At 55.1% G+C, this 57671-nt stretch carries 38 protein-coding genes, 1 tRNA gene and 1 pseudogene (2 of these 40 running past the window's edge); 21 read left to right on the top strand and 19 right to left on the bottom strand.

Annotated elements, in window-relative coordinates:
- Both D2E25_RS03455 and D2E25_RS03450 read right to left on the bottom strand, forming a co-directional pair.
- Nucleotides 1–1274: the 5' portion of a DHA2 family efflux MFS transporter permease subunit gene (locus tag D2E25_RS03455; protein ID WP_125979625.1), read on the bottom strand. The gene continues 145 nt to the left of window position 1, outside the view; 1274 of the gene's 1419 nt are visible here — the first part of the coding sequence; its start codon is at nt 1272–1274; its stop codon lies off the left edge, out of view.
- Nucleotides 1275–1493: 219 nt separating this feature from the next.
- Nucleotides 1494–1976: a GNAT family N-acetyltransferase gene (locus tag D2E25_RS03450; protein ID WP_125979622.1), complete on the bottom strand. Its 483-nt coding sequence runs from the start codon at nt 1974–1976 to the stop codon at nt 1494–1496.
- A gap of 468 nt (nt 1977–2444) precedes the next feature.
- On the opposite strand from D2E25_RS03450, the gene D2E25_RS03445 reads away from it, so the two are divergent.
- Nucleotides 2445–3467, top strand: a complete 1023-nt coding sequence (locus D2E25_RS03445) for an AEC family transporter (protein WP_125979620.1) — start codon at nt 2445–2447, stop codon at nt 3465–3467.
- 123 nt (nt 3468–3590) lie between these two features.
- Nucleotides 3591–6416: an ABC transporter ATP-binding protein/permease gene (locus tag D2E25_RS03440; protein ID WP_125979617.1), complete on the top strand. Its 2826-nt coding sequence runs from the start codon at nt 3591–3593 to the stop codon at nt 6414–6416.
- A gap of 145 nt (nt 6417–6561) precedes the next feature.
- Here D2E25_RS03440 and D2E25_RS03435 read toward each other — a convergent pair whose 3' ends face one another.
- Nucleotides 6562–7950, bottom strand: coding sequence for an FAD-dependent oxidoreductase (locus D2E25_RS03435; RefSeq protein ID WP_125979615.1), 1389 nt, complete (start codon nt 7948–7950; stop codon nt 6562–6564).
- A gap of 282 nt (nt 7951–8232) precedes the next feature.
- On the opposite strand from D2E25_RS03435, the gene D2E25_RS03430 reads away from it, so the two are divergent.
- Nucleotides 8233–9489: a trans-sulfuration enzyme family protein gene (locus tag D2E25_RS03430; RefSeq protein ID WP_125979612.1), complete on the top strand. Its 1257-nt coding sequence runs from the start codon at nt 8233–8235 to the stop codon at nt 9487–9489.
- Between the two features lie 96 nt (nt 9490–9585).
- Here D2E25_RS03430 and D2E25_RS03425 read toward each other — a convergent pair whose 3' ends face one another.
- From D2E25_RS03425 to D2E25_RS03395, 7 genes are all read right to left on the bottom strand, one after another.
- Entirely contained in the window at nt 9586–11154 is a 1569-nt protein-coding gene (locus D2E25_RS03425) for a carboxylesterase family protein (RefSeq protein WP_125979610.1), read from the bottom strand.
- Nucleotides 11154–12389, bottom strand: a complete 1236-nt coding sequence (locus D2E25_RS03420; RefSeq protein WP_125979607.1) for an amidohydrolase family protein — start codon at nt 12387–12389, stop codon at nt 11154–11156. The genes D2E25_RS03425 and D2E25_RS03420 overlap by 1 nt, the downstream gene beginning before the upstream one ends.
- Nucleotides 12390–12488: 99 nt before the next feature.
- Nucleotides 12489–13274, bottom strand: coding sequence for an ABC transporter permease (locus D2E25_RS03415; RefSeq protein ID WP_125979605.1), 786 nt, complete (start codon nt 13272–13274; stop codon nt 12489–12491).
- Nucleotides 13271–14125 carry an ABC transporter permease gene (locus tag D2E25_RS03410; RefSeq protein ID WP_125979603.1) on the bottom strand — a complete coding sequence of 285 codons (855 nt, stop codon included), beginning with the start codon at nt 14123–14125 and terminating at the stop codon, nt 13271–13273. The genes D2E25_RS03415 and D2E25_RS03410 overlap by 4 nt, the downstream gene beginning before the upstream one ends.
- A complete protein-coding gene (locus D2E25_RS03405) occupies nt 14122–15210 on the bottom strand; it encodes an ABC transporter ATP-binding protein (RefSeq protein ID WP_125979601.1) in 1089 nt (362 codons plus the stop codon). The genes D2E25_RS03410 and D2E25_RS03405 overlap by 4 nt, the downstream gene beginning before the upstream one ends.
- 166 nt (nt 15211–15376) lie before the next feature.
- Nucleotides 15377–16450 (bottom strand): extracellular solute-binding protein, encoded by a 1074-nt coding sequence (locus D2E25_RS03400; protein ID WP_125979599.1) that lies wholly within the window; start codon nt 16448–16450, stop codon nt 15377–15379.
- 78 nt (nt 16451–16528) lie between these two features.
- Complete coding sequence (locus D2E25_RS03395) at nt 16529–17578, bottom strand: uroporphyrinogen decarboxylase family protein (protein ID WP_164514687.1); 1050 nt, start codon at nt 17576–17578, stop codon at nt 16529–16531.
- 367 nt (nt 17579–17945) lie between these two features.
- Here D2E25_RS03395 and D2E25_RS03390 point away from each other — a divergent pair, with 367 nt between their 5' ends.
- The 4 genes and pseudogenes from D2E25_RS03390 to D2E25_RS10880 form a co-directional block, all read left to right on the top strand.
- Nucleotides 17946–19235, top strand: a complete 1290-nt coding sequence (locus D2E25_RS03390; RefSeq protein ID WP_125979594.1) for an O-acetylhomoserine aminocarboxypropyltransferase/cysteine synthase family protein — start codon at nt 17946–17948, stop codon at nt 19233–19235.
- Nucleotides 19236–19440: 205 nt separating this feature from the next.
- A complete protein-coding gene (locus D2E25_RS03385) occupies nt 19441–20400 on the top strand; it encodes an SPFH domain-containing protein (RefSeq protein ID WP_125979592.1) in 960 nt (319 codons plus the stop codon).
- Nucleotides 20401–20490: 90 nt separating this feature from the next.
- Entirely contained in the window at nt 20491–21474 is a 984-nt protein-coding gene (locus D2E25_RS03380) for a D-2-hydroxyacid dehydrogenase (protein WP_125979590.1), read from the top strand.
- A 61-nt stretch (nt 21475–21535) separates the two neighbouring features.
- Nucleotides 21536–21649 (top strand): annotated as a pseudogene (locus D2E25_RS10880) (pentapeptide repeat-containing protein); the annotation flags it as partial.
- Nucleotides 21650–21659: 10 nt separating this feature from the next.
- On the opposite strand, the gene D2E25_RS03370 reads toward D2E25_RS10880, so the two are convergent.
- A complete protein-coding gene (locus tag D2E25_RS03370) occupies nt 21660–22517 on the bottom strand; it encodes a patatin-like phospholipase family protein (RefSeq protein WP_125979588.1) in 858 nt (285 codons plus the stop codon).
- 69 nt (nt 22518–22586) lie between these two features.
- Nucleotides 22587–23363, bottom strand: a complete 777-nt coding sequence (gene murI, locus D2E25_RS03365; protein WP_125979586.1) for a glutamate racemase — start codon at nt 23361–23363, stop codon at nt 22587–22589.
- Between the two features lie 231 nt (nt 23364–23594).
- Here murI and dapF point away from each other — a divergent pair, with 231 nt between their 5' ends.
- The gene (dapF, locus tag D2E25_RS03360) at nt 23595–24488 is read left to right on the top strand and encodes a diaminopimelate epimerase (protein WP_125979584.1); all 894 of its coding nucleotides are present in this window, start codon (nt 23595–23597) and stop codon (nt 24486–24488) included.
- A 108-nt stretch (nt 24489–24596) separates the two neighbouring features.
- Here the strand turns inward: dapF and D2E25_RS03355 are convergent, their stop codons facing one another.
- The gene (locus D2E25_RS03355; RefSeq protein WP_125979581.1) at nt 24597–25271 is read right to left on the bottom strand and encodes a vitamin K epoxide reductase family protein; all 675 of its coding nucleotides are present in this window, start codon (nt 25269–25271) and stop codon (nt 24597–24599) included.
- A 165-nt stretch (nt 25272–25436) separates the two neighbouring features.
- Between D2E25_RS03355 and D2E25_RS03350 the strand changes: the two genes are divergently transcribed.
- Nucleotides 25437–26327 (top strand): PHP domain-containing protein, encoded by an 891-nt coding sequence (locus D2E25_RS03350; protein WP_420897319.1) that lies wholly within the window; start codon nt 25437–25439, stop codon nt 26325–26327.
- Between the two features lie 112 nt (nt 26328–26439).
- Here D2E25_RS03350 and D2E25_RS03345 read toward each other — a convergent pair whose 3' ends face one another.
- Together D2E25_RS03345 and D2E25_RS03340 are read right to left on the bottom strand one after the other, a co-directional pair.
- Entirely contained in the window at nt 26440–26664 is a 225-nt protein-coding gene (locus tag D2E25_RS03345) for a DUF3107 domain-containing protein (protein ID WP_125979575.1), read from the bottom strand.
- Between the two features lie 120 nt (nt 26665–26784).
- Nucleotides 26785–28560, bottom strand: a complete 1776-nt coding sequence (locus D2E25_RS03340) for a phosphotransferase (protein ID WP_125979915.1) — start codon at nt 28558–28560, stop codon at nt 26785–26787.
- A 142-nt stretch (nt 28561–28702) separates the two neighbouring features.
- Between D2E25_RS03340 and D2E25_RS03335 the strand changes: the two genes are divergently transcribed.
- Complete coding sequence (locus D2E25_RS03335; RefSeq protein WP_125979573.1) at nt 28703–30211, top strand: ATP-dependent helicase; 1509 nt, start codon at nt 28703–28705, stop codon at nt 30209–30211.
- Nucleotides 30212–30314: 103 nt separating this feature from the next.
- Here D2E25_RS03335 and D2E25_RS03330 read toward each other — a convergent pair whose 3' ends face one another.
- On the bottom strand, nt 30315–31871 hold the full coding sequence (locus tag D2E25_RS03330; RefSeq protein WP_125979572.1) for a zinc-dependent metalloprotease: 1557 nt from the start codon (nt 31869–31871) through the stop codon (nt 30315–30317).
- A gap of 109 nt (nt 31872–31980) precedes the next feature.
- On the opposite strand from D2E25_RS03330, the gene D2E25_RS03325 reads away from it, so the two are divergent.
- Together D2E25_RS03325 and D2E25_RS03320 are read left to right on the top strand one after the other, a co-directional pair.
- Complete coding sequence (locus D2E25_RS03325) at nt 31981–32862, top strand: YlbL family protein (RefSeq protein WP_420897311.1); 882 nt, start codon at nt 31981–31983, stop codon at nt 32860–32862.
- Between the two features lie 81 nt (nt 32863–32943).
- On the top strand, nt 32944–33360 hold the full coding sequence (locus D2E25_RS03320) for a DUF3052 domain-containing protein (RefSeq protein ID WP_125979568.1): 417 nt from the start codon (nt 32944–32946) through the stop codon (nt 33358–33360).
- Between the two features lie 228 nt (nt 33361–33588).
- Here D2E25_RS03320 and D2E25_RS03315 read toward each other — a convergent pair.
- Nucleotides 33589–33662, bottom strand: a tRNA-Val gene (locus D2E25_RS03315).
- Nucleotides 33663–33835: 173 nt separating this feature from the next.
- On the opposite strand from D2E25_RS03315, the gene D2E25_RS03310 reads away from it, so the two are divergent.
- The 8 genes from D2E25_RS03310 (at nt 33836) to D2E25_RS03275 (ending at nt 49871) form a co-directional block, all read left to right on the top strand.
- The gene (locus D2E25_RS03310) at nt 33836–35410 is read left to right on the top strand and encodes a DivIVA domain-containing protein (RefSeq protein WP_125979567.1); all 1575 of its coding nucleotides are present in this window, start codon (nt 33836–33838) and stop codon (nt 35408–35410) included.
- Nucleotides 35411–35473: 63 nt separating this feature from the next.
- The gene (gene dxr, locus D2E25_RS03305; RefSeq protein ID WP_125979565.1) at nt 35474–36664 is read left to right on the top strand and encodes a 1-deoxy-D-xylulose-5-phosphate reductoisomerase; all 1191 of its coding nucleotides are present in this window, start codon (nt 35474–35476) and stop codon (nt 36662–36664) included.
- 54 nt (nt 36665–36718) lie between these two features.
- Nucleotides 36719–37933, top strand: coding sequence for a flavodoxin-dependent (E)-4-hydroxy-3-methylbut-2-enyl-diphosphate synthase (gene ispG, locus D2E25_RS03300; protein ID WP_206430718.1), 1215 nt, complete (start codon nt 36719–36721; stop codon nt 37931–37933).
- An 86-nt stretch (nt 37934–38019) separates the two neighbouring features.
- The gene (locus D2E25_RS03295; protein ID WP_125979911.1) at nt 38020–39681 is read left to right on the top strand and encodes an alpha/beta hydrolase family protein; all 1662 of its coding nucleotides are present in this window, start codon (nt 38020–38022) and stop codon (nt 39679–39681) included.
- 88 nt (nt 39682–39769) lie between these two features.
- Nucleotides 39770–40498, top strand: coding sequence for a DNA repair protein RecO (recO, locus tag D2E25_RS03290; protein WP_125979564.1), 729 nt, complete (start codon nt 39770–39772; stop codon nt 40496–40498).
- Nucleotides 40499–40503: 5 nt separating this feature from the next.
- Nucleotides 40504–41295: an isoprenyl transferase gene (locus D2E25_RS03285; protein WP_125979562.1), complete on the top strand. Its 792-nt coding sequence runs from the start codon at nt 40504–40506 to the stop codon at nt 41293–41295.
- Nucleotides 41296–41668: 373 nt separating this feature from the next.
- On the top strand, nt 41669–45862 hold the full coding sequence (locus tag D2E25_RS03280) for an Ig-like domain-containing protein (RefSeq protein WP_125979909.1): 4194 nt from the start codon (nt 41669–41671) through the stop codon (nt 45860–45862).
- A gap of 208 nt (nt 45863–46070) precedes the next feature.
- The gene (locus D2E25_RS03275; protein ID WP_241216992.1) at nt 46071–49871 is read left to right on the top strand and encodes a bacterial Ig-like domain-containing protein; all 3801 of its coding nucleotides are present in this window, start codon (nt 46071–46073) and stop codon (nt 49869–49871) included.
- Between the two features lie 533 nt (nt 49872–50404).
- Here the strand turns inward: D2E25_RS03275 and D2E25_RS03270 are convergent.
- On the bottom strand, nt 50405–51397 hold the full coding sequence (locus tag D2E25_RS03270) for a LacI family DNA-binding transcriptional regulator (RefSeq protein WP_164514685.1): 993 nt from the start codon (nt 51395–51397) through the stop codon (nt 50405–50407).
- Nucleotides 51398–51959: 562 nt separating this feature from the next.
- On the opposite strand from D2E25_RS03270, the gene D2E25_RS03265 reads away from it, so the two are divergent.
- Complete coding sequence (locus D2E25_RS03265; RefSeq protein ID WP_164514684.1) at nt 51960–56129, top strand: bacterial Ig-like domain-containing protein; 4170 nt, start codon at nt 51960–51962, stop codon at nt 56127–56129.
- 255 nt (nt 56130–56384) lie between these two features.
- On the opposite strand, the gene D2E25_RS03260 is transcribed toward D2E25_RS03265, so the two are convergent.
- Nucleotides 56385–57671, bottom strand: partial view of a glycoside hydrolase family 32 protein gene (locus D2E25_RS03260; protein ID WP_125979557.1) — the 3' portion only. It continues 288 nt past the right edge of the window; only the last 1287 of its 1575 coding nucleotides appear in the window; its start codon lies beyond the right edge, outside the window; it ends in the stop codon at nt 56385–56387.

The following is a 57671-nucleotide window of genomic DNA, read 5'->3' as shown; positions in this document are numbered from 1 at the left end:
GAGGTCATCACTGTAAAATACAACGCGATGCTGATCGCCGCCATTGTTTGTCGCAATGTGTTATTCATTGCCGTACCATGCGCAATCAGCGGTCCGGTCAACTGGTTCAACGCGGTGGTAGTCAGTGGCATTAAGCAAAATGCCACGCCTGTCATCATCACGGTAAAGAACACTGCTGGATACCATGCGGGGGTTGAAGCGCTCATTCGAGACAGTGCAAACGAGGCAAGCGCAATCACTGCAATCGCAGGCGGAGCAAGACGACGAATGCCAATACGGTCAAACAAGCGTCCAGCCACCGGGTTGAATACACCTTCAGCCACGCCACCGCCCATCAGCAGCAGACCGGACTGTAAAGCAGTGAGTCCAAGCGAATTTTGAATATACATCGGCAGAATATTCATCGACGTGATGAACGTGACAAACACAAGCACAACAATCGCCATTGGCAAAGCGAACATTGGTTTAGCAAACACGCGGAAATTGAGCATCGGCTGTGGCAAGCGCAATTGCCGCATAATAAACACCACCAACGCCACTGCGCCGACAATCAGTGCGCCAACAGTACCCGCATCAGACCAGCCGTTCTGCCCAGCCACGCTGAAACCGTACAACAGTCCACCAAAACCCAACGTTGACAAGGCCACCGAAGGTATATCGATACGCGGATTTGTTGGCGTGGTGACATTGCGCACGGTTGGAATTGCCACGGCTAATACCGCTACAGCAATAACGATCAGTGGCACGAATAGGAATCGCCATGGCAGCATGTCAATAATCAAACCAGACAGTGTTGGCCCCAGTGCAGGAGCGAACGCGATCACTAGGCCGAACCAGCCCATTGCGGTACCACGCCGATTCGGCGGGAACACAATGAAGAGCACGGTTTGCAACAAAGGCATGAGCATGCCAGCGCCCATAGCCTGCAGAATGCGCCCTGCCAACAGCACGCCAAAACCGGGCGCCGCTGTACAAACGAGCGTGCCGAACAGAAACATGCCAATCGCATAGAGGAACAATTGCCGTGTAGTGAATTTCTGAATCAGAAACGCGGTAATCGGGATCATAATGCCATTAGTGAGCATGAACCCAGTGCTCAACCATTGCGCAGTGTTGCTGGTAATACCAAAATCGCGCATTAAATGTGGCAGTGCAGACGTCATCAGCGTCTGGTTCAAAATAGCAGTAAAACTGCCGACCATCATGACAATAATCGGCACAAGATCACGCTTTGACAGCGATTCAGACGCGGCGGATTTGGGTGTGGATGGCATACATACCTCGCATAATACCTAGCACATGGAAGGAATCCAGCCGATTTCGGTCATCACTCCAGCACGCAGCAATAATGCTGATGCAGCATCACGGCAGAAGATAACACACTAGCCGAGTGACGTAGCCCCCGCGAGGATTCGCGCAACACAATCGCGTAACAGTCTAATATTCCCGCGGACAAGCGCAAAACGCTGAGCTTGAACAAATTCTGTAGGGCTTCAGAACGTAATGCGCATCTGGTACCACACCACATCGCCATGCGTTGAAGCAGATACGCCTTCATTACGGTAACCGAAGCGCTCATAAAAGCCGATCAGTCGTTCTTTGCACGTCAAAACTAGACCGCGATGGCCGGCCGCGCGAGTATCGTCGATAACCGCGCGCATGAGCTGACTCGCATACCCTTGATGTTGATAAGCAGGGGACGTCACTACGCCAAAAATCATCTGCCATGCGCCTTGCTCGCGGTGCATCGCAGTATTCGCATACATGGCATCGGTTAAATCAGGCTCATCGGTCACCATGCCGTTAATAAACGACACCAGCGTTTCGCCATCGAATAGCAGCCAAAAATGATTAGCAAACGCATGCAGTCGCGTGGCGATCTGCTCGCGCGAGGCCGCCTCGGCAGCAGGGAAACACTCGGTTTCAAGCGAGGCAATAGCGTCAAGATCGTCAAGCGTTGCATGTCTGATCAGCATGATGCTTAACTGTAGTAGACCAATGCTCGCTGATAGTCATACTGTCCACTGTGATTATCTCTACTGTGATTATCTACTGTGATTGCGCGGCATTCGCCAATGCGCGTACACCTCCGCGCATTGGCATCGCTTAGCGGCTTAGCAGCATCTCAGCCGCCACCTCGTAGCGTGAGCATCATGATCACACAGACTATTGCTCTTGGAACCTTTGCCGCTCCGCTCGCCGCTCCCGCCGCAGCCCTTTCCGCCGCCTGCCCAGTCGACACCGGCTTCCTTGACCGCTTCTAGTACGGTGTTGCAGCGATTATCGTGGCGCTCATCGTCTGGTATGTGGTGGTAAAAATCCGCGCTCGCGCTACTGCTGCAACGCAAGCGTAACGAGTCGCCAACAAGTCTTCTTGTGCCACGGTCCGACTACGATATTCCGCCGGAAGAGACGCAGAGCATATCTTTTAGGAGGGCAATCGCGTGGCGCAGTTCGACATTGTTCTAGGGCAGCTGGTCGGCTTCTTCATCATGCTGCTAGTCGGCTACGTGTGCGTGCGGCTCAAATTCTATGGCACCACCGCGCTCAACGGCATGTGCTCGCTACTGCTCAACGTGCTCATCCCTGTACTAGTGTTCGCAAACGCTGTCGACGGCACTACGCGCAGCGAACTGGCCGCCAACTGGGGCGTCATGCTACTGACCGCGCTCATGTACACGCTGCTTATCGTGCTCTTCGCGCTTGTTGCATGGGTGCTGCGGCTCCGTGGCTCGCGTGGCCATATTTTTCAAGCGTCGATGATTTTCGGCAACGCTGGATTCATTGGCATTCCACTCATCATGGCCCTGTTTCCTAGGCACGGCGCGATTTTCGTAGCGTTAATGTCGATTGTTGACCAAGCATTGCTCTGGACGTACGGCGTATGGCTATGCGAGCCGGTACGCGGCAACGCGCACACGAGTGCAGAACGCAACGCAGAATCAGCAGCAACGTTGACGGCGCCTGTACGCTCGACAATCGCCGCAGGGTTAATGAACCTGCTACGGCGGTTCATGAACCCCGCGTTTATTGGCGTAATGATCGCGCTCGCTTTCATTCTTGCTGGCGTGCGCGTACCCAAGATGATTTTGACGCCGTTGCACACGATTGGCGCAATGGCGACTCCCATGTCGCTGATTTATCTTGGCGGCTTATTCGCACTCACCAAATGGTGGAATGTGCTGCGCCGCTACGAACTATACGTAGGCATGACGTTGAAAATGATCGCGTTTCCGCTTGTCTTTCATGCGGGGCTCACAGCGCTCGCGGCTGCTGTACCGGTGCTGCCAATCACTGGCGAGATGATTGAGACGATTACGCTGATTTCTGGATTGCCAACGATGACTACGATTGCGATGTTTGCGGGGCGCAAAGATAATATGCCTGATTATGCGGTGGGCATGGTGCTGGTGACCACGCTGTTCTCGCTGCTGTCGCTCACGATTGTTTCCGCTGTCGTGTTTTAGACAGCAGACAGTTTTTCGACAGATAGCGCGGTGGCGTCCGCCGGCAGCGAAGCTATTGTTTGCTACGGATAGCGCAACGGATACAGTGGAAGAATCACACTGTTGCGCAAAGGAAGAGGCATCGTGCTGCAGATCCAGTCGATTTCAAAGCAATATAAAACCGGTGACTTCATCCAGAAGGCGCTCGATAATGTCAGTCTGAACCTTCGCGACAACGAATTCGTTGCCATCTTAGGACCTTCTGGATCGGGTAAAACGACGCTGCTGAACATTATCGGCGGTCTGGACCGCTACGATAGCGGCGACCTAGTTATCAACGGTACATCTACCAAACAGTACAAAGATCGCGACTGGGATTCTTACCGCAATCACACCATCGGATTCGTCTTTCAAAGCTACAATCTCATCCCGCATCAGACGATCCTGTCGAATGTGGAGCTTGCGCTGACTATCTCTGGCATTCCACGGTCGCGCCGCCGCCAACGCGCGCGCAAGGCATTGAAGCAAGTCGGTCTCGGCGCACATATCAACAAGAAGCCAAACCAGCTGTCCGGCGGGCAGATGCAGCGTGTTGCCATCGCTCGCGCGCTGGTGAACGATCCGGATATTGTGCTCGCTGACGAGCCGACCGGCGCGCTCGACTCTGGCACCTCCGTGCAGATTATGAACCTGCTGAAAGAGGTTGCGAAGGACAGGCTCGTGGTTATGGTGACGCATAATCCAGAGCTGGCTCATGAGTATGCGACGCGTATCGTCGAACTGCGCGATGGTGTGATTCGCAGTGATGCCAACCCCTATGAGCCGTCTGCAGCGGAAGTAAAGCCGGCTGTGCATCGCACGATGGGCCGTGCGTCCATGTCGTTTGCCACATCGCTTGCGCTCAGTTTCAACAATCTCAAAACCAAAAAGGGACGTACGCTGCTCACGTCGTTTGCGGGATCTATTGGCATTATTGGTATTGCGCTGATCTTGTCGGTTTCTACTGGCGTGAACGCGTATATTGACAATATTCAACGCGACACGATGACCGCATACCCGATCACCATTGATTCGCAAACGTTCGATATGACCAGCATTATGGGCGCGCAAGCTGGCGGGCGTGATAACGAATCATCAAGCGGCAAGACTGACGGTATTTACCCTGATGATCGCAGTATTAAACAAACTGCAAGCTTAACCAGCAGTATTACGAAGAACAATCTCACCGATTTCAAGAAATATCTTGATAATCCGAAGAGTGAAATTCGCCAATATATTGGCGGAGCTGGCATCCAGTACTCCTACGACGTGAAATTCTCCGTGTTCGATCATGATCCAGATGGCACGCTGGTGAACGCGGATGGTGTGACGATCGGTGCTGCCAGCTCCTCGTCAATGGCTTCAAAAATGAGTTCGATGGGGCCGTCGGCGAGCATGTCTGACGTGACCAGCATGCAAATGTCAATGCTCACCGGCAAAACCGATACGAATGCAGCACCCGACTCGTTTCATGAGATTATGCCCGGAGCCAACGATTCGCGGCTAATTAGCAAAGTAGTGACCGACAATTACCGGGTAGTGCGCGGCGCATGGCCAACGGCCAAGGATGAAGTAGTGCTCGTGCTCGATGACGATAACAAAGTGCCGTTGACTACGCTCTACGAGCTGGGTTTGCTCAAGGCGAGCGATTACACCACGATGATGAACGACATCGACGCGGGCAACAAGATTACGACTCCTACTGCGAAAATTAACTACGATACTGCGCTCAACCAGACGCTGTATATGATTCCGGCTTCCGACCAGTACGTGAAAGGCGAGGACGGTAATTACACGTATATTGGCGACAATGCTGACGAGATTTCCAGCCGGCTTGATTCGGCTACAAAGCTCAAGATTGTTGGCGTGGTCAAACCGATTCAAGACGCTTCAGCAACGCCGCTTGCTGCTGGTGTTGGCTATACGCGCGCGTTAACTGATGATCTTATTGAACACGCGGATGCTAGCGCGATTGTTACCGATCAGAAGGTCAACAAGACGCGCAATGTGCTCAACGGTTTGACGTTCTCGCCGTCCGATGATGCCACTAAGGCTGCGGATGCGAAAACCTATGTGGCGTCACTGGGCGTGAGTGACAAGGCCAATATGGCTAAAGCGCTCGCGCAAACAATGCAGGCAGCCACAGCGCAAGGGCAGGCGGGGGCGACCGCTGGGACTGCGGGAGCGACTGGAGCTGCTGGCGCGCAGAATATGGCAGCAATGGATGAGCAGCAGCTTGCTGCCAGCCTCGACCAGTACATTGCTACGGCTTCGCAGGATGCGCTCGTGGCGATCTACGATCAGTACGTCTCCACTGGCACATATGACGACAATCTTGCCGCATTCGGCGTGGTCAGCCGTGATGCTCCTTCGACGATTAATATTTACACCGATAGCTTCGAGAACAAGGATCATATTTCCCAAGCCATCACCGATTACAACAAGACTGTCGATAAAGCTGATCGCATTGTCTACACCGATTACGTGGGGTTGATGATGAGCTCAGTGACGACGATTATTAACGTGATCTCCTACGTGTTGATCGCGTTCGTATCGGTTTCATTGGTGGTCTCGTCGATCATGATCGGCATTATTACCTATATTTCCGTGCTGGAACGCACGAAGGAAATCGGTATTTTGCGCGCAATGGGCGCGTCGAAACGCAATGTATCGCAGGTGTTTAACGCAGAAACTGGCATTGTAGGCCTAACCGCAGGCCTGATTGGTATTGGTGTGACGCTGCTGCTCATTATCCCCGGCAATATGCTGTTGCATCATCTTATTGGCACGAATGATGTCAACGCATACCTGCCAGTACAGGGCGCAGTAATCTTGGTGATTTTAAGCGTGATACTCACGCTTATTGGAGGGCTTATTCCTTCAAAGAAGGCTGCCAAGCAAGATCCAGCTACTGCTTTGCGAACAGAATAATCTTCGGTGTGTGCATTTCCGGTCTATTGAGATACCCCCTTAGGTATCTCAATAGACCGGAAATGCACACTAATAAGGTAGTGAACCGGATATGCACACAATCGAAACCGGGAGGAGACCCGGACTAAGACTGTTAGCTTTCCTGTCAGCTTTCAGCGACCGCCTGAATGGCTACCGCGCCGACGAAGTTGATCGGCTGGCTGAAGTTCGGTTGGAAGAACAGGTCAGCGCCAGCCAACTGATCGATCGTGAACCCTGCCTGAATTGCTACAGACACGACGTTCGCCGCTTGCGAGATGTCATGCTTCGACAGGAACTGTGCGCCCAGAATGCGCCGCGTGACCGGATTCCACACGATCGTTGCGGTTACTGGCGTCGTCGTGAGCATGAAATCAGGGCGGTAATCCTGCACGATCGTCGTCGACTTCGCAGCCAAACCGCGCTTTTCCGCGCCGCCAGCAGTCAAGCCGGTCGCTGACATTGCTAGATCGTACAGCTGCACTGCGCTCGTCGCCTGCGTGCCCGGATAGCGTTTCGTTGCGCAGACAATATTCTCGCCAATCAGCAGACCTTGACGCACCGCGTTGGTTGCCAGCGGAATATAGTCGTCGGCTCCGGTCGGGTTATAGCGCACGGTTGCAGAATCGCCGGCTGCAAACACGTCATCCAGCACCGTGTTGTCCGGCAGAGAGACGCGCATGTAATCGTCGATGACGATCGCGCCGTTCTTCAGCATACGCACCTGATCGCGGAACAATGCCGTATTCGGGCGGAATCCCGCGCCCAAAATCGCCACGTCAGCCGTGTACTCACCCTTTTCAGTAACCACGGTCACGCCAGAGCCCTCCACGCCATCTGAACCGGTGGCTGGGCGGAACGCAATCACTTTCTGACCGAGCGCCAACGTCACACCATGCGCTTCAAACGCTTGCTCGACAGTATCGGTAATATTCGCATCGAAATTATTTGCCAGAACGCGCGGCAACGCATCCACCAATGTTGCCTTCACGCCGATTTCGCTAAACTGTTCGGCAATTTCTGCGCCAATATAGCCGGCGCCAATAACCACTGCCGACTTGGCGCTCTTCGCACGCTCTTTGATAGCTAGCGCATGATCCCAGTTCTTGCACAGCATCACTGTGCCAGCTTCCATCGCAGCTTCAAGACCTTCGATCGGCGGAATAACTGGCGCAGAACCGGTGGTAATCACCAGCTTGTCAAACGTGTATTCGCTCACCTCGCCCGTAGCTAAATCCTTGGCGTGCAGTGTCTTGCCAGTCACATCCACGTCAAGCACATCGTGACGCATGTGCATCGTAGCTCCCGCTTGCGCTAAAGCTTCGGGGGAGGAGTAGAACATGCGCTTCGGGTCAGAAACATGATCGCCTACCCACAGTGCAATACCGCAGGAGAGGAACGATAGCGAACCGTTACGTTCGAAGACGTGCACTGTCCAATCAGGATGATTCTTCAGAATCGAGGTAGCGGCGAACGTGCCAGCATGCGTGCAGCCGACGATGGCCACAGTAGTCATATGGAGCTCCTTTGCTTCGATTGCATGACGTGCGACTTGGCTCGCAGCCATGAGTGACATCAACCATTGTGCCATTGAAGACGATCAAGAGCTCCGGTGGCGCGCCTGAAACAGGTGTGATGCAGGTCACACTGTAGCAGTCCATAAGAAACGGATATAGCCACGCCGCACCTCGCATAACACGCGTCAGGTAATCTAGCGCATAGCCGCACAGGCATAAGGTATACAGCCAAAACTGTGGGCGCATACAACACCAAACAACAACATCTCAAGGGGGTGCACATGACGAGGTTCAACACTCAGCTGGTCCACGGACTGCCGGTCAACGATAACAACACCGGAGCCGTGAATCCACCTATTTACAACTCATCTACCTATGCTTTCGAATCGGTCAACGCTATGCCCCGCTGGGATTATGCGCGCAGTGGCAACCCGACACGTGACTTTCTGGAGAAGCAAATCGCGCAGCTTGAGCATGGTACGCGCGGTTTCGCATTCGCTTCCGGCCTAGCTGCAATTCACGCGGTGCTCAGCATTTTTAAGCCGGGCGATCGCATTGTTGTAGGCAAGAATATTTACGGTGGCACATACTCGCTGTTCAACGAGTATTTTGCTGAGCGTGGCATTACGTTTGAAGCAGTAGATACTGCTGACTACAAGGCACTGGATGATGCGGTGTCTGGACGATGTCGCACCACGTTTGACGGTCGTCAGCTTGAAGACACCACGCCAGCCAAGGCCGTGTACTTCGAAGTGCTGACTAATCCGCTCCTGCAAATCAACAATGTGAATCGTATTTCCGCGATTGCTCACCGTTATGGTGCGCTTTCGATTGTGGACAACACGTTCGTCACCCCGTATTTGCAGCGTCCGCTTGACCTGGGTGCTGACGTGGTGATTCACTCCGCTACCAAGTATTTGGCTGGCCATTCTGAAGTGAACGCGGGACTCGTCGTGGTATTGGACGAAGAGGTCGGTCGCAAAGTCTACTTTGCACAAAACCGTTTCGGTGGTGTGCTCGCTCCCGTCGAATGCAATGATGTGCGCCGTGGTATTCAAACGCTCGCATTGCGCATGGACCGTCAGCAGTCTAACGCGCAGTCGATTGCTGAATATCTGCTCGTGCATCCGCTGATCAAAACCGTCAACTACCCGGGTGTGCGCGGAGACACGGCTCGCCTGCTTGCCGACAATGGTTTGAAGGGTTTTGGCGGCGTACTCTCCTTCGAAGTAGTGCCCGGCGTGGACCCGGCGATCGTGCTCGATAATCTGAAGATTTTCCACCTGGCAGTTTCGCTGGGTGCTGTAGAAAGCCTTGCAGAACTGCCGTGCCGCATGACGCATTTCGAGCTGCCGCGTGAAGAGCGCCTCAAGGTTGGCATTACTGACGAGCTGATTCGCTTGTCCGTGGGTATTGAAGACGTTACCGACCTCATTGAGGACCTTGGCCAGGCGCTTGATAAAGCGTATGACGCACTGCTGGCGAGCGGTGCTGAAGAAGATATTTTCGGTAATCTTTCCGCTGGATTGTTCGCGTAACTAGAGCACCGTACCGTGGATAGTTCGGATATATGTTGAGGCGGCTGACGATGAGATTCGTCAGCCGCCTCAACATATATGTGCTGGTAGTAACTGTCAGTGCTCGCTGCTTACTGAAAAGCGTTCCGGCAGTTGCTCATGCCACCACTGCCAGCGCTGGTACAACGGATCGGTGATAATACTGGCCGCTACCGTATCGCCTTGCGCGCGAACCCACAGCACATGATCATCGCGAAGCTCAGCCTGCGCATGCCAATCAGCAGTAGAATTCGACGGGTTGCCCGTGCGAATAAACGCGGTAACCGCATTGTGCACGTAATCAGCCGTATCACGGTTAAACGGCGTTTTATTCGGCTTTAATCCTGCCGGATTGCCGTCGCGCCCACGCCACGCATGACCTTGCACCGCGCCATGAGGAGTAAGACCAATGCCATGCTCGTCATAATCGCCGATAACAAACCGCCATGTGCCAGCATGATGCTTCTGCGCCAATGCCACGCGCAAACTATCCAAGTTAAATCGCAGATCACCATTAATCATCGACGCAATACCACGACTATCAGCCTCGGGGAAGAACTCACGATACGCAGCCGTCAGTGCTTGCGCATCAATACCCCACGGTGCCATCCACGGGCGGTACAGTTTCGCAACATCCGCATCCGTAAACGTGTCAGGCAGCTTCGAGGCGTGCGCACGGCATTCACCAGTAGTAGTACCAACCAGCACAGGAATATTCTGCCGAGCTGCGCTCGCGAGTACAGCTGGCACATCGTGAACAATAATCGAATCGTCAATCGTGTGCTCGTAGGCGAGCCCCAAAATATCAGCTTCGCCATATTGCGGGGAATGATTGACGTAACAATCCTCGATAATCTGCCGTTGGCCCGCAAGAATTGCCTGATCGCTCAACGCTGCAAGACGATGAAGCCGATCAGCTGGCGCAAGATCCGGGTCAATACCCAATGCGTCAAACGTGACACGGCTAATCTGCTCAGCGGTGCGCGCTCCATGCCGTGCAGAGCAGGAGCCACTCGCCAAAAACACTTTGTGGAATAGTCCCTGAGCTTTCGGCGAAGCGAGCAATTCCGCGCATGAGAAGCCGCCTGCAGAATGCCCGCCAATCGTGACATTATGTGGATCGCCGCCAAACGAAGCAATGTTATCGCGCACCCATTCAAGAGCCGCAATCTGATCGAGCGTACCGCGATTCGGATTTGACCCATTGCCCATATCGCAATAGCCATACACGCCAAGACGGTAATTGCACGTAACTTCAACAATGCCCTCATCAGCAAAAGCGTGAGTGAGCACATCCGGTTCATAGTTAGAACCACCGAACAGGCCACCACCATGGAACCATACGAACACGGGGCGCTGGCCGTCAAGTGAAGTCGTGCGAACGTTCAGATTCAAACAGGCAGCACCCTGCGGGCGCGGCGAGACTGCAGAAGCACCAATAAAACCGCCTGCAGAAACCTGCCAAGCAGCAGGGCCAGGCTCCACGCACGGTAATACTTCCGCCCAGTGTTCAACCGGCTGTGGAGGCGCAAAACGATTATCAGCGTTCAGCGGTGCCGCATACGGTACGCCAAGGAACTGCAATAAGCCATTGCTGGCGATACCTTCAATATCGCCAGCAACAGTGTGCGCGATACTCTTCGCCATCACGCATCGCCTTCAAGCATTGCCCGGCGCACACCGCGCGGCATCGGGCGGCCGTCAACCACCGCAGTAGGCGTAATCACCTTGTACGGGCTGCGCAGAGCATTCAAATCTTCAAGCGGGTTGCCATCAACAATCAGTACATCACCGCGCAAACCAGTCTTCAGCTGGCCAGCGTTCACGTCGCTAATACGAGCAGCGTTCACCGTAGCAGTGGCGATAACCTTCTCCAACGGCCAGTCAGTAGCGTCGCGAATCATTTCCAGCTCTTCGACCATCTCGCCGTTCGTATCAGTACCAGCGCCGAGCAACACACCGTTTTGCGCACTAATGCGAATGCTTTCGCTAATGCGATCAATAATGTCGTGCAGAATCTGGTTACCGAGTTCTTCCTGACCGATCAGAATACGCTGGTAGGCGATAGGAGCCAGGCCAGAGATCGTCGGCACGTGAGCCAAGCCCAATTCACGCATGCGCACAGCCTGACGCTTCGTCAAGAACGCACCATGCTCAATAGTGTCAATGCGCGCGTTAATGCAGTTATCAATGGCCTCCGTGGAGTACACGTGCGCGGCGACCTTCTTCTTCAATGCGTGCGCCGTGACTACGCCAGCCGCAAGCTCCTCTTCAGTGAGCTCCGGAGTGCCCGGATCCTCCTCCGGGTACTTACCCAAACCGCCGGAAGCCATCATCTTAATTACATCAGCGCCAGACGTAATGTTATGGCGTACCGCGCGCACCACAGCATCCACACCGTCAGCTTCAATCGAACCCCACTTGGTGGCGTGACCGCCGGTCATCGCAATCGGCTCGCCACTCGTCAGCAGCTTCGGGCCAACAATCACCTTATCGGCAAGCGCGCGCTTCGCGTGAAGGGACACACTACCGAACAAACCGAAATCACGAATCGTGGTCACGCCACTGCACAGCTCGTCATACAAATTCTTCGCAGCATGGAACGCCAAATAAATAGGAGACTGTTCCATCAGCTTGTCGCTCTGCTCCTTGAATGGAATCGAACGACTGTAGACGCGCAGGCTTTTACGATCCACGTGATCATGCAGGTTAATCAAACCAGGCAGTACGGTTTTGCCAGCAGCATCGATCACCGTATCGGCTTTCTGCTCCTGAGTGCCGACGTACGTGATCACACCGTTTTCAATAAGCACCGATCCTTTGGCAAGGACGGTGCCGGCGTCGAATGTCAAAACAGTGCCGTTATTGATTGCGATAGACATGATGCTCCTTCATCGAGTAGATAGACGGGTGAATGGGATTGTGTGTGGATATGAAGTTATGTGCGTTGTGAGTCACGTTGCATGCGATACGCGAGCGCATCACACAAACTTGACTTTGAGCACCTTGTTAATAAACAGCATGAGCAGTCCGGAGAAAATAATCAGCAATACGGATACTGCTGCGATCACCGGGTCAGCGCGAACCTCCAAATAGTTGAGGATCTGCACCGGCAGCGTCGTCGTATTCTGACCAGACAAGAACAGGACGATCACGCTCTCGTCAAACGACACCAAGAATCCAAGAATCAACGCGGAAAGAATGCCAGGGGAGATTTGCGGCAAGAGAATACGCCAGAAAATCACCGTATCGCTCGCGCCCAAGGTTTTCGCCACGATTTCTGAATTCTCGTTGTACGCTTTCAAACTCGCGCCAATGCTTTGCATGCCATACGGCAGCGTAATAATCGTGTGCGCGATCAAAATACCCACATACGTGTCAGACAGCGCAAGATTCGAATAAAACATCAAGAACGCCAAGCCGAGCACAATATGCGGTACCAGCAGGGGAGAGGTGGCAAATCCTTGAATCAGCGCGCCAATACCCTTTGTTGATTTGCGCGTACCCTGCACGATAATCAATGCAAGCGCAGTGGCAACGAACGCGGTACCAACGCCGATAATCAAACTGTTGATAAAGCCAGTGACAAAATCTTCATTGTTGACCGCTGACACATAGTTGCTCAGCGTTACACCTTGCAGTGGGAAGCGCAAGAACTTCGACGTATCGAAGGAAATAATCACCACGATCAGAATTGGCGCCCACAAAAACAGCATGGCGAGTACTACGAACAGTACAAGCAGGCGACCATACGGTTTGGTCTTCATGAACGGATCCTTTCCGCATGAGCTTTCACAACGTTAACGATGATCATGATGGCCGCATACAACACGATCAGCACGATCGCCAACGCGGAAGCCATCGGCCAATTCAGCGCCACAACAGCGCTATCGTAAATTTCCGTAGCAAGCGTTTGCACCTTGCCCGAGCCCAGCACCTGCGGAGTAACATACGCGCTCGCACTGAGCACGAACACCAGCATGCATGAGGAGAACAAGCCATTCGCAGTGAGTGGCAGAATAATACGCTTGAACGTCATCATTTTGGAAGCGCCAAGCGTTTGCGCCGCATAGCTCAAGTTCTGATTCAGTGCACCGAACGCGCTCGACATAATCAGCGTTGCGTAAGGAATATAAATTTGCGCAAGACCAAGACTGATACCGAACGTAGTACCCATTAGCTGCGGAGGCTGCGCAACCCCTAGTGTGCGCAGCGTGCTGCTGATCAGACCTGTAGGGCCCAAGATAACTACCCATCCGAACGTTCGCGCGATCGACGAGGTGAGCATTGGCGTGACCACAAAAATCAGCAGCAAATTACCGATTCGCTCCGGGAATAGCACAATCGCCAACGCAAGCGGATACGCGATCAGCGCGGTCATCACTGCCACCATCAATGAAATAATCAGCGTGGTGCCCAGTATTTTCACGTAATACGGGTTTGTAGCCAGTTCTTTGAAGCTTGCTAGGGTCAGCGCTGCCGAATCAGAAAAGCCAATTGACGAAGGCTCGGAGAATGCAGTACGCAGCACGTACACCAGTGGAACCAAATACAGGTATGCGAGCGAAGCGACAGCAATAACCAGCAGAATAGTAGACAGGCGCAGATGACGTTTCATGCTGGAATTACCCACACCTTCTCTTCGTTTGGCGTGATGGTAACGGTAGCGCCAATCTCCAGATGATCGCAGAACGCATCATGACGGTTCACAAGCAGTGTCAGATCGCCAGCCTGCACGGTATACATGGTGGTTTCGCCATGGAATTCGCGGGCAACAATCGTGCCTTGCGGCGCTGAGCTAGCAGTGTCGCTGCTGATCGAGAGTTGGTGCGGGTGAATGACTGCAACATGTTCGCCGGTAGTTGTGCGAGCAGACTCGGATAGTACGCCGCGAATACGGCCCAACTGGTCACACACCACATCGGCCGTGCCATCGGACGCAATAGGACCGTCAACAGTTACCGGCACCAGGTTCGAGCCGCCAATGAATCGTGCCACAAACGACGTAGACGGATGACTGTAAATATGATCAGGCACATCAATCTGCTCAATCACACCCTTATTGAGCAAAGCCACGCGATCAGAAATCGCGAACGCTTCCTGCTGATCATGCGTAACAAAAATCGAGGTAATGCCAGAATCCTGCTGAATACGGCGCATTTGCGTGCGCAGCTCCTGACGCAAACTGGCATCAAGACTTGACAGCGGCTCATCAAATAGCAAAATCTTCGGGCGAGCTACGAGCGCGCGAGCAATAGCCACACGCTGCTTCTGACCGCCAGACAGTGACGCTACAGCACGCTGCTCAAAACCATCCAAGCCCACCGTGTGCAAAATATCGTTCACCTTGCGCACGCGTTCAGCTTTTGGAACTTTCTGCATTTCCAAACCGAACGAGACATTCTGGCCGACATTCATATGCGGGAACAGTGCATAATCTTGGAAGACTACGCCGATATTACGGCGGTTAATCGGCAAATCAGTAATGTTCTTACCGTCCACGTTCACGCTTCCAGACGTGGGCTTCAAAATGCCGGTAATGATCTGCAGCGTGGTGGTTTTGCCGCAGCCGGAAGGGCCGAGCAGCGTGAGCAATTCGCCTTTGCGTACGGAAAGATTGAAGTCCTTGATGGCAGACGTCTGCGCGCCTGGATAACGGAACTCCACGTGATCGAGGCTGAGGTAGGCATCATCGTTTGCCATGTGTCGACCTTTCGAATAATTGTCGGAAAAACTGGGAGGGTATGCGGTGGGTTGTGCGGCGGTTATGTGGTGGTATGCGCTGGTATCAGTTAGGTGGTGAAACCATGACGTGGCGCATGAGAAGAATTATCCTCTCATGCGCCACGTCAAAACACGGAAATGATCGTCAGCTGGTGATTTCCTGCTTGATCACCTGCAGCCAGTCGGTAGTGACGGTAGCAATGTAATTCCAGTCAGGAACCACACCGCCTTCCAACACACCGCCATCAATAGCAGCCGTCTTGCTCAGCTCATCGTCGCTCAGCGTCACCTTGGAGCTCACCGGGCCGTAGTAGCCCTTCTTGGCAAGCGCACTCTGCGCTTCAGAACCGATCGCATAGTTGAGGAACTTCAACGCTTCCTTCTTGTTCGGAGCACCCTCAACCAAGTTAATGGTCGGGGTGAGGGCCACGCCACCATTCTTCGGCACGACCACGCCAACATTCGTGTTCTCATCAGCGAACGACTTAGCACGCGCATACCAGCCCAAGCCAACCTGAGCAGCGCCGGAAGCTACAGACGTGTACACGTCAGGAGTGGGGGAGAAGGACTGTACCTGGCCACCCTTGAGCTGCTTGAGCTGGTCAATTTCCTTATCAATGGACTTCGTGTAATCATCGCCATTGTCATGCGCCAAGCCGGCGATCAGGCTCAAGCCGAACGCATTATTAATCGACATGACTACCTGGCCCTTATACTCAGGGTTCCACAGGTCTTCCCACTTGGAAGGCGCGTTCTTCACGGTGTCCTTGTTGTAGATCAGTGCAAGGGAGTCAATGTACACGGATGGGCCGTAACCATCTTCCGACTTTGCAGTGTCAACAAGATCGTTAATATTCGGCGCATCGTCGGCAGAAACCTTCGAGAACACGCCCTGCTTGTTGGCATCGCCCTGCGCGGACTTATCAACAATAGCAATGTCGTACGTCTGACGGTTCTTTGCCGCTACCACCTGACCAATGCTTTCAGCAGAGGTCTTCTTCTCGGTGTACTTGATCGTAACGTTCGGGTTCGCCTTCTCGTACGGCTTAATAACCAGCTCTTCGAACTGCTGAGCAAACAGGCCCGGGAAGCCGATAACGCTCACCGTGGTCTTCGCACTCGAAGAAGACGAGACAGTGCTGCCTGCGGAGCCGCACGCAGAAGCCGTCAAGACCAGTGCCGAGGCGGCAAGAAAAGCAATTGCTGATTTGATTTTCATTATGTTCCTTATGGGGTTGATACAAACCTTGTACTAGTTGCAGTGATTACATGCAGTAAACAGTGAAGCGTTGAACACTTAGAACTTGTTCGACTTCAACAGCTTGACCAGATCGTCATTATCAGACAACGGCAGCGAGCAGCTCGGAGACAGCAGGAATGGCCTATCTCCAAACTCTTCAAACGTAGCACGAATCTGATCAATAACCTGCTGCGGGTCAGTGCCCTTAGTAAACAAGCTGCGGTTCACACCGCCCAATGCAGTATGGCCAAAGTCAGCGCTCAACGGCGGGTTACCCGGCAGGTACTGATCCCACTGCAGAATATCAATCGGCCAGTCAGCAAACCATTCCGGATGGCTTGCCGCGCCGCACGTGTGCAGAATCGTCACACCATGCTCAGCACCCTTGAGTGCTTCAAGATCGTACGGCTTGGAGAACTCGTCAAACTGCGCCTTCGAATAATATTCTTCGCTTGCGGTACCCGTCGTCGCATAGAACACGCCGTCGATACCAGCGCCGCCCTGCTGTGTAGGTTCAAGCAGCCACTGCGTGTAGGCGCTCAACGTTTGTGCAATCGCCGACAGTGCTTGCTTTGCAAGTTCCGGATTTTCCGTAATGAGCTGCTGCGAAGTGATTACCGGATTCGCGCCATACGCGTTGCTGCCGTGCGGGAAGCGAGGCAAGCCGGTCAGCCACAGCAGGATGCTCAGCGGAGAAAACAGCGTCTGAATTACCGGGCGGTCAGCAAACTCTTTGCGAACGGTCGCAGCATCCGAAACAAGTTCTTTAAGAACCGGGGAGTCCTTCGGGTCAAGCGGCTGAATCTTGGCAAGATCATCCGTGGTCTTAATCACCGGTTCCACATAACGCGGCAACTTATCCAGATAATCGTCCGGATCAAATTGCGCGCCCCACACTTCTGCCAAATAGGTGGCGCGCGGGTGCAGCTTCACCCAATCCCAATCCCACTTACGCTGGAAGTCAATAGTTGCCTTAATAAACTGTCCAGGATCAAATTCGTTGCCTACCAAGTGCTGCCAAGCACTGCGCGGAATATCTTCAGGCGCAGTTGCTTCGCCGTTCAGCACGCGTTCGAACTTTGCATATTCGCTGGATGCAGTCGCCAACGTAATCGTCCTTCCTTACAGCTTTGCCTGCGAACTGCACACGAGTGCAATCCGCAGTTCCTCACATTCTGGTGCATAGTTAAACATGTCATAGCCGACGACGTGCGTGCTCGGCTATTAACGTTATTTTGAATCGCTTATCAGCGCCACTGAATTGCTGCGCCTGTAACCGATTGCAATATTGTGAAAATAGCGTATTTTCGAGAGGTCGCGGACAGTTCGCTCGGAGCTTATAGGTTTTAGTTATGGCTTATTGCCTTGAAAACCGATGTCATTACGCAAATGTCGCTGTGTGATTTTTGTTATCTTGAACGCAATTTGTATGTAGTTTGTACGTCTACTAGCGATGTACGGAAAAGGGATTTCAATGGTCGATTTCAGTACGCAGGCGATTCACGCAGGATATGAGGCGCGATGTAACGGGGACGCGGTGAGTGTGCCGATTTACGCTTCTGCGGCATTTGAACTTGAAGATGCACTGCGCGGCCAAGCGTTGGCAGCTGGAATTCAAGAGGGATTCGAATATTCACGCGTTGCTAATCCGACCGTTGACGCGTTAGAACGTCGTCTTGCCGCACTGGAAGGTGGCATTGGTGCGGTAGCACTGTCCAGTGGTATGGCAGCGGTTTCATACGCGCTCATGTGTGCAGGCGAGGGCGGCGGTCGTATTATTGCGTCCAAAAACCTGTATGGTGCTTCGGTGGATGCGCTTGGTGATTTTCTTCCACAGTTCGGTATTCACGCTGATTTTGTGCACAATATCAACGATCTTGATGAAGTTGAAGCGCTGATTGGCCCGGATACGCGTGCGATTTTTGCCGAGACTGTTGCGAATCCGTCTACTGAAATCACTGATCTTGAACCGCTTGCCAAGCTCGCACACCAGCATGGTATTGCGCTAATCGTTGATAACACGGTTCCGACCCCATACTTGCTGCGCCCGATCGAGTTCGGTGCTGATATTGTGGTGCACTCCACAACGAAAGGTATTACCGGCCACGGTAATGCAATCGGTGGCGTGATTGTTGACGCCGGACGCTTCGATTGGACTAATGGCCGCTTCCCACAGTTCACGCGCACCGAACAGGTTATTGCTGATATTGAGGGCAATCGCCGGAGTTTTGCGGGCGCATTCGGCAACGCGGCGTTTATTAAGCGCATTCGTATTAAATATTTGCGCACGTTTGGCGCAGTGCAAAGCCCGTTTAACGCATACCTGTCGCTGATCGGACTGGAAACACTGCCGCAACGTGTCAGCCAGCAGGTAGCTTCTGCTACGGCAATTGCTGAACATCTTGCACACACGCCGCATGTTATCAAAGTCAACTATTCCGGTCTTGGTAATACGCCACAGTATGCGTTGAAAGCCAAGTATTTCCCGCATGGCGTCGGCCAGATTCTTTCCTTCCTGGTGGATGGCGATGTCAATAACGTGCGTCGCATTATCGACGGTGTACAGCTGTTCTCCTACGTGCCCAATATTGGTGACGCGCGCTCGCTGATTGTGGACCCGGTCAACATTACGCATCGAGAGGTTCCTGAAGACTATCGACTGTCGGCTGGAGTGACCGGTAATCTCATCCGCTTGTCTATCGGCTTGGAAAGCGTGGATGATCTTATCGCTGATCTTGATCAGGCGATTGCTGGCGCATACTAACGCAGTGCCATATTCAGCGCCTACTCATTGGAAATATGCTGGTTCGCCGGTCGGTAATGGTGTGTTGCCGGCCGGCGTGGCGTATATGCGTTTCCGTGTAAGCGTGTGTCCACCTGCCGGTATGCTTGCCTCATGGTTGGGATACGATGAGACATAGCTCTTTCAACGTGGAAGTGGCTTATGTCATTAGGATTAGGGGGAAATCATGGGGGCTTTCGCCTTCGGGTCTACGCTCATTACGTTTATCGTGATCCTGGTTATTCTCATAGCATTGCTGAGCGCAGCGATTTTTATTGTGCCGCAGCAGCAGGCATACATCATCGAACGTTTCGGTAAATTCCACAAAGTACAGTTCGCTGGCATTCACGCCAAAATCCCATTCGTTGATCGTATTGCCACCAAAACCAATATGCGTGTCAGCCAACTCAACGTGCAGTTGGAAACCAAAACATTGGATAACGTGTTCGTCACTGTTGTGGCGAGTACTCAGTTCCGTGTGAACCCTGAGAACGTAGCGACTGCATACTATGAGCTGCGTGACCCGGCGGGCCAGCTGCGCAGTTACATGGAGGATGCGCTGCGTTCTGCAATTCCTGCACTGTCGCTTGATGATGCGTTCGCGCGCAAAGATGATGTTGCTTTTGACGTGCAAAAGACTGTTGGCAATGAGATGGCACGCTTCGGCTTCACGGTTGTTAAGACGCTGATTACGGCTATCGACCCAAGTCCGCAGGTTAAGAATGCGATGGACTCGATTAACGCGGCTCAGCGTGAGAAGGAAGCTACGCGTCAACGTGCCGAAGCACAGCGTATTCAGATTGAAACCCAAGCTGCTGCAGAAGCAGAAAAGACTCGTTTGCAAGGTGAAGGCCAAGCAAATTATCGCCGTGAAATTGCTAACGGTATCGTCGACCAGATTAAGAGCCTGCAAGCCGTGGGCATGAACATTAACGACGTGAACAACGTGGTGCTGTTCAACCAGTATCTTGATGTGATGCGCTCCCTGTCTGAGTCGACGAATGCGAAGACTGTGGTATTGCCTGCTTCTACGCCTGGCGGTTACGAAGACCTGTACAATCAGGTCACCAAAGCCATGCTCACTGCGAGCGAAACGGCTGGCTCTACGCCGGCCTCTGCTGCACCAGGCGCGCGCACAGCTCAGTAAAAAGCTATAAGTCGATGTAAGTAGCTGGAGCTGCGATCGCAGCTGGACCATGCTCGCCGTTGCTATTGTCAGCGGCCTACAATAGGCCGCATGAGCGAACGTCATGGTCTAATCGTCAATTGCCTGCCGTTAACCGATAAGGAACGGCAGGCTTTTTGTGATGCTGTTGCAGGAACTGGCATCGAACAACAATTCACAGGCGTCAGCGCACAACGCGGCACGATGGTGTGGCATGCGCAAGTGCCTGACGAATTGCGCGCACAAGCCACAGCGATAATCGGCAATATTGCGCCTGAAACATGCGCCGACTACCCCCAGTTGGAATGGTTACAAACATGGAGCGCAGGCGTTGATCGATACGTAGCTCCAGGCGTATTAGCTGACAATGTGCGTGTTACTAACGCAACCGGAGCATACGGGCAAAGCGTCTCCGAACATTTATTTGCAATGATGTGGGCGCTCATGAAAAACGTGCCCATGTATGCGCGTCAACAAAGCGAGCAGCGCTGGCATGACCTAGGCAGCGCGTTAAGCCCAGTCGGCGCTCGCGTGCTAGTTATTGGTACTGGCGATATTGGCTCGCATTTTGCAACACTATGTAAAGCCGTTGGCGCGCATACGATTGGTGTGCGGCGTAACGCTTCCAAGCCAGCAGCAGGCATTGATGAAATGCATGAGTTTGACGAGCTCGACGCACTGCTGCCCGACGCAGATGTGGTGGCATTGATCGTGCCCGCTGCAGATGACACGTATCACCTGATTGATGGACGCCGGTTGACGATGATGAAGTCTACGGCGATCTTATTGAATGCTGGGCGCGGTACGGCTATTGATCCGCGTGCGCTCGCTCACGCACTATCTGAAGATCAGCTGCATGGTGCTGGCCTTGATGTTACAGAACCTGAACCATTACCAGCTGACAGCCCACTGTGGAGCGAGGCTCACTGCCTTATCACGCCGCATGTGGCTGGCGGCAATCATTTGGCGATTACCGAGCAGCGCATTATCGATATCGCATTGCGCAATGTGCGCCATTATGCAGCCGGTGAGCCACTCGAAAACGTGCGCCACTAGTGTGCGACTTTGCGGTTCGCAATATGCAGATACGCGGTTGAGTTGTGTGCTGAGCTAGTTACTGCGGCTCAGTGCTCAACTCAACGGTGCTCAACTCAACGGTGCTCAACTCAACGGTGCTCAACTCAACGGTGCTCAACTCAACGGTGCTCAACTCAACGGTGCTCAACTCAACGGTGCTCAACTCAACTGGCAAGGAATGGGCGAATCGCCTCAGCAGCCGCATACCCCTTGCGGTACATCAGCTCAAGTCCTTCAAACGATTTACTCAACGTTGACAAGCCGCACAAGTCGTCAGGCGCAAGAATAAGCACGCGACCATCCTGCTCATACTTTTTCGCCAACGCTACCTCATCGTTGTAGGTCTGGTAGCGGTTCAGCAGACGTTCTGCCGCGGCCGGGTAGGAGCGTTTCAGAATACGCGCTGGCGCAATATCGCGCTTTTGCTCGCGCAACACATCCTTCAATCGAGTCAAAATAAGCACGACGCGATCGTAACCATCATCCAACGCCTTCTGCACTGGCACCGGATCAGCAATACCGCCATCAAAATACGGCACGCCATCAATCACATATGGTTCGCAGGCTACGGGTACTGCACTTGAAGCTTTCATAATATTGAAATCGTCATAATGCACGTCCGACTTATCAAAATACTTCGTCGAACCATCTTCAGCATTGCATGCCACCACAGTGAACCCTGTAGGGTTAGCTTCAAACGCGGCGAAATCTACCGGATACTCGCCATCATGATTACTTAACGTGCCATAGACGTAATCCAGATTGGCAAAATTATGATTGCGCACATATGAGTCAAAGCTCGCGTACTCTTTGCGAAACGCGTACTCAGTGTAGAACTTATGGTTACGACCATGCTGGCCAGCAATGAACGACACCATATTCGCACTACCAGCGGAAACGCCATAGCAATGGTCAAAGGCAATACCGTCTTCAAGGCAACGGTCCATTACGCCAGCGCCAAAAATCGCGCGGAATCCGCCGCCGACATCAATTAACGCTGTCTTATGCTGTGTGCTACTCATCTTGACCCCCTTAACGATGATTCACTGATAGCGTGAGCTTACGCGCGCAGTCACGACAATGGAAGGTTGTTACCGTTCCAATAGTTCACGCGACAGTGTTGCAATACGCTCACTCGGGTCAGAGTTCGCAAGTTCCACCGAACCGGCTGCATCTTCAGGCGCAAGCTTGCCCAACGATTCCAACACCACACCCAAATGACGCACCGTGCCCTCGTTGCCGTCAATAATCGCCGCCGTATCAGGCAGCAGTTCGCGGAAATACTCACGGTAGAACACAAAATGCGTGCAACCCAACACTACCGAGTCAATCGATGAGAGATCATACTGGTCAAAATACTGGTGCAGCGTATGCATTACCAGATCATGATTATCAAGCTGCCCGCTTTCCACGATTTCTACCAGATCAGGGCAAGGCTCGGGGAAAATCGTATGATCTTCCTTGAACCGATCCATGAGTGCCGCAAACTTGTGTTCACGCAAAGTCAGCGGGGTAGCAGCAACGATCACGCGCTGGCGCACGCCATGACCGCGGTCGCACGCGACTTTCAACGCTGGTTCCATGCCGATAATCGGGAAATCATACAAGTCGCGCAACTCGTTGACAGCAGCAGAAGTGGCGGTATTGCAAGCGATCACCACCGCTTTCACACCTTGTTCCACGAAGCGTTTCACAATGCGCAGACTGAGCTCACGCACCTGCTCGGGGGTTTTGACACCATACGGAGCATGAGCGGAATCACCAAAATACAGCACGCGCTCATGAGGCATGTCATGCACCAGTTGACGCACTACTGAAATGCCACCTAATCCGGAGTCAAATACGCCGATCGGCGCCGTCGAAGTCATAGCCGTCTGCCGCCTTTCCTCATCAGTCCATCAGTGTTCGCGGTCAATATTCGTACGCGTTTGTCTCTACGCCTCTACGCACGCCGGCGGTTTCAGCCTGTGAGCTGAACTGTGCCGACTGCGTGAGCCTAGTAACGTTCACCAGCGTAGTGCATGGAATGTGGTAGTCGTGTGGCGCTCGCCGCGAGACGCGCGATTTCAACAGTGCTGCATAACGGTAGGCTGGTGATTATGAGCATTCCAAACATCGTATACAAAGCACACGCGACCGGCAATGATTTCGTCGTTTACGCTGATCCCACAGGTGAATTTGCGCCGAGCGAGGACGAAATTCGCTCGCTGTGCGATCGTCATTTTGGTATTGGCGGCGATGGTTTGCTGCGTCTGACTCATCCGGAATATGTAGCGGATCTCTCCGCTGAACAGCTTCAGACGTGCCAGGCTGGGGGAGCGGAATGGTTTATGGATTATCGCAATGCAGACGGTTCGCTTGCTGAAATGTGCGGTAACGGTACGCGCGCGACTGCTTTGTTCGCTCAGCGCGAGGGGTATGCGCCTGCTGGCGAACCATTGCGATTAGGAACGCGCGCCGGCGTGAAAATACTGACACCGTTGGGCGATGTGGCACCGTATGGTCGCGACGTGTACCAAGTGGATATGGGCGCGTGGACGATGGGCGCACAGGATGCATACCAAGTGACCATTCCTGGCACTGAGGGCAGTGCAAACGGCACGTTTGTAGACATGGGCAATCCGCATGTGGTGGCTCTAGTAGAGGGCGCTGGCTCCACACTTCCTCAAGTAGAAGCGTTGAATTTAGTAGTGAAGCCACGCGTTGAGCCGGTGATTGAGACCGATCAGAACGTTGAATTTGTGCGCATTGACGATATTGATCGCGCTCAAGGATGCGGTTGGGCCACTATGCGCGTCAACGAGCGCGGTTGTGGCGAAACACTCTCCTGCGGCACCGGCTTGTGCGCTACAGGCGTGACGTTGCGCGCGAAAACCGGTATTGACCATTGGGATATTACGGTGCGCGGCGGCACACTGCGCGTAGACGTGACAGATGACGATGTGAAGCTGACTGGTGCTGCGACGATCGTCGCACAAATCACACTGCTGTAATCGAATAACTGAATGCGCATTCGTCACTATTGACCACGACGGCCCGAGGAGAAATCTCCCCGGGCCGTCGTCTATGTAAGTAGGTCAGTAGCTAAGTATCGTTGATGTTTACGCGAAAATCGCGGGTCCATCAACAACCAAAATCAGCGTAATAATCGCCAGTACCCACACCACATCAACCATAAGATCAAAGTTGAGACGGTAGTACTTGCTCAAACCGCGCGCATTACGCGGCATATGCTGCACACTCACTGTGGCATGGCTGAAGGCCATGAACTGGATCGTGGAGGAGAACATCAGCACCAAGCAGTAGGGGCACAGCGCGTTGATGACGAACATTGACTGCGTGAACAGCCAGTACGCGTACAGGATCGCGGCGAGCGAGCCGAGCCACGTGCACAAGGCGAACCAACGGGGCACTACAACGCGAGCAAGTCCAATGACTGCAATAGTGACGAACACGGATTCAGCCGCGATACCGAAGAACGCGTTCGGGAAGCTCAAGCCGGCAAACTTGATGAATTCTGCCTGCCATGATTGTGCCACTGTTGAACACGATACGAGCGCGTTCACATCACAACCGAGCTTGGCATCAGGGTGACGTGCGAGTTGCAGCGTTTCAGCGGCCAGCATGAAGGAAACAAACAATGCAACCACTGAAGCAATCAGCGCAATGAGATACGTCCATGTTGCACTATGCCGAAAACCGCGTAGTGCAGTCGAATCAGTATTGGCTGCGATTGTGCTCGTCGTAGTAGCTGCTTCGGTGTCGTTATGGCTCATAGTGCCTCGCTTCCCCTGTCGCGTCTCTGGTGTGTGCATCCCAGTGTAAGGCGCGTACTGCCCGACAACCGATATGTGCACGTGTTGCCGCGCGCAGTGAGGCTGCTGCACAATGCTTATAGCGCTCTGCGCGTCCGGCGTGTGTCTGGCATGTCAGCGCATACGATGGTGTGTATGACTCGTATTGACATCGTGAACGTGCCTCCGCAGGAGGGCTGGGACATTCATTGCCATACGGTGTTTTCTGACGGGACTAAAACGCCTGAAGAACTTGTTGAGCTCAGCCATGATATTGGATTGCATGGCGTGTCTATTTCGGACCATGACACGACCAGCGGCTGGCCAGATGCGCAACGTGCAGCGCAGGCGGCGGGCATGCCCCTGTTACGCGGTACAGAGATCACCGCATGTGATGGGGACGTATCAGTGCACATGTTGGCGTTCCAATATGATCCGCGGGACCGGCATACGTCGGATTTATTTGCGCATACGCGTGAAGCGCGATTGAAGCGTACGAAAGCAATGGTGGCGCGTTTAAGCGAGGATTATCCGATTAGCTGGCAGTCAGTGCTCGATCAAGTCAAAGAAGGTGGACGTACCACAGTTGGGCGCCCGCATATTGCTGACGCTCTGGTGGCTGCCGGCGTGTACACGAACCGCTCGGAAGCGTTTGCTGGCGTGGTCAGCGCATCATCGAAATATTACATTCCAACACCATCGCCAACCACGCATGAAGTGCTTGCAGCAGTAGCGGCAGCGGGTGGTGTGGTGATTATCGCGCATCCTGGCGCATTAAACCGCAATCGTGTGCTGCTATCAGACGCACAATTAGAGTGCTTGATTAACGAGGGGCTTGACGGGCTTGAAGTGTGGCATCGTGATAATCCGCCCGAGCAGCGTGAGCGTTTGCTGGCGATCGCACAACGCCATCATCTGCTGGTCACCGGCGGCTCGGATTGGCATGGCGCCGGCAAACCGAACGTATTGGGTGAGAATCTCACCGATGACGCAACCGTGGCGGAAATTGTGCGTCGCGGAGCGATTCCGCTCGCGTAAGCGCTCGCACATTACCAATGTAGGGGTGTAGCTCACTGGAACTACACCCCTACATTGGTAATTGCAAACTCAGTAATTGCACCGGTTTGCTGTTGCTGCTAACAACTGCTGATCACAGTGCGCCGAAACCAACAGCATGCTTGGTTTCAGAACCGATCACCGCATAGCCGAGTGCGTTTGCCGGCACCACAATATGGCGGCCCTTCTCGTCAAGCAGCTTAATCGGCGTACCTGCTGACAGCGCCGATTCAATAGCGGCAGTCACTGTTTCAGCACTGTCATCGGTGCTGAACGTGACCGGGCGGGCAACATTCTGGATGCCAAGTTCGATATCCATAATTCCTCTTTCGCTGTACTGTGACTGTCGTTACTTAACGGCCGTGCGCTCTTACATGAACTGTCTGCGGCGATAAGCCTGTGACCATGCTGCCTACTCTAAGAGCAGTGGGGCAACTAGTTACGCTTTGGGCGTGTTGTCATTCGTATCGTCATCAAGGTCATCATTGGTGCCAGCGGTTTGCACAATATCGTGACTATCAGTGTCATCGGTTTCCACGCTGACAGTCACGGCAGCATCACCCGTATCGTCATCATCTTCAGCGCTATCTGCCGTAGTAATTGGCGTTTGTGCGACCGTCACTGTTTCAGACGTGTGCTTCGCACTTGCCGAAGGAATCAGACTCGACTGCGCATCACGCATAGCCCGCTCTTCACGCTCAAGAAGCGGAATCGCAATCGTTGGCGCTTCCTGCGACTGAGACTGCTGCGGTTTTGCGGAAGCAAACGGCGATCGTGCAGCCGGATACGATGCCGGCGCTGCTGCCGCCATATTCCACACCGACGGTGTTGTAGTTGACGATGCGGCAGTTGATGGCGTTGCAACCGATGGCGTTGCCGTCGATGATGCGGCCGCTACCGGAGCATGATCGTCAGTCTTATCATCCGCGTCAGTTGACGACGATGCAGAGGTTGCTACACGGTGTACAACGATCGTCTCCGATGAGGAGGCTTCCTGATTCGTCCACGTAGAGGCAGCGTTATACGCAGTATGAGCGCGCGTGACCGGTGCAGCACTCGGCTGCGTAGCGCTCACCGTGCCTGCAGCTTGAATATCAGCTGAACCGGTGCGATCGGTCTCATCAGTTTCATCATTCGGATCGGCGGCGCGGTCAGCAGCGCGGTCGGCTCGCGATTGCGCCGCAGCCTGACGGCGTTCCTCGGCATCCAGCAATGTGCCCACCGTAATCGTCGAAGGATTGCGGCTACTGGCAGCACTAGCAGTCGTGGTTGTCGTGCGCTGCTGCTGAGTAAAGCGCCCCAACTGGTGAGCGAGTCGCTCCACCTGCGCTTTGAACTGCATGATTTTCTGACTATCCGCACGGTTCAATGCGGAAATAAAATCACCCACCTGCTCCATTTGCAGCCACAGGTTAGCGCGCAGCATGATGAGATCATCAAGACGTGAACCCATCATGCGACCGTATGCAGCAAGAACTGCATTGCGATGATCATTGTCCAACTTGGCGAAAATCCACGCCAAATCACGCGCAGGATCATTGACCTGCATATCCTGCCAGTTCGTGATCGCAGTAATCGTAGACCCTTCAAACAGGAAGTCACCATCCGAAAAGCCGCCATGTACCGGGCAAGTCAAAAACGACCACAAGCCTTCAGTTTCAATAATGCTGGACCAGCTTGCCGTAATTTCAGCAGGCACATGACCCGCCTGCTGCAAACGCTTAATCCACGCAGTCAACTGCGCGCGAATCTGCCCCGTAGTAAACACAGGGTACGATTCAGCCTGCAAAAAGTTCGGGCGCAACCGGTGAATCGCACCAATTGCCGTGCCTACACTCGCGCAATCGTCTAATGTCAGCAACGTTAACGGGCGTGCAGTGCCTGCACGATGGGTGGCTGCCATCACCGCAGTGCCACCGGTGACACTGTTCTCGCCCTTGCCATCCGCGAATGCAAGCACATTATCCAACGCAAAACCCAAAGCGGCTGGGTCTTTCGCACGCTTAAGCGTCTGCGCTGCACGCACACGGCCCTGTAAGCGCTTACGGCCCTCGTCGCTATCGCAAGCGTACACGTCATACTGTCGGCCTGCAGCGTCCTGCACAACGGCCTGATCGATGCCTACTGCGGCGTCTGTATCATTGCCTTGGTCACTAGCGCGTACGCCGGCCACGACGATGCCAGGCATAATCGCCGAGGTAAGCGCCGCCAACATAAGATTGCTTCGATGAGTCACACTCCCACACTAATACATTCGCTCGTCTACCGTGTCGAGACGTGGCCGCGAAGAGCGCGGAAACACGGCCATTTGAGCAACTCTGTGGCGCAATACGCTGTTTGTGCGACACAATGGAGGCATGGCAGACACGACTTTAACGCCTGAAGCGATTCTTGAGGGGCTTGACGAATCGCAGCGGGCCGCCGCCAGCGCGGCGAACGGGCCTGTGCGTATTATCGCCGGCGCTGGAGCTGGCAAAACACGTACCGTTACTCGCCGTATCGCCTACGCGTGCGCGCGCGGCGACTGGGATGCTCGCCGTACGCTCGCCGTCACATTTTCGGTAAAAGCCGCTGCTGAAATGCGTTCACGATTGAAAACCCTAGGCATTGGCGACGATGTGACCGCCGCAACCTTCCATTCGGCCGCATTGCGCCAATTGCGCCGCGTATGGCCTGACATTTGCGAAGCACCATTCCCACACGTTACTGACGATCAGCGCGATATTGTCGAACGTGCATTGCGTCGCGTTACCAACATGGCTGACGTAGAACCCGCGCGCATTCGCGATGTGCGCGCGGAAATCAACTGGGCAAAAATATCGCTCATCGCCGGTGATGATTACGCACGTGTGTGCGCCAGCCAGCACCGCGAGCCGCCCGCAGATCTCGACCCAGCGCGCTTTGCTGACGTGTACGCCGCCTACGAGCAAGAAAAAACCGCGCGCGGGCAGATCGACTTCGACGATATTTTGCTGCTTACCTGCCATGTGCTCGACGATTTCGAAGAAGCTGCCGCTTCGATCCGCTCATCTATCGGCTGGCTGACGGTCGACGAATACCAAGACGTTTCGCCGCTACAACACCGGCTTATGCGACTGTGGCTTGGTGATAATCGCAACGTGTGCGTAGTTGGCGACCCCGCGCAGACCATCTACTCGTTTGCTGGAGCAAGCAGCTACTATCTGCTGCATTTTGCGGATGAATTCCGCCCGCTGAGCGCTGATATCACGCTTGGTACTGACTATCGCTCTACGCCACAAGTAGTGCGCTATGCGAATCGCGTATTAGCTGGGGCACCCAATCGCAGCGACTATTTAATCCTTGCTTCAGGGCGCGAAAACGGGTTGCGAGTCGGTCATGCTGTATACGACACGGATGCTGATGAGGCACAAGGCGTTGCTGCACGCATTGCGCGCATGGTTGCTCAAGGCGCTCATCCAGCAGACTTTGCCATACTCACGCGCATTAACGCACAACAACCAACCATTTGCGCTGCGCTGAAAGCTGCAGGTTTGCGCTACCGCGTGCGCAGCGATGCTGGATGGCAAGCGAGTGCGCTCGCCGACGATGCGCAAAGCAAACTTGCGCTATTGGAAGCGATGGGATTAAGCGCTAATGCTGGCAGCGTGACGGTTTCGACGATCCATGCCTCGAAGGGCTTGGAATTTCCGTATGTGTTTATGATCGGCTGTTCAGAAGGACTGATGCCATACGGTTCACCGCAACCGGGGGATGCGCTTGAAGAGGAGCGTCGACTCATGTATGTGGGGGTGACGCGCGCAGAAAACGGATTGTGCATGTCATACGCGCGTTCTAAAGACGGCAGTAGTCGAGGCAATCGCACTGTGAGCCGATTCCTCGCATAGTTGAGTTGTTGTGCAAAACCGAGAACGCCTTCGCTTCAGTGAGTGTGCTGAAGCGAAGGCGTTCGTATTGTTCGCGCAACTGTTGATGCTCTAGTTATGCCAACTATGCAGCATCCGGATGAGGCGTATCGGGGGAGTCGGGCGCAGACTCATTGCCGTTATCTGCGTCGCCGTTGTTCCCATCGCCGCCGTCTTCATCAAGTAGCTTGCTGAGCTCAGCATCCCAGTCGATCGTCGAACCGGTAGCATCCTGCGCACTGTTGGACGCGCCTGCGCCAGATGCGTCAGTTCCAGAAGCAGGATGATCAATCGAAGCTGCTGATGTACCATCCTGCGCGGTCTCCTCGGCCGGCAGTGCAGGCAGCAGATCAGGATGAGACCACTTTGCGTCACGCGCTTCAATACCATCCGCGCTGGTAATCCGCTCCCACAAAGCTGCCGCTTCACGCATACGCTTCGGACGCAGCTGCATACCCAGCAGGGACTCGAACGTACGCTCAGCAGGGCCTCCAACCGCACGCTTACGACGCATCATCTCACGAAGCTGCTCAATATGCGGAATGTGTGCCATGCCGGCACGCCACGTTACGCAATCAACCCAGCCTTCAACCAGCGCCAACATCGTCTCCAACGATGCCAATGCAGCCTTCTGCTCCGGCGTATCCGGAATACCAACCTTCGTAAGATTCACCGCATCAGAAATCGACTCAGGATCCATCGCAGCAGCATCACGCAACTGCTCCTCCATCGCGTCAAGATCAATAGTGATACCGCGCGCATACTTGCCAATCAACGCTTCAAAACGAGGCATCAGCCACGGCACTGCAGCAAACAGACGCGCATGCGCCACTTCACGCAATGCCAAAAATGCCGTCACTTCAGCCACCGGAATATCCAACGATTGCGCATATTCGGCAATATTCTGCGCAATCAGCGCGCCGGCCGGATTCTTCAACAAGGCAATACCCTGATCAAAACCGCCATTCACTTCACGCGACAAATCACCAGCAGCATAACCAAGCTGCATAGAGAACGATGTATTGCCCAGCAAGCGAATCATCTGCGCAGGGTTCTTCATACCATCAGGAATTGGAATCGGCACAGGGCCAGCAAACATGCCAGTCACTTCGCCGCCAAACGAGTCACCCAAACGGTCAGCAATCACCGACGCCAACGCATCATTCATCGACTGTGCAACCGGAGCTGCAAACTGCGCCCACGCATCCAGCGTCTTGTCAACCCAACCCGCGCGCGTCAACGTTTCCGGCTCACCCGGAGCGGGATCGAATTGGCATGCAGTATCCAGCCACAAATTCGCTTCACTCATAGCGCGACGCGTCAAATCAGCAGCCTGCGCGTTCACCACAGTCTGCGAGCCATCAGCATTCGCTTTCTGCAACGCCAGCGACTTCGCAAGCTTTACATTGATAGGCCCAGAATCAACAGTGCGTTGCATGTCGCCAACCGTGTTCAAACCGCCGGTAGTAAACGCCTGCATAAGCGCTTGCACTTCAGCAGGCTTCGGTAGCTTACTCACATCCTGACTCATCAATTGTTCGCGAATCTCAGGCGGTAGCTCAGAAAGCTGATTCCACGCCATCTCACCCTGCACCGGTCCGAAGCAGTCGATAAACCACTGCCGCATCGCGTTCTCATCCATGGTGTTCCCCGCCTTATGTGTTAACGTCAGTTGATTCCATATTATGGGAGGTATGCCGAATATGCAGTCGAAACGCCAACTTCACGCGCACAGCGCATTACACGGTGACATGGCACAACACCAAAGTGTTCAGCCAGGGCAGCCAGACGGTAATGAACCATCAACTAACAGTCTGCGCGCTCGCGCACATGCATACTTCTCATCGCACACACTGCGCTATTTCGCTGGCGCAATCGCTGTAGCATTATGCGCCGCAGTCATGGTGATGCCCAGCGCGTACGTGGTAGAAGGACCAGGGCCGACGCAAGACGTATTAGGCAAGACTGGCGGCAAATCAGTCATCGCAATTACCGGCGCAGACACGCAACCCACCTCCGGCAAGCTGCTGCTCACCACCGTGAACGCTTCCGGCGTACCCGGCTATCCAGTGACCAACGCGCAAGCAATGTGGGCTTGGCTTGACCCACAACAAACAGTGATGCCGCGCGAAGCCGTCGTACCAGTAGGGCAAACCAGTGAAGAATACGCCAACAAATCCGCTCAACAAATGAGCGCTTCCGAGAACGCTGCAGCCAAAGCCGCGCTCGCGTTCCTCGCTCAGCAAGGCATGGACGTAGAAGACGTGAAGGTCAGCATGCACGTCGACGATATTGGCGGCCCATCCGCAGGCATGATGTATGCGCTTGGCGTCATCGACAAGCTCACCGAAGCAGACGAAACAGGCGGCAAGATCATCGCCGGTACAGGAACGATGAACGCCAAGGGCAAAGTCGGTGCAATCGGTGGTATTCGACTGAAAATGATTGGCGCGAAACGTGACGGCGCACAGTGGTTTATTGCCCCCGAATCAAACTGCGACGAAGTAGTTGGACATGTGCCTGATGGACTTCACGTCGTGAAAGTATCGACGCTAGATGAGGCGTATCAGGCGCTGGTTGCTATTGGCGAAGGCAAGGGGGGTACCTTGTCTGGGTGCACTGTCAAGCAGTGATGACGCGTTTTGCATGAAAAAAATCCCAAGGACACGGTGTGTTAACGTCGTCGCGCCATACGTTTTGGTAATGTGTTCACCGTGAATGAAACGGCATCACAGAATGGTGAAGAATTCGGATTCGAACCCGGCGACATCGTGCAGGAATGGCTGTGGGATGATGACGTCGACGATTCAATCCGCGCCAAAATTGAAGATCTAACTGGTGAGGACCTAGTCGACGAGGATTATGATTCCGCTGTTGACGGCGTAATCATTTGGTGGCGCGACGGCGATGATGAGGATGAACTGTCCGACACCATCGTGGACGCTTACTCCGTACTGGGCGATGATGGCCCGCTGTGGGTGTTGACGCCAAAGCCCGGTCGCCCGGGAGCGGCGAGCTCGAGCACCGTACAGTCCGCAGCTAAGACCGCTGGCATGAATGCTGCAACTCCACTGACCGTTGGGCCAGATTGGAACGGTATTCGCCTGCGCGCCTTTGGTAAAGGCCGCTGAGGGCTTAAGGTAAGTCACTACCGCTAACACATTGTTATATGCCAGCGATATCAGATAGTTACATGTGGTATCGCTGGCATTGCGTTATGCCTAAACGGCTGAACAACTGCGCTTGCTTGTGCACTGATTGCTGAGAGCTGATCGCTGAAAAACACAGCAGTGACAGATCAGCGGTAACGAAATGACAATATTGCGACGATAGTGCAAAGTGTTGAAAGTTGAACAAGGTGGGCAATAAGGGACTCGAACCCCTGACATCCACCGTGTAAAGGTGGCGCTCTAACCAACTGAGCTAATTGCCCGCAACGTGTGCAGTCATACACTGTAGCGTATGGTCCGTATTAAGGCGTGCATCGGCGAGTCCACACTGTTGTGGGGGCGTGTCTTAAGGCCAGAAAGGAATCGCAGGCCGGTCGCGTCGCAACGCTCACGTAAAGTGAATGCCAGTACAACAATCCTAGGAGGTCGGTAACCAATGGCGCAGAAGGACGCAGAAGCGAAAGGCGCGGGGATTGCGCGCGTCGGTAAGCGCAAGTGGGGTTACGATCCCGCTCAGGTGGACGCCTTTCTTGACCGGGCACACACGCTGTATGAAAGCGAAGATGACAGCTTAACCCAGCAGGATATTCAAAACGTGTCGTTCGACCTCGCCAAGGGTGGCTATGACATTGCGCAGGTGGATGCGGCGCTGGCTCGCCTCGAACAGGCAGTAGTGGATCAGCAAACAACGCGCGAAATTACCGATCACGGCCGCGTTGCATGGAAGGCTCGTACCGAGGAGCTGTACCGTCAAGTGTGCGATCACGCTAGCCGTGGACTCGGGGAGCGTTTTGCGCGTGGCCGCGATAGCAGGCCTTCATATGATCGCAAGCAAGTCGATCGAATCATTGATCAGATTATCGACAAAGCATCGTTGGGTTTGGGCGCGGAAGATATTGACGATCAGACCGCTAAGAAACTCGCTGACGTCAATTCCACGTCTGTTGCCAATGTGATTTTCACCCAGCGCAAAGGCAAGCGCGGTTATGACGAGCGTCAAGTTGATTTTTATCTCAACGTGTGCGTGCAGCTGCTCAGCCGTCTAGAGTCTTTTGCGCGTGTTGCTGACTACATTGGCGCGTCTTCGGAGTCTTCGACTGCGACCGCAACTGCGGCAGCAACGCCACGATCTGCTTCTTCAGTGACCCCGCTGTTTGGCGACGGCGACGCGTATGCGTCCGCGCAGTCTGATGTTCCGGCAGCTCCGATCGCACAGCCTGATGACAATCCATCCTTCAGCGAACTGCACGAGGCAGAGGCTGCACTCTTCACTTCTGCCGCAGCCACGACTGCCGCTGCTGACACAACTCCAGCGCCGGCAGCCGCACCTGCCGCAGCACCGGTTCCGCCTGCACCGCAGCCCGTAGTGGCGCAGTCTGTGCCGCCACAGCCTGTGGTAGCAGATACGGCAGCATCCAACGGTGACGCATCGCTTGCTGCACTGTCTCGCCTTGCGGGTCAGGCTGATGAGCCGCAACTGCCATCGTTCGCGCCAGCTGTTTCGGCTACTCCTGCCGCTCCAGCCGCGCCTGCCGCTCCGGCAGTATTCGCAGAGCCAGCTGCCCCTGTTGCACCGCAGTCGCAGCCCGCAATGCCACTGTTTGACCAGCCGCAGTCTGCGCCAGCGCCTGAAACAATGCCGGTCTCGTTTGCGCCAGCAGCTAAGCCGCAGCGCCGTACCGGTTCAATTCCTAAGCCGGTTATCCAGCCAGTCGTGCAGCCTCTTGCAAGCGCTGACGCGGCTGACACTGCCGCTGCAGGAGCCGACAGCACGTCTGCAGCTCCACAGGCACGCGTCACGCAGTCCATTCCGCTCAACGTTCCTACGCATCCGCAGGAGCCTTCCACTGGTTCTTCAACCGCTGCAAAGCACAATGAGGATCCGAACAGTTCCTTCCCGAACCTCTACTTCGATCCAGCGGTAAGCATGAGCTTTGATATTCCTGATCTTTCGTTCCCCACGCTTAACACAACGGAAGAGAACGATTCCACCACGCCGAAGAAGGACTGAACATCACCGTTCAGCCATTATTCACAATCGATATTCATACGGTAAGGAGCTGAGCAACAAGCGATGAGTCAGCGCAACGAAACGGTCGTCGTCCTCGGATCGACCGGGTCGATCGGCACACAAGGACTTGATGTTATTTCACGCCATCCAGAACGCTTCACCGTCACCGGTTTAGCTGCTGGAGGAGCCCACGTGGAACTGCTCGCCCAGCAGGTTGTGCGCTTCCGCGTGCCGCAGGTCGCCGTATGGAATGTTGACGCGGTACCCGCGCTGCGTCGTGCGCTCGATGACGCCGGCGCTCCCTATACGCAAATACAAGCTGGCCCGCAAGCCGTTATTGGCATGGCTGGCAGCGGTGCCGGTGTGGTGCTCAATGGCATCACCGGGTCAATTGGCCTTGAACCGTCAATCGCAGCACTTAAAGCTGGCTCGCAGCTTGCACTAGCGAATAAAGAATCCGTTGTAGCTGGCGGTCACTTACTCTTTAGCGCTCAAGTGCGTGATGACCAGATCAATCCTGTTGATTCGGAACATTCCGCGATCTGGCAGTCACTACGCTCTGGCACACATGGGGAAGTTGCCAAGCTCATTGTGACCGCGTCTGGCGGTCCGTTCCGTGGGCGTACACGCGCGGATATGACCAATATCACGCCAGAACAAGCGTTGAATCATCCAACGTGGCATATGGGCCCTGTGGTGACGATTAACTCGTCCACGCTGATGAACAAGGGTCTTGAAGTGATCGAGGCGAGCCGACTGTTTGATGTGCCGCCGGAACGCATTGAGGTAACCGTGCACCCGCAGTCCATCGTCCATTCGATGGTTGAATTCTGCGACGGTGCAACGATTTGCCAAGCCTCCCCGCCAGACATGCGCCTGCCGATCGCGCTCGGCCTATCGGCTCCTGAACGTCTGGATAATGTTGCTGCTGCCTGCGATTGGACACAAGCTGCCACATGGACGTTCGAACCGTTAGATGACGAAGCGTTCCCTGCGGTCTCGCTCGCCCGCCAGTGCCTTGCTGCTTCCGAAAAGCACACGGCAGTACTCAACGCGGCCAATGAGCAGGCAGTGCACGCGTTCCTTGATCACCGCCTTACATACCTCGGTATCGTTGACACGGTTAAAGCCGTGCTTGACCAGATGGATGCCGAGCTACGCGGCGATCCACTGTTCGCATCCGTGGAGGAAATGAGTCAAGTCGAGCTTGAAGCACGTCATCGCGCCGATGATCTGATAAACAAGACGATTTGAGACACAAACAGTAGCTATCTTCACGTGCGGGCTGTCACGTGGAAAAGGAAAGACATGAGCCTGAACACTGTTGACAAACCGTTCCGCAAGACCGGCGACCCAGTGACGCTGACCAGTGAATCGCCACTGCACCCGCGCCGCAAGTCGCGCCGTATTATGGTCGGTCCAGTGCCAGTGGGTGGTGGAGCGCCTATTTCTGTGCAGTCGATGACTAATACGCTCACGGCTAATGTGCCTGCCACGCTTCAGCAAATCGCAGAGCTGACTGCCGCCGGTTGCGATATTGTGCGTGTTGCCGTGCCCAGTCAGGATGATGCTGACGCACTGCCTGAGATTGTGCGCAAGTCGCCGATTCCGGTAATCGCTGACATTCACTTCCAGTCCAAGTATGTGTTCCAAGCTATCGATGCTGGTTGCGCGGCTGTGCGCGTCAATCCTGGCAATATTCGCAAATTCGATCAGGTTGGACCTGATATTTGCAAAGCGGCTACGGACGCGGGTATTTCTCTGCGCATTGGCGTCAACGCGGGCTCGCTAGATAAGGATTTGTACGCCAAGTATGGCGGTCCGACTCCTGAAGCGCTGGTTGCTTCCGCATTGAAGGAAGCGCACATGTTCGAAGATGTTGGCTTCCACGATTTCAAGATTTCCGTCAAGCATCACGATGTGATCACGATGGTGCAAACGTACCGTCTGCTCGCCTCTAAAGGTGATTGGCCACTGCACTTGGGTGTTACCGAGGCTGGCCCCGCATGGCAGGGCACGATCAAATCCTGCCTCGCATTTGGCGCGCTTTTGGCCGAGGGTATTGGTGACACGATTCGTGTGTCACTGTCAGCACCGCCAGTTGAAGAAGTAAAAGTCGGCTGCAAACTGCTCGAATACATGGGATTGCGCCCGCGTAAGTTCGATATTATTTCCTGCCCGAGCTGCGGGCGTGCGCAGGTTGATGTGATTCAGCTCGCTACTGCGGTAACTGAAGGATTGAAAGATATTACGGCACCGATTCGCGTGGCTGTCATGGGCTGCATTGTGAACGGTCCAGGTGAGGCGCGCGAAGCGGATCTTGGCGTAGCTTCCGGCAACGGCAAGGGGCAGATCTTCATCAAGGGCAAGGTCATTAAAACAGTTCCTGAAGATCAGATCGTCGAAACACTACTGGATATCGCTAACGATATTGCGGCGAATATGGAAGCGAACGGTGAAGTGCCAGCGGGTGCTACCGGTCCGGTGGTTATTCCCATTCAGCACCCGAATAGGGCTGCATGAGCCAGTCGATGACAACGGACCAGTCGACTACTGGCGCGGCAACTTCGCCATCGAGCGCGCGCCCGTGGAGCCGCGGGCGACGTTTGATGCTGAGCTTGCCGATATTCATTATTCTGATGGGCATACTCGTATTCGTATCGAATGCAACCGCAGTGCCGTGGAATAATGAGCCGACTGGTCAAACCATTGCCACCTTATCTGCAGATACGCAAGTCACTTTTGATAATCCTGATGGGCTTGCATTGCCATCGCTGGGCAGTTATGAGGTGGTTGAACGCTCGGTGTGGATTCACGCGAAACGCCCGTCCACTGGTGAAGTTCAGCGCGTGCATGTGCTTATTCGTCAGCCTGTTGGCGCGGGGGAGCAGCTGCCAGGCGTGGTGTTTATGCATGGTGCGGGCTATGGCACCGCACAGAATTCGTTTGGCGATGTGGCACAATCAATGGCTTCAGCTGGATTTGTGACTGCAGTATTGGATAAACCAGCATGGTCTACCAGTGATATAGACCGCGACTATCCAGCTTCCGCGCGCGTATACGACCAGGTCATTAATCTGTTGCGTGATCTACCTGAAGTTGATGATGCCAAGGTTGGTATTTATGCGACAAGCGAGTCGACGTGGGTGTCATCGTATTTACTGGATATTGACCATAACGTCGCCTTCCAAATCCTGTTAAGCCCCATGGTGTATTCGCCGCGACAATCATTGGGATTCTTTGTTACTCAAGACTTCACATTGGTGGGGGCTAATGAGGGATATCAGTCGCTGGTACGCCGCGTATTTAGTGCCGACAGCGACTTGTTTGGCTTAACTAATCTTGACATCAATACGCTCGACCCACAGGCCTATTCCATTCCCACGTTCGTAGCATATGGTTCAAAAGATGTAATGACCGCGCAAGTTGAAGGTACTGAAGCCATGCTGCACATGGCGCATCAGGCCGGTAACTGGGATATGACGATACGCAGCTACCCGGTAGCCAACCATGTGCTGCGTTTGGGCGACGAATCCGAAACGGGAACGCCGCTTGCTGATCGATATGTCACTGATCTTATCGATTGGGCAGTGGGCACCGTTCATGGGCTACAACAAACCAGCGAACGCGTGGCTGGCGTCAAACTCTACCAATCAATCACCGTGCCCAAAGACCTACATGCCATGCGAGGGCTGACGGTGTACGGTCTGATCGTGCATGTGTTTATGCTCATTATGTTGTGTGCGGCGCTCATTGTCTCAATGGTGGCGTTGGGGCGTACGATCCGATTGCGTTGGCGCAAACAGCATGGTGCGCTTAAACAGCATGGTGCGCTTAAACAGCATGGCGCGCTTGGTTTCTCGCACGGATTCGGCAGCCAACTGTTGACCCTGACGATCACCACGCTGGCAACGCTTGTGCTGTTTGCTGCGGGCATTGGCCAAGTAGTTATCGCGGTCATCAAGCTCGCATGGGGTGGTGCGCCTGACGAGAATCCTGGGCTGATTTATTGGAGTTGGCCGGTTATTCAAGTAGTGTGCACGCTGGTGGTTTGGGCTTGGTCGCGTGTGTTCGCCCGATTGATTGAAGTCGCCTCAATGCGAGGCATGATCAGCTGGCCTCCGCGCAAAGGTTCTATTCGCGCCGTGGTCACTGGCCGCGAACCAGTACTCGCTTCCACTCGTCTTGGCCGCGTACTGTTTTGGGTGACTGCTGCTGCCATGTTCGGTGTGCTACTTGTCTTCGCGTTTTGGGGATTGTTTATTTATTAACGGTTTACTAGCGTGAGCGAGTGTTTGCCAGCGCTGCAGGCTGTGCGCGCGGTGTGTGCTGGGAGCAAGTGCGGAAAGGAGATGTGCTATGCCACTGTATCGTGACGAAGGCGTTGTACTACGCACTGTCAAACTCGGCGAAGCGGACCGCATTATCACCTTGCTCACACGCACGCATGGCAAGATTCGCGCGGTCGCCAAAGGCGTACGCCGAGTGAAATCACGATTCGGTGGTCGCCTCGAACCATTCATGCGCGTTGACATTCTGATCGCCACTGGTCGGTCGCTCGATGTTGTGTCACAAGCAGAATCGATCGCCGCATACGCTGCTCCAATCTGCGCCGACTATGACGCATATGAGGTAGCGAACGTCATCGTTGAAACAGTCGATAAGCTCGTATCAGCAGAAAATGAGCAGGCGAGTGCGCAGTATCGTCTGCTGATCGGAGCACTCAACGCGCTCGCGAAGCATGCTCACCCGGCTGCAGCAATTGGCGACTCGTACGTACTGCGCGCGCTTGCGTTAGCTGGTTGGACACCGCGATTGCGGTCATGCGTGGTGTGCGGGCGAGTAGTAGATAGTAGCGAGCGAGTGTTTCTGTCGGTCGCTGGCGGTGGTGTGATGTGCGCGGCTGACCGAACTCCGGATGCGCAACCGTTGAGTAATGATGAGCGTGTGCGCATGATTGCTGCAGTCGATGGTGATTGGACGGTGCTGGATGAACCAATGCCTCACGTATCGATCCGTCACTTTGTTGAAGAGTGGGGGGAGTATTACCTTGAGCGGCCGATTCGTTCCCTGCGCTTGCTAGATTAGCGGGTATGGCTTTCGAAAACGTCGATTACACGTCGCTGAACATTCCGGCGGCACCTTTTTCCGACCCGTCTATCATTCCTGATTTTCCGAAGAACAAAGTGCCTCGCCATGTGGGCGTGATCATGGATGGCAACGGACGCTGGGCCAAACAGCGCGGCATGATTCGCACGAACGGGCATCAAGCCGCCGAGCCTGTGGTGTTCGATACGATTGCGGGTGCGATTGAAGCAGGCGTGCGTTACCTGTCGCTGTATACGTTCTCCACTGAGAACTGGAAGCGTTCCCCGCAGGAAGTGCGCTTTCTGATGGGTTTCTCGCGTGAGATTATTCACCGTCGTGTGGCGCAGATGGACGAGTGGGGCGTGCGCGTGCGCTGGTCTGGCCGCCGGCCGAAGCTGTGGAAATCGGTGATCGACGAGCTTGAGATTGCGCAAGAGCGTACGAAGAACAATAAGGTTATCGACGTGGTGTTCTGCATCAACTATGGTGGGCGTGCAGAGATTGCGGACGCGTGCGCGGCGATTGCGCGCGAGGTGCGCGATGGTCGCATTTCTGGCGATCGTGTGACTGAGAAGATGATTGCTGATCACTTGTATCTGCCTGACGTGCCTGACTGCGATTTGGTGATTCGTACTTCTGGCGAGCAGCGCACGTCGAACTTCCTGCCGTGGCAGGCTGCTTACGCCGAGCTTGACTTCGTGCCTGAACTGTTCCCTGACTGTGGGCGTGAAGTGCTGTGGCGTTCCATTGACCACTACATTCATCGTGATCGTCGTTTTGGTGGCGTAACCAAGTAACGAGTAGCTAGCCCAGCGATTGCTGGCACTTCTTAGCGTCTAAGCCGTATGCCTTTTCCCGGGCATACGGCCTTTTTGTATGCCGAAATAGGCTGTATGCCCGGAAACGGGTAAGCGAGTTCGTGTGTTTGTCGCATTGGCACGCGTTTCGACTGGCATCTATGCCCGGCAGACATGAGGGGTAGGCGTTTCTGCATTGTGGTGGTATACTTAACCATTAACAGAAATGTTTACGCAAACATTTCTGTTATACCGCAGGAAGGGCGGTATAACGCCAATTTGTCCGACAATGATGTCTTCTCTCATGGTAGCGAAATCACCTCATTGCTAGGGCAACTGGCACAGCAATGGTTCACGCGACAAAGGAGACGTGATGAAGGCATTCGGCAAGTCGCTAGCCGCAATGGTTGCGGCGGCGACCTTAGTGGGAGGAGGTAGTGTTGTCGGCACGGCATATGCAGCTGACAACACTGTCACTGTAACCCCGAATCCGTGGTACGCCAACAGTTTTGACGGTTGGGGCACCTCGCTTGCATGGTTTGCAAACGCAACCGGCAGCTATGGTGAAGAATCGTCAATTACCAAGAATCTCGGCGATGAGAAGTCTAAGAAGGCCGCAGTCGAATATGGTAAGCAACTGCGCGAGCAGTTCTACCAGTCTATTTTCGGCTCTGACGGTCTCGATTTGAACATGGCCCGCTACAACGTGGGTGGTGGCAACGCCTCCGATGTCGCGTACGGTTACCCATTCATGCGCCAAGGCGCCGCTGTGCCCGGCACGTGGAAGGACGATCCGGACGGTTCTGCTGGTGTTTACGGTGATAACGTAACCACCAAGCAAGCCGACAAGGACAAGCTCGCCGAAGCCTTCGACCCAACCGACGACAGCCAATACGACTTCAGCAAGTCAGCCGCTCAGGATTGGTGGATCACACGTGGCGCCACTGGCGACAACCCCGACATCACCGACGTCGAAGCCTTCTCTAACTCAGCCCCATGGTTCCTCACCAATAGTGGTTACGCGACCGGCGGATACAATTCCAGCGCCAACAATCTCGCCAATCCGGAGAAATTCGCGCAATACCTCGCCAAGAACGTCGAGCATCTTGAGAGCCTCGGCGTGAACGTCGACACCGTCGAGCCGTTCAACGAATCAGAAACCAGCTATTGGGGCACTCCGGGCAAGAAAGCCTCCGACTACACCGATGAGAACGACAGCAACATCAAGTCCCAAGTCCAACTCATCAACAACTACTGGGACAAGTACTACGCTGACAAAGACAAGTCCGTCACTCCATACTCCGACGCTTTGAAGAAGCCGCAGGAGGGTATGCATGTGAACAATGCCCAACAGCAGGACACCATCAAGGCCCTTGCCAAGGCGCTCGGCAGCGATTCCGACACCATCATCGCCGCCACCGACGCCACGAACTCCAGCGATTTCGTCAAGTCGTACAACGCCTATCCGCAGGAAGTCAAGGATCTCATCGATCAGTACAATGTGCACGCGTATTCGACCGGCAGCCAAATGCTGGCACGCGACATCGCGCAAGCGGACGGCAAGAAGCTGTCGATGAGCGAGGTGGATGGCTCCTGGCAAAGCGGTTCATATAACCCGTACGGCTTCGACAACGCGCTTGGCATGATGAGCTACATCAGCTCCAACGTGACCCGACTGCAATCCAAGGACTTCACATTCTGGCAGGTCGTCGAGGATCAGTACAACATGCAGATGGGTTCCAACGTCAACCCGGCCGGTGAGAACACCAATTGGGGCACCGTGCTCATCGACTTCGACTGCACCGTGGCCGGTGCCGACGGCAAGCTCTACTCCGAGCGTCGCGTCAACAACAATGGTGGCACGACCGACGGTCTGCAGCCCTGCACCGTCATCGCAAACGCGAAGTACAACGGTGTCAAGGCCATCACCCACTTCATCCATGCCGGCGACAAGATCATCGCCAATAACGATGAAAACAACACGATGACCGCCACCTCCACCGCGTCCGACGGCTCCGCGACGCAGACCATCGTGCACCGCAACACCGGCACTGCCGCGCAGACCTTCGTCATCGACCTCTCCAAGTACGGCGAGATCGCAGACAATGCTTCCGGCGAACTGTACCTGACCACCGAAACCTCAGACGAGGACAAGAACGCCGGCGTCGACGCCGCCACTCCGGAAGTATTCGCCAAGACCAGCAACGTCAAGCAAGACGCGGGCTCTGTGGTAATCGACAAGGCCGCCAAGACCGCGACCGTGACAGTTCCGGCACGTTCCATCGCATCCATCCAGCTCACCGGTGTCTCCGGAGTGGCTGAGGATGCGGGCGTCCAGTCCGGTCACACGTATCAGATCGTCGGGCAGCAGTCCGGCAAGGCCATGGCTGCGATCGCATCTGGCGATTCTGCACTCTCTCTTGCCGAGCCTGCCATCGCGGCGGACGATGCGAAGAAGCAAGTCTGGAAGTTCACGCAGGTCGAGCAGGCCGCTGATTCCGAGCGCCCTGATCTCAAGATCTATGTGATCACCAACGCCGACGGCAAAGTGCTCGTCTCCAAGGATGGTACGAACGCGCTCTCTGATGAGACGGTCGAAGCAGCGAAGTCTGATCCGGCAGCGAGGTGGATTCTCAACACCTCCGACGGTTCTACATACCAACTACTCAACACGGCCGCCAAGCGGAACCTCGATGTGGACGGACAGAAAACCGCCGTCGGTACGAAGATTGGTTTGTGGACGTCGGCCACAGGTGAGACGCCCTCCGCAAACCAGACATGGACGCTTCGCGACGTGAGTCCGACCGGCCAGCAGGCCATTGACGTGCAGACCACCGTTGGCACTGAACCTACGATGCCCAGCACCGTCACGCTCAAGTACGCGTGGGGTGAAGGCTCCGCTACCGTTTCCGGAGACTGGGATGTTTCCAAGGTTGACGTGAGCAAAGCCGGCAGCTACACGGCTACCGCAACCGTCACTGACCCCTACGGCAGCACGTTTAATGTGACCGCGACCGTTTACGTCGGTTCGTTCACCGTGATTGACCCAGTTTCCGCCACCGTACTTGCAGACGCATCCGCCGATGACGTGAAGACGGCCGTCGAATCCGCCAAGGTGTATGCGCACGCGAAGACCTCGCCCGCATTTGAAATCGACGCATCCAAGATCACTTGGGACTTCGGTGATCTCGACGCCAAGCTCGCAGGCGCATCGGCAGGCGATTCGATCGTCGTCAACGGTACGATTGCGGCCTCCGATGTCGTAGCCGCCGATGCTGGGGATACTGCCGGCAACACTACCCTTGCGGTAAAGGCCACCGTGTATCTCGCCAAGGCCACGCCGGAAAACGGTGATGATCTTGCGGCAGCCAACTGCTCCACCGCCAAGGCATCGTACACTGAAGGCTCCAACACTGTGCAGAATACCTGTGACGGTAAGGACAATACGGCATGGTCGAATTGGAAGCAGGAAGGGTCCGGTACTGATACTGATCCGTGGGTGAGTTATACGTTCGATGCCGTGCATAAACTGCATGCGCTCGATTTCGTCTCCTATGGCGAGGCCACGCCGAAGAGCTTCTCCGTGCAGTATCTCGCTGAGGATGGCAGCACGTGGGTAGACTCCGGTGTCAGCGCTGAAGTCGGTGACAACATCAACCGTGGTGATGTGACCACGGTAAACATCGATGCGCTTCCCAGCACTAAAGGTGTACGGCTTAAGCTAACTTATGCGGATAACGCCAATTACTACGCTAAGATCGCCCAAGTGCGTATCTACGAGAGTAGGCAATCGGTGACTCCGGCTGCGGATGCGACACTGGGTGACCTGCGCCTCGACGGTGCGACGATCGACGGATTCGCTGCCGACAAGACCGAGTACAAGGTGGAGCTGCCGGCTGGTACCACGGCCAACCCGGTGGTGCAGGCCTACGCTGCTGATACTGCCGCGAAGGTCACGGTGAGCGGCGACGGTGCGGACACGTCCAAGGCTGGCGGCACGGCGACCATCACGGTCACCGCGGCCGACGGTTCCGCGACGAAGACCTACACGGTCACCTTCACGGTGAAGAAGAACGACGGCGGTTCGACCGGTGGCAATACTGGTGGTTCGACTGGTGGTTCGACGACGCCTTCTGAGCCTGATAAGCCAGATCAGACCGTGAAGACGATTGATGTGTATCGTCTCTACAATCCGAATTCTGGTTTGCATCATTACACGACGAGCGCGTACGAGCGCGACGTACTGGTGGAAGCTGGTTGGAACTTTGAAGGTGTTGCGTTCAAGCAGCCGACGAAGGGTACTCCGGTCTACCGTCTCTACAATCCGAACAATGGCAACCACCACTGGACGGCGTCTAAGGCTGAGTATGACACTCGTGTTGCTGAAGGCTGGCACGGTGAGAACGTCGCCTGGTATCAAGCTGACGATGGTGATGTGACCGTGTGGCGTGCCTACAACCCACGCAACGGTGAGCACTTGTACACGACGAGTGAGTACGAGTACCAGGTGGTTACCACCCAGCAGGGTTGGCAAGCCGAGGAGGTGGCCTGGAAGACCGTGAAGTAAGAGTTATCGGCTGACTCTCGTGAGCACACGGGAGTCAGCCGATTTTCATATCAGCAATGCATCAATGGAGAAGCATATGAATCTTGTGAAGAAGATCGCTCGTCGCATCGGAGCGACAACGTCATCTCAGAAAGCGGTAGAGTCCGCTCGCTCATCGACTCAAGGGCGATTGCACGCTGTGATCGCCGCAACCGCAGCAACGGCGACAATGATATCGCTCGGATTGGCTGGCACCTCCGCTGCAGCCGCCGGTGTCGACTATCTGCCGACCATCGATCAAGTCCCCACATACAGCGCATTCCAGCCCACGACCGACCCTGGAGCGAACGCCAGCAACTACTTCCAGCCGTATTGGTATGCGAAGAACGCGAACGATAATGGTGGTACGCACATCCAGGCGCATGGCGGGCAGGTCGTCAAAGTTGGCGATGCCTACTACTGGTATGGCGAGGATCGTTCCAACGGCTATGACAACAGCCCCGGCGTTCACGCCTACATGTCTACAGACCTCTACAACTGGACCGATCTAGGTGTGGCGTTGCGCGCAGTCACCAGCAAAGCCCAACTGACCGACACCACCAATCCTGATTTTGCCTACTTCAATCAAGCCTACGGTCTGACCAAATCCGATGGCACAGTAGACACCGACAAGGCTGACGCGATCTTCCCCTACCTCAACACCAACCCAGATCAGGACGGTGACGGCAAGGTAGATTCCGTGCAGGGCATCTTCGAACGCCCGAAAATCATCTACAACAAGGCAACCAAAAAGTACGTGTTGTGGTGGCATTCGGATGGCAGCACCTCGCCCGGTGGTTCTAATTACGCTCGCGCGCTTGCAGGCGTTGCCGTGTCGGATAATCCTGCTGGCCCGTTCACGATGATCGGCGCCTACCGCCTGCCCAACCAGAACAATTGGAAACAGGCTGCTGGCAATCCTAGTTGGGGTGAGAACGGCGACAGTCGTGATATGACCGTGTTTGTTGACCCGAAGGATGATAGTGCGTACGTGCTGTACTCCTCCGAAGCCAATCAAACGCTGTATATCGCCAAGCTCAACGATGAATACACCAACGTAGTCAAAACTACGACCGTGGATCAATCCGAAGACGAGAAGCAGTATTCAGCTGATGGGCAGTATCCGTACATTCTCGCGGACGGTACCGCTGATGCTCCTGTTCGCGGCGTCGATTTCCAGATCGTCAAGCAGAACGGCTCGCTAGAAGCGCCCGCCGTGTTCCAATACGACGGCCGTTACAACATCATCGCCTCTGGCGCGACCGGCTGGTCGCCGAACAAACAGACGTACTATACGTCCGATTCGATGCTCGGCAGCTGGATTCGCGGTGTCGAAAGCGATGATGCTCACGAGAACACGTGGTACAACAGCATGCCCGAAGGCGCCGATGGTCTGCTTTCCGTGGATGATTCTCGCGGCACCACGTTCGGCTCGCAATCCGCTAGCGTGCTCGCTGTGGATCAGGCCAAAGGGCATTTCATCTATCTCGGCGACCGTTGGGATGCCGGCAAAGCCGACTCCACATACGTGTGGCTACCGCTAACCATCGGCGAAAACGGCACCATCGAAATGCACAACCCCGCACAAGAAGGGGAAACGAACGGCTGGACCTTGGACTACTGGGATAATCACGGCAGCGCCAAGGGAACGGTGATCAATTGGAAGGTGAATGACGATCTTCCTGATGCGGTTGATACCGGTGGCACCATCACGTTGCCGAGCGAAGTTGAAGTAACTGAAGGCACAGGAGCATCCGCTGTTGTTACCACTCAAAGTGTCTCTTGGAACGTTCAAGGTGGCACTGCGGTTACAGCAAAGGCGAGCACCAAGGCAAAGGCCGACACCAGCTCTAACGTGTATGAGTTCAACGTGCCCGGCACTTACACCATCACCGGAACGCTAGCCGAAGACGACAACTTTAATGCTGGTCGTACCTTCCGCCGCTCCATTACCGTCTCCTGCAACACCCCGGTAGCCAACGGTTGGAAGGAATCTCACTGGAAGGGCGGCAGCGCCTGCACAGTGGGATCCGCCAACGGCACCTACGATTTCTCCATCACCGCCAACGCTGACAAGGGCGTATGGACCGACCGTAACGAAGGCAGCACCATCTACCAGCCGGACGTGCTGGAAACTGGTGAAAGCCTGCAAACCATTGTTCAGCCCATCGATCTCGGTGGTAACGGCGATCCGCGCGCTGGACTCATCGTTCGCAACGGTCTCGCTGATGCTAACGGTGGCAAGGGTTACGCGACCCTTCTCGCCAGCCCGAGCGGCATCTATATGCAATACGATTCCAACAGCGACGGCTATATCGACAAGGAAACCACGCATGTAGGCAGCGGTTTCACCAACGGCGTGCAACTGAAGATCGAGCGTACAGCGGCCGACACGATCACCGGATACTACCGTGATGCTGAGTCAGACGAGTGGACCAAGGTTGCCGACGTGACCTTAACCGGCGCTGATGCTACCGGTCTCGATGCCGGCGTATTCGCCACCTCCAACAGCAACGTGGGGCCGTTCACCGTCTCGTTCGACGGTACGGCGTTCGCGTCGCAGACCGCAGCGATCCAGTCTATTGCGGCGGCTGGCCCCAGCAGCACTATCGTTCAGGGCGCGGATATCAATCCGGAGGATGTGACAGTCACCGCTACGCTCGTTAACGGCAAGACTCGCGTACTGGATTCCAGCGAGTACACGGTTGAAGGGTTCGATGCCACCAAGCTTGGCGAGCAGACCATTACGGTGAAGCTTGTCGCTGACAACTCGGTTACTGCGAAAGTCAAGGTGACTGTGGAAAGCAATCTGGCACGTCTCTACTGCTCTGCTGCCGCCGCTTCCAAGTATGAACCGGCGAGCAACTGGGCAGCTGCATCGCTGCCGAGTCTCACCTGCGATAACGATCCTGCCACCAACTGGTCGAACTGGGGTACCGGTGACACTGATCCGTGGCTGAGCTACACCTTCGACAAGGCGCACAAGCTTGGCGAACTCACGTTCACCGTTGACCAGGCGAAGGGCGAGGCTGCTCCAAAGAGCTTTACCGTCTCCTACCTTGGCGACGACGGTTCCACTTGGGTGGATGCCACCGACGAGCAGCTGCCGGCTGTGACAGTCGATACGACTGCCGGGGCTTCTACCACAGCTGATCTGAGCAAACTGCCTGCCACTAAGGGCGTGCGGTTGAACCTCACGTACGCGGATGGCAACGATTATGCGAAGGTTGCCGAAGTGAAGATCGCCGAACGCGAGGGAGCTGATCCTGATCCGGAACCGGATAAGGAGCTTGCTGAAGCAAAGAAGGCGTTGAACGACGAGATCGCTGCAGTAGAGGCTGAAGGGCTGAAAGAGGATTCGTACACGGCAGATTCGTGGGCCGCGTATGCGAAGGCGCTCGCGTCTGCCAAGGAAATTGCTGCGAAATCCGATGCTTCCTTGGATGAGGTAAATTCGGCGCTGAATACGCTGACGACTGCTCGCAAGGGGCTTGAGAAGAAGCCTTCGACCGGTGGCAATACTGGTGGCAATACTGGTGGTTCGACTGGTGGTGAGACGACGCCTTCTGAGCCAGATCAAACCGTGGAGACGGTGAATGTGTACCGTCTCTACAACCCGAACTCTGGCCTGCATCATTACACGACGAGCGCGTATGAGCGTGACGTGCTGGTGAAGGCTGGTTGGAACTCCGAAGGTGTTGCATTCAAGCAGCCGACGAAGGGTACGCCAGTCTACCGTCTCTACAATCCGAACAATGGCAACCACCATTGGACTGCTAGCAAGGCTGAGTATGACACTCGTGTTGCTGAAGGCTGGCACGGTGAGAACATTGCCTGGTATCAAGCCGACGATGGAGACGTGACCGTGTGGCGTGCCTACAACCCACGCAACGGTGAGCACCTGTACACGGCCAGCGAGTACGAGTACCAGGTGGTCACCACCCAGCAAGGTTGGCAGGCTGAAGAGGTCGCCTGGAAAACCGTGAAGTAGTTTCGGGTCCTTGGCTCCCTCAGTGGGGCTGAACCACACGTGGACTCGCATCGATGTGGGTGCGGTAGCCTCGGCTCCCCTTGCCAGGGGAGCTGGCACGCGAAGCGTGACTGAGGGGTAGTTACCAGAATTGATAGTTGTTACTGTCATCCTGGTGACGCTCCCTCAGTCTCGCCTACGGCGAGCCAGCTCCCTCAGCCGAGGGAGCCAAGTTACGTGGACTCGCGTTGATGTGGGTGTGGTAGCCTCGGCCCCCCCTCGGCGGAGGCGGAGCCGTGAAGCAAACAACCCGGTGGGTTGTTTGTAGGCGAAGTGAGCGGCTTTGCCGCGAAGGCTCTGCGTTAGCAGAGCTGTCAGCGTAGCTGACTGGGGGAGCGTCACCACAATTGACGCAACTGACATTCGGTATTCGGCAACACATTTTGCCAACTACCTCAAAATACGAGAGCCTCGTTATGCTGAAATCGGTGATTCTCGACTTGGAATCGCCGATTTCAGCATGTGCGCGGTAGCTTGTTCTGCATTCCTGGTGGTTAAGCAGATTCTCGTATGACGAGTTCAGTGGGCACGTAGATCACGGAATCCGGTACGGGTTCGTTGTCGATCATCGTCATCAACACGTCGGCCATCATCGTGCCGTGCTGGTCGAGATGCTGGTCGATGGTTGTGATCGGAGGTTTATTGTTCGCAGCGATCGGCGTGTTGTCGAACCCGGTCACGGCGATGTCCTCAGGCACTCGATAGGCCCGTGCCTGCAGACGTTGGATGATGTTCGCAGCAATGATATCGTTCGCGGCAGCGATGGCGTCGAGGCTGGGCAGTATAGGCTCAATTTGGCTCCAAACTGCATCGAGGTCATCTCCATTCCATGCTGCAAGGTGGAATATGCTGGGTGCTGCGATTCCTGCTTTGGAGCATGCATCACGCAGACCGTTGATTCGTTCACACGAGAAGGCGTTGTCCTGAGGGCCGGCCACGTAGGCGATATGACTTCTTCCATGATGGATGAGGTACTCGCCCATTGTTTTCATGGCTGCGCAGTTATCACTGTCAACGGCACGCATCATGTCGGCTTGGGCGTTCCAGTTGCCGGCCGTTACCACTGGGACTCCACTGTCGGCGAATATTTGCAGCAGGGGGTCGTCGTCATGATTTGGGGAGAATAGGTAGCCGTCGGCGAATCGTTCGGTGATCAGGCGTTTCAGCTGGTTGATCGAGATTTCACTGTCTACTGTCATAGACAGGATCTGGTAGCCGTGCCGGGCCAATTCGAGACCGGCGGACGCGTAGTGAGTGTTCAGTCCCGGGTCTTGCGCGACGTGCAGCAGATTGCCGTGAATGACGTAGATGACCACATTGGTATGTTGCTGTGAGAGCGCTTTCGCTATGCGGTTGGGCGTGAAGTCCAGTTCGCGCATGGCGGCTTCGATTTTCTTCGCGGTTGCCGGTGAAACGTAGGATCGTTTGTTGATGTAGCGAGAGACCGTGGTTTTGGTGACTCCGACGAGTGCGGCGACGTCAGCCATGGTTGCGCGTTTGCGCGGTTGCGGTTGGTTGTCGGTTGGAACCATATTGTTGGTCTCTCTTCATGTTGGGGGAATGTATGCGCTTGCGCTTCCGCGTTGGCGCATACTTTCACGTTATGTTATTCGTTGCTTCGGAGATAGATGCAATCTTCATGTTGAAACCGGCGCAGAACGCTCCGAAATCGTCGGTTCCGGCAAGTGGATAGCGCGGGCCTGCAACGTCGTTTGCGTGCTGTGTGTCTGGTCAAAACGCTTGATGACAAAGAGACATGGTTCCAATTATGTAACCGGTGACATATGTGTTATATTGCGATGTGTAACCGGTCACATAAATCCTGCGATATTGCAGAAAGTCGGAGCTGACAGAACTCCGGTATTGGTCGCTGATAGTGTCACGAGGATTTATGTGCGAATCCACGGGGACATGGTGTCGTCAACGATGATGCGAATTGAAGGAGGAATGAACAAGCGGGGCAAAGCGGCCTCTGCAAGCGGCGTTGTACGTGTGGCTTCGCCAGAACCAATCGTATATGCATCGGATATACAAAGGAGTATCAAGGAAATGATAGGGAAGAAACTATTGGGAGGGGCTGTCGCCGTATCAATGGCGCTCTCCGGCATGATGCTGGTGAGTTCCGCTCCCGCACTTGCGGCGGAAAACGAGCCCCAAGCCGCCACAGGCACGGCATACTATGTGGATTGTTCCGCGCAAAGCGGCGGTGACGGCACCGAATCCAGCCCCTTCAATTCGTTCGCTGCCGCCAACGCGCAGGCTGCGAAGCTGGCCGCCGGCGATCAGCTTCTGTTCAAGCGTGGCACCACCTGCACTAGCGAAGAACAAAGTATTGATGGCGCCAGCGTTAAAGCCGCATTGCGTATCGTGAATGTGCAGGGCACCGAAGCCAATCCGATCATCATCGGCGCCTACGGCGATGGTGACAGTGCTCCTGTGCTCGCCGGTGACGGAGTGTCGGAAACGGTGTTGCTACGCAATGCGCAATACGTCACCGTCGAAAATCTGGAAGTGACCAACACAGACAAAGATGCCGCTGATCAGTACAAATACATGCGCCGCGGCATCGTGGCGGAGAACGACAATGCCGGCAAACTAGGAGGCATCGTTATCCGCAATAACAACGTGCACGACATCTACGGTGAAACGCAGAAGGACCTCGGCGGCTCCGCCGGCATCCAGCTGGAAACCTACGGCCGCTCCATTCCGGTCGAGGGCGCGAAACAAACCAAGGCCGGCATTAAGACCGATGATTCCCGCAAGACGCGCTCTTGGTTTGATGACGTGCAGATCGTCGGCAATGCGATCACCAACGTGACCCGCTCCGGCATCAACATGTCCACCGATTTCCGCTGCCGTGAGGACGTGGCTTGGGATTGTGCGGTCTCCGGCTCTCTCCGCGACGATTTCTCATGGACGCCCAACCGGAACATCTATATCGCCGGTAACACGCTGAACACTATCGGTGGAGATGGCATCGTCGTGCAGATGTCCGATGGTGCCGTCGTCGAAAAGAATTATCTGAGCAACGCTGCAAGCAAGCAGATGAACGGTTCTAACGCCGGTATTTGGAACTGGAATGCGGACAATACGCTGTTCCAGTACAACGAGGTCACCAATACGCAGAAAAAGGCTGGCAACAATGACGGAACCGCATGGGACTTCGACTACGGCACTCGAGGCACTGTATTCCAGTACAACTACAGCCACGGCAATGCCGGCGGCGCCACACTCGTATGCGCCTGCACCAATTGGATGGGGACCAAGGAGAACATCGGTCTCGCCGAGGGCGGTGTGTTCCGCTACAACCTGTCCGTCAACGACGGTGTAGCGGCGAACAAGGATGCCGATGCGGTGGCGGATACCTATCGCACCATGCAGTTGTACGGTATCACCGACTGGAATTTCTACAACAACACCGTCGTACTGCCCGAAGGCAACAATGTCACGTTTGCTGGAACAACCAACAGCGATGGTGCTGGCGTAAGCTATTCCAACAATGTGATCATCGCGCAGAATGGTACGTCGATGGCCGATCAGAACGCCAAGGTCGCTGATGACACATTCCAGCTCAACTACGGGAACAACCTGTACGTAGGCGGTGATGAAGCCAAGTGGGTCAAAGTCGGAGAGAATGGCAACACGCATGTTGCGCTTAGTGATTATCTCGCTGCGACTGGCGTCGACCTTGCAGCTGTGGCCAAGGGCGATCTGAGCTCGCTGTACTCCTCCTCTGCCACCGATTATGCGGCCGGCAAGGGCCGTGCGATGGCCACGGATGATCTTCCGATTACTATCTCCAACAAGTATCTGACCAGTGCTTCCGCGCTGAAGACGCTTGACTTCCCGCAGGGCTTCGATCATGCTGCGCAGGCCTACGGTACGCAGCACGTCGTGTCCGGTTGGTCCGCTCCTGCCGTGGGTGCTTTCCAAGGTTCCGATACGACTGAAACCGGTACAATCGGTGATTTGGCTGCTGGTGCGACCAAGACGATCGACGTGCCCGGCAATGCGACGCTTGAGATCACGGCCACTACCGCCGATGATGCAGTGCTTGAGGTGAGCTTGGACAATAACCGCGGTTACGTTCAGAAGACCGCAGGCGCTGGTAAGCAGGTGCTGCATGTGCGCACGGCGTCTGATGTGTCGAAGCTGACGCTGACCAATTCCGGCAAGACCGCAGCGGTCGCTGATGTCAACGTCAAGACCGTGCATGATCAGCTGTGGGACGGCTCCTTCGAAAGCGTGTACCAGAGCGGTTCGGGCGGCAACGGTGTCTCCCCGTGGGCGTCTGCCAGCAATGATCATTCGGTGAGCCGCGATAATAACAACACTTCCCGTGTCAAGCGGTATCGTTCCGACGTCAATCAGAAGAATGCAGTTGTTTCCGGCGAACGCGCGGCCAAACTCGGCAAGCTCGACGGCGTGAACTTCACGCAGATCGATCAGCGCAACATTCCGGCGCAGCCTGGCAAGACTTACGAGCTGGGCTTCTGGATTACCACCGGTGCGAGCACGGATGATGCGTCTACCGTTACTGCCACGGTCAACTCTCGCAAAGAGGGTTCTGGTGCAGGTGGCAACTTCGGCCAATACAAGGATCAGCTGCTGGCCAAGTCCGTCGATGCTGCAACCGCAAAGGGCGGCGACAAGGTGTACGTGTCCGGTACGTTTACTGTTCCGTGGGATGCTGCTGCAGACAGTGCTCTGTGGGTCAATATCGCACAGAACGATCTTGCTGACGGCTCATTCGCCTACGTTGACAACGTAACACTGGTTGAAGTTGAGGCTCCGTCCACTGATATCGCATCCATCGCCGTGGCTCAGCAGCCGGCCAAGACGGTGTACTCTACCGGCGAGGAACTGGATGCTGATGGCTTGGAGATCACCGCGACTCTGACCGACGGCACCACGCGTGTGCTCAGCGCGTCCGAATACACGCTGCTTGGCTTCGACTCATCAAAGGATGGCGTGATTTCGGTCACGGTCAAGCTCAACGCAGATGGTTCCAAGACTGCGGAATTCCGCGTACGAGTGAAGAACGTGGTCAACTTGGCGAACAAGTTCTGCTCGACCGCTGAGGCTTCTGATGTGCAGACCAAGTGGGGCACTTCGAAGGCGTCGTACACCTGCGACAACGATCTGTCGACCAACTGGTCGAACTGGAAAGACAAGGATGAGGATGCGGCAGCGAATCCGTCGTGGTTGAACTGGACCTTCGACCAGAAGTATCAGTTAAGCAAGCTCGAGTTCTACCTTGATCAGACCAAGGCCGAAGCTGCGCCATCTGAATTCAAGGTGCAGTATCTTGACGAGAACGATAAGGATTGGGTGGACGCCGACATCGTCGGCAAGCCGGATGCGGCTAACTATAAGACCCCGACGATCGTGGATCTCAGTGGTTTACCTGCTACTAAGGCCATTCAACTGGTCCTTACGCCAGCCAACTACGGTACTGATAGCCCGTTCTCCAAGGTCGCTGAAGTGAAGATCTTCCAAGCGGAAGAGGAATCCGAAGCGCTGAAGAACCTGAACGCTGAGATCAAGAAGGTCGAGGCTGAGAATTTGCAGGAATCGGAGTACACCGCGGATTCGTGGGCTGCATACTCGTCCGCATTGGCTTCGGCTAAGAAGATCGCAACTGATGATTTTTCTGTTGACGATGATTTCACTGCAGCGCTGAATACGCTGACGACGGCTCGCAAGGGGCTTGAGAAGAAGCCTTCGACCGGTGGCAATACGGGTGGTAACACTGGTGGTTCGACTGGTGGTGAGACGACGCCTTCTGAGCCTGATAAGCCAGATCAGACCGTGAAGACGATTGATGTGTATCGTCTCTACAATCCGAATTCTGGTTTGCATCATTACACGACGAGCGCGTACGAGCGCGACGTGCTGGTGAAGGCCGGCTGGAACTTCGAAGGCGTTGCGTTTAAGCAGCCGACGAAGGGTACTCCGGTCTATCGTCTCTACAATCCGAACAATGGCAACCACCATTGGACGGCGTCTAAGGCTGAGTATGACACTCGTGTTGCTGAAGGCTGGCACGGCGAGAACATTGCCTGGTATCAGGCTGCTGATGGTGATGTGACCGTGTGGCGTGCGTACAATCCGAACAATGGTGAGCACTTGTACACGACGAGCGAGTACGAGTACCAAGTGGTTACCACTCAGCAGGGTTGGCAGGCTGAGAACATCGCCTGGAAGACCGTGAAGTAAGGTTTTCATTCTCGGTCACATTAAGAAATCCCGGGCATACGGCTGTATTACGTGGTGGAACTGGCTGTATGCCCGGGATTGTCATAAGCCTGTTGGTACGTGTGGCGTGTACCGTACCAAGGTTTGTGGCCTACATCCGGGCTTACGGCCAGTTTTGCGTGTTTAGGAGGCCGTATGCCCGGGTACTGCACGCATCTTTGCAGACTTACTCCCGTTTTGAGGGGATAAAGAGTGAGTAGGTCAGCAGGGGGAGTGTTACTCCAGTCCGATGGACTTGAGGTGGTGGATCTTCAGGCTATCCACCTTCAGCGAGCCGGATTCGGCAACGAGCTTGACGGCGCGCGGGCCTTCGGAGGCGTAGGTGTAGGAGCTGAGCACCTGATGGCCGTGGTTCACATACACTTCAACCGAGCCTCGATCCACGAACACGCGCAGTTCCAACTTGCCGGTCAGCTCATCCGTATCCAGTGGGGCAGCACGGTAGCCGCGGTCACCGTTGCGCATCGCACCACGATCAACCACCACACGGCCGATCTGCTCATCGAAGCCAATCGCCGTGTACGCACCATCGCCAGTCGCCTGCACGCGAAGGCCCGCACGCTCCGCAGTAGAAGCATCCAAGTCGATCGTCATTTCGATCTCCACAGCCTCGGCATCATCCAGTAGCACCTTTTCGCCATCCTGCGTGAGCTCAAGCGCGCCGAAGTCGATCGTATCCTCACGCAAGCCCTCGATCTCAGCGGCGGGCGCAGTGTGAATATCACCGCAGCGCGAACCGAGCGTAATCTCGCGGGGGAGGGTCAGCTGACCGCACCAGCCGTCGTTTTCCATCGGAATCGGCTGAATGAACGGGCTCATCCAACCGTACATAATCTGGCGGCCGTCGCGGCCCGGCGCCTCGGTGTCGCCAGCGGCGGTATTAAACGACTGCGGTGCATAGAAGTTATGGCCGCAATCCCACAGGCGGAACTCGGTCTCCGGCACGAACGCCTCGCCTGGTGTCCACGAGCCGATCTGATAGCCGGCGGCCGACGTGCTGTGAGCGTCGAAACCGTGCTTCTTCGCGCCCATCGCCGAGTAGCCGATTACCCACTTCTCGTGGCCCTCAGCGTCGCGAATCGGGAAGAAATCAGGGCATTCGAGCATGAACACATTCGGATCCGGGTGCTCGAACAGGACGGTCTTGAACGTCCAGTCAACCATGTCATCAGATTCGTACAGCCACATCTGACCGCGCTGCTCGGCGGAGGAGACGCCGAACGTCATCCACCACTTGCCGGCGGTCTTCCACACCTTCGGGTCGCGGAAATGCCAGTGCACCTTCTCGCGCGGGCAGTCGACGACCATGCCGCGCTTGGTGACGTGCGTGAGCGTATCATCATCCGGCTCGGCGAGCATCTGCACCTGCCACTCGCCGCCGGTGTTGTCGACGCCGTTAGCCCAACGGTGACCGGTGTAGAAGAACTTGACCTTGCCATCGTCGCCGATAACCGCGCCGCCGGAGAACACGCCGTTCTTCTCCTGTTCGAGGCTCGGTGCGAA

This window comes from Bifidobacterium goeldii (assembly GCF_003951095.1).
Taxonomy (GTDB): domain Bacteria; phylum Actinomycetota; class Actinomycetes; order Actinomycetales; family Bifidobacteriaceae; genus Bifidobacterium; species Bifidobacterium goeldii.
Note: the sequence above shows the minus strand (reverse complement) of the source record. Positions and strands in the feature narration are given on the sequence as shown.

Bases quoted from the DNA above. Each gene is read 5' to 3' on its own strand.
- D2E25_RS03450 (WP_125979622.1), bottom strand. From the start codon at position 1,976: ATGCTGATCAGACATGCAACGCTTGACGATCTTGACGCTATTGCCTCG.
- D2E25_RS03435 (WP_125979615.1), bottom strand. From the start codon at position 7,950: ATGACTACTGTGGCCATCGTCGGCTGCACGCATGCTGGCACGTTCGCC.
- D2E25_RS03430 (WP_125979612.1), top strand. From the start codon at position 8,233: ATGACGAGGTTCAACACTCAGCTGGTCCACGGACTGCCGGTCAACGAT.
- D2E25_RS03425 (WP_125979610.1), bottom strand. From the start codon at position 11,154: ATGGCGAAGAGTATCGCGCACACTGTTGCTGGCGATATTGAAGGTATC.
- D2E25_RS03420 (WP_125979607.1), bottom strand. From the start codon at position 12,389: ATGTCTATCGCAATCAATAACGGCACTGTTTTGACATTCGACGCCGGC.
- D2E25_RS03415 (WP_125979605.1), bottom strand. From the start codon at position 13,274: ATGAAGACCAAACCGTATGGTCGCCTGCTTGTACTGTTCGTAGTACTC.
- D2E25_RS03410 (WP_125979603.1), bottom strand. From the start codon at position 14,125: ATGAAACGTCATCTGCGCCTGTCTACTATTCTGCTGGTTATTGCTGTC.
- D2E25_RS03405 (WP_125979601.1), bottom strand. From the start codon at position 15,210: ATGGCAAACGATGATGCCTACCTCAGCCTCGATCACGTGGAGTTCCGT.
- D2E25_RS03400 (WP_125979599.1), bottom strand. From the start codon at position 16,450: ATGAAAATCAAATCAGCAATTGCTTTTCTTGCCGCCTCGGCACTGGTC.
- D2E25_RS03390 (WP_125979594.1), top strand. From the start codon at position 17,946: ATGGTCGATTTCAGTACGCAGGCGATTCACGCAGGATATGAGGCGCGA.
- D2E25_RS03385 (WP_125979592.1), top strand. From the start codon at position 19,441: ATGGGGGCTTTCGCCTTCGGGTCTACGCTCATTACGTTTATCGTGATC.
- D2E25_RS03380 (WP_125979590.1), top strand. From the start codon at position 20,491: ATGAGCGAACGTCATGGTCTAATCGTCAATTGCCTGCCGTTAACCGAT.
- D2E25_RS03370 (WP_125979588.1), bottom strand. From the start codon at position 22,517: ATGAGTAGCACACAGCATAAGACAGCGTTAATTGATGTCGGCGGCGGA.
- murI (WP_125979586.1), bottom strand. From the start codon at position 23,363: ATGACTTCGACGGCGCCGATCGGCGTATTTGACTCCGGATTAGGTGGC.
- dapF (WP_125979584.1), top strand. From the start codon at position 23,595: ATGAGCATTCCAAACATCGTATACAAAGCACACGCGACCGGCAATGAT.
- D2E25_RS03355 (WP_125979581.1), bottom strand. From the start codon at position 25,271: ATGAGCCATAACGACACCGAAGCAGCTACTACGACGAGCACAATCGCA.
- D2E25_RS03350 (WP_420897319.1), top strand. From the start codon at position 25,437: ATGGTGTGTATGACTCGTATTGACATCGTGAACGTGCCTCCGCAGGAG.
- D2E25_RS03345 (WP_125979575.1), bottom strand. From the start codon at position 26,664: ATGGATATCGAACTTGGCATCCAGAATGTTGCCCGCCCGGTCACGTTC.
- D2E25_RS03340 (WP_125979915.1), bottom strand. From the start codon at position 28,560: ATGTTGGCGGCGCTTACCTCGGCGATTATGCCTGGCATCGTCGTGGCC.
- D2E25_RS03335 (WP_125979573.1), top strand. From the start codon at position 28,703: ATGGCAGACACGACTTTAACGCCTGAAGCGATTCTTGAGGGGCTTGAC.
- D2E25_RS03330 (WP_125979572.1), bottom strand. From the start codon at position 31,871: ATGGATGAGAACGCGATGCGGCAGTGGTTTATCGACTGCTTCGGACCG.
- D2E25_RS03325 (WP_420897311.1), top strand. From the start codon at position 31,981: ATGGCACAACACCAAAGTGTTCAGCCAGGGCAGCCAGACGGTAATGAA.
- D2E25_RS03310 (WP_125979567.1), top strand. From the start codon at position 33,836: ATGGCGCAGAAGGACGCAGAAGCGAAAGGCGCGGGGATTGCGCGCGTC.
- dxr (WP_125979565.1), top strand. From the start codon at position 35,474: ATGAGTCAGCGCAACGAAACGGTCGTCGTCCTCGGATCGACCGGGTCG.
- ispG (WP_206430718.1), top strand. From the start codon at position 36,719: ATGAGCCTGAACACTGTTGACAAACCGTTCCGCAAGACCGGCGACCCA.
- D2E25_RS03295 (WP_125979911.1), top strand. From the start codon at position 38,020: ATGCTGAGCTTGCCGATATTCATTATTCTGATGGGCATACTCGTATTC.
- recO (WP_125979564.1), top strand. From the start codon at position 39,770: ATGCCACTGTATCGTGACGAAGGCGTTGTACTACGCACTGTCAAACTC.
- D2E25_RS03285 (WP_125979562.1), top strand. From the start codon at position 40,504: ATGGCTTTCGAAAACGTCGATTACACGTCGCTGAACATTCCGGCGGCA.
- D2E25_RS03280 (WP_125979909.1), top strand. From the start codon at position 41,669: ATGAAGGCATTCGGCAAGTCGCTAGCCGCAATGGTTGCGGCGGCGACC.
- D2E25_RS03275 (WP_241216992.1), top strand. From the start codon at position 46,071: ATGATATCGCTCGGATTGGCTGGCACCTCCGCTGCAGCCGCCGGTGTC.
- D2E25_RS03270 (WP_164514685.1), bottom strand. From the start codon at position 51,397: ATGGCTGACGTCGCCGCACTCGTCGGAGTCACCAAAACCACGGTCTCT.
- D2E25_RS03265 (WP_164514684.1), top strand. From the start codon at position 51,960: ATGATAGGGAAGAAACTATTGGGAGGGGCTGTCGCCGTATCAATGGCG.